The following is a 43,487-nucleotide window of genomic DNA, read 5'->3' as shown; positions in this document are numbered from 1 at the left end:
CGAGGAGCTGGGGGTGGTGGCGGACCGGGTGCGGGTGGAGGAGTTCGTGCCGCTGTCGGCGCTGGCGCCGACCTGCGATGTGATGGTCCACCACGGCGGTTTCGGCACCATCGGCACGACCTCGCTGCACGCGGTACCCCAACTCGCCGTCGCCGAGGAGATCGACGCCCCGATCCTGGCCAGGGGCCTGGCGGTCGCGCACGAGGTCGAGCGGATGCTCACGGATTCCTCCTTCACCGAGGGAGCCCGGCGCCTGCGCGCCGACATGCTCGCCATGCCCAGCCCCGCCGACGTCGTCCCCACCCTGGTCCGTCTCGCCGAGCGGCACAGGCGCGGCCCGGCGGGCGCGGGGGACGACGTCGTCGGGCCGGGCGCCTGAGGACACGGACGGAGTGTGTGGGGGGTCCCCTGCGTCCAGGGACCCCCCACCGCCGGTTCAGTCGGACCGGCCGGCGGCCGCGGTGGACTGCCGCTGCGGCCCTCTCGGTCTCATCGAGATGTCACAGCGGGTCAGCAGTCCACACTGCCGGTGCTGCCGAGCAGCTCGTCGTCGAGGGTCGACGTCTCCAGCTCCTGAAGCTCCAGAACGTTCATGCGATGTCACCTCCTTCCGTGTGCTCGCCGGGGCCTGTCCTGACGGCTCAGCAGTCCACGCTGCCGGTGCTGCCGAGGAGTTCGTCGTCGAGGGTCGACGTCTCCAGCTCCTGAAGCTCCAGAACGTTCATGCGGTGTCACCCCCTCCCGGGTCTTCTGCGCGGAACCGGCGGCGGTCGTCCGCCGGAAGCATGTGCTCCGCCGCGGCCGGCGGAGGTACGGCACCGCCCGGCGGACGCTCCGCCACCGCACGGCCCAGGAACGGCAGCGGGGGCGGGCCGTCGGCCGTGACGTACGACAGGGCCGCGAGGACCCCCGCGTTGCCGGTCGCCAGATCCATGGAGAGCCGCAGCCCGCCCTGACCGGGGAACGCCACCTGACCGCGGTGGGCGAGGGCGTGCCAGTGGAGGGCGCGCAGATGCTCGGGCACGGGGGCGACCGCCAGCCGTGCGGGTACGGGGTCCACGGCGCCGGGCTCCCCGTCGGTGACGGCCATGGGCAGGTGCCGCCGCAGCGCGTGCGCCGCCGACAGGAGCCCGGCACGCCCGTTGAACAACTGGCCGTCGACCGTGAGTGGCGAGTGCGTGGCGAGGGCGAGCCCCGGCAGCGCGTCGCGGAGCCGGGCGTCGTCCGAGTGGTCGCACAGCAGGTCGGCCACGATGCCGATGCCGACGGAGCCGACGTCGAGATAGGGCAGTGACCGGAAGCCCCCGTCGACGTGCAGCGCGCCTTCCGCGCGGAGCACGCACAGGTCCAGGTCGCGGTGCACGGCACGCAGCGCGTGCCGCACGTACGCGCCCTCGCCCGTGGCCTCGTACATGCGCAGCAGGAACAGGCCCACGCCGGACCACCCGCGTAAAAGACCGCCCTGGGTGCCCGCCGCCGCCCGGGCCCGGTCGATGCCGTGCGGCCTGCCGTCGTCGAGGGCGGCGGTGACGCGCGCCGCCAGTTCGCGGGCGTCCTTGAGCCAGGCGTGCCCCGGGTCGCCCGCGGCGAAGTGCAGCAGGTTGAGGCCGACTCCGGCGAGGCCGCCGTACAGCGACACATCGGTCGCCTCCTCGACACCGGCGCGGACACGGTCGACCAAGTCCTTGGCCGCGTCGTGGTGCCCGAGGTGGTCGAGTACGTGGGCGACGCCGTGCGCGCCGTCGTAGAAGCCGGGCCTGACGTGCTCGGCGCGGGCCGCCCGCAACAGCCACTCCTCGTACGTGGCGTCGCGCTCACCGCCCGCGACGGACAGGGCCCACAGCACGCCCGCCGCCCCGTGCGCGAAGGCGCCTGGCGCCTCGTTGAACTGGCGCGGGTCGCCGGGGAAGAGCCGGTCGTCACGGTCGGGCGTGGCGGTGGCGTGGACGGCGCGCGCCATGGAGGCACGTACGGCCGCCCAGGCGGCGGGATCGGCGGGGTCGATGTCGAGGGGGACGTCGGCGACCGCACCGACTGCCCGTCGCTTCGACGAAGCCGATGAAGTCGATGAAGCCGATGAAGCCGATGAAGCCGATGAGGTAGATGAAGCTGACGTCTCCGATGGCTCCGCGAGGGACGCCGTGACCGATGTGACGAAGTCGCCCGGCAGGGGGAACAGGCGCGCGGCCACGGCCGCGAGTTGTCCTGCCTTGTCCGGGCACATGCCGAGCAAGGTCACGAGGGGCAGATACAGCCAGAGGCGCAGCACCGTCAGGGCGTGTTCGTCGACGGCCGTGCCGGTCTTGCGGCGCGCGGTGAAGCCGGGGTAGCCGAGCGTGGGGCGGGTGTCCTCGGCGATGGGGAAGGCCATCTCGAAGTCGACGAGCCGCACCTTCGGAGCCGCGCCGGCCCCATACGCCCCGACATACGCCTCGATGTCATCCCCCTCGAAGGCGCCCTCCGCCACCAGCACGTTCCCCGGGTGCACATCGCCGTACACGAACCCCGCGGCGTGCACCCGCCGCACCAGGGCGGCGACTTCGGCGTGCAGGGCCTCCGCGCGCCGGGCGTAGTCGCGCAGGCCGTCGGGGGTGTGCGCGGCCCAGTTGATCAGTGGATGGTGGCGCACCATCCAGCGTTGCAGCGGGACGCCGTCCAGGTGCTCCATCGCCAGCATGCCGTGGCCGCCGAAGTCGAAGAGCTCATGGGCCCGCGGGACGCCGGGGACGGCGGCGAGCCGGTCGAGCACGTCCTTCTCGTGCGCGAGACGCGCGGTGGCGTCGCGACCCGTGCCGTCCCGGCCGGTGTGCGGCCTTGCCTCCTTGAGGACCACGCGGCGGCCGTCGTCGCGGCACACCGCGGCGTACACGCCACCGGCGTTGGAGAAGTGCAGCGCCTGCCGCACCTCGTAGCCGAAGTCGCCACTCGGGGCCGCGCGCCGGTCGATGTGCGGACGCAGGAACTCCGGCACCGGCACACCCTCGGGCAGCTCGAAGGCGGGCCGCCTGCGGTCGGGTACCAAGCGTCCGTCGGCTCCGGCGCGGGCGAGCACACGCCCGCCGTCGTCGGTCCAGCACCAGCGTTCACGGAAGGCGCCGTACCGGAAGTGGACGGGCCCTTCGCCCCAGCGGCAGTCGGTCAGGATGTACGGTCCGGCGCTGCCCGCGAGGCTCCGGTCGAGCGCGTGCGCGCAGCGCTCGAAGGCGTCCTCGTCACGCGGGTAGACGGCGATGATCTTGCCGCCCGCGGGGCGGGGGGCGTACTTGGAGTTCATGGCGTCGAGCAGGGCCCGGCTGCGCAGGTGCTTGAAGGCGACACGGTCCCGCAGACAGTGGTCGGCGACGATGTCCAGGACCTGTGCGGCGTTGTCGTACGTCGCCGAGACATGGATCTTCCAGCCCTGGTCGGCCTCGGCGGCCGGCCCCGGCCGGTACATGTCCCAGACGCGGGCGGCCGTGTGCCGCCAGCCGTCGGGAAGCGGCGCGAACCCGGCGGGCACCAGGTGCTCGGCGGTGACGGATCGCGCCGGGGTCTCGAAGAACACCGGGTCCGTCAAGGTGTAGATGGACCAGTCCACGGACACGAAACACCTCCAGCGGAATTCCTGGAATCGGCAGGCCGCAATCGGTACGGCCGTCGTGGTGATCGCCTCGTGGAGGTTTCGATCAACTGGGGTCGAAGAACGTTCGGGTCGTGGTCAGCCCGCGAATGGCGTGAGGGCCGTTGCCGGAGCCCGCCGGAGATATTCCGCGAGCGACTTGCGGGCCGTGCTCTTCGACTCGCTCGCCGTGTCGAACCAGGCGTGCGGACCAGGTCCGCCGTCCCATTCCCCGCGGACGAACAACGCCTCGTATTCATGGCGCAACATGGACCACATGGCCACGTCGTGATATTCGCCCTTGAAGAACTTGCGTTCCCTGAGGACTCCTTCGAGGACGAAGAACCGGGTGCGCATCACCATTCGCAGCATCGGTTCGTTGAAGAGGCCCACCCAGAACTGCAGTCGGTGCGCGCCCAGATCTTCGAAGAGGTGCTCCACGACGAGGCCGAAGCCCTCGGCGCCATAGCCGCGCGCCCACAGGTCGCTGCTTCCGATGGCGCCGCTGAGCTCGAACGTCGTGTCCTGCGCGGCGCCGACGTGATGGAACTTGACCATGCCGAGGCGCTCGCCGTCCAGACCGCGGATCGTGCAGAAGTGCGCGCCCGACGCGGCGTCGGCCCGCAGCGCCGCCACCGTGACCCGCTCGGCGACATCTCCGGTCAGCGCCGCGACATCACCTTCGGGGCGCAGCCATTCGGTGAATTGCTCGTAATCAGCGGCGGTTGCCGCCGCCAGCTCGACGCGGCGACCGACGCGAATGGCCTTGCTCGTCCTCGGCATCCCGCTCGTCCTCGGCGTCTCGATGGTCATGAAATCCTGCTTTCCCGGTGAGTGCCGCCATCGTTGCCCCGGACCCGACGGGCGTCAACCATGTGCGCGGATTCCGCTTTTCAGAACGCGTCCATATGCCCCGCCATATGTCAGCGCCCTGCGCTTTGTCTCGCCGGCGGGACGCGCCGGTGCCACACTGCTGTCGATTCTCCGTCCGGAATCGACGAGGGGGGCGCTGTGCTCACACCAACCCGCGATCTGTCTCATTCCCGAGGCCAGTCACATTCCCGCGAGCTGTATCTGGACCTCATGAAGAAGGTCGTCGCCAACACCATCTACCAGGACAACGCACACGGCTGGGTACGCGACAAGGATTTCGACGCCGGACTGCCCGGCATCGAATACAGCGCGGAACTGCGGTCCGGCGGCCGGGACATACCCCGCGTCGCGCACACGATGATCGGCGGCAAGCGCCTCGACAACGTGCACGCCTGCGTCGAGCGGGTCCTCCTGGACGACATCCCCGGCGACCTCATCGAGACGGGGGTCTGGCGGGGCGGGGCCACGATCTTCATGCGCGCGATCCTCAAGGCGTACGACGTGAAGGACCGCACCGTGTGGGTCGCCGACTCCTTCGAGGGCATCCCCAAGGGGGACCCGGAGAAGTACCCGGGCGACGACCTCGCGCCGCTGTACCGCTTCAATGACGTCTTCGGCGTCTCGCAGGAGACCGTGCGCGAGAACTTCCGCCGCTACGACCTCCTGGACGGGCAAGTGCGGTTCCTGCCCGGCTGGTTCCGTGACTCGCTGCCCGCCGCCCCCGTCGAGCGCCTCGCCGTGCTCCGCATGGACGGCGATCTGTTCGAGTCCACCATGGACGCCCTGGTGCACCTCTACCCGAAGCTGTCCGTCGGCGGCTATGTGATCGTCGACGACTACCGGGCGCTGCCGCCCTGCCGGGTCGCCGTCTACCAGTACCGCAAGGAGCACGGCATCACCGACCCCATCGAGGAGATCGACGGGGTCGGTGTCTTCTGGCGGCGCACCCGCTGAACGTGCCCGTCAGGGACTCGTACGAGGCATCGTCCGGCAGCGGCTGGTGCGCGGCATCGCCCGTCAGGGGCTCGTACGCGGCGTCGAGTACTCCCCGGCCAGGTAACGCCGCCTGCAAAGCCCGCGCTGGATCTTCCCGCTCGTCGTCCGCGGCAGCGTCCCCCTGCGGACGACCACCGTGTCGTGGACGGCGAGCCCGTGCTGGCGGCTCACCGTCTGCCTGATGCGTTCCGTCAGGGCCTCCCGGTCGGGTGCGGGCAGTGCCGTCATCGCCGGGTCGGCCTCCATCAGGACGATCAGGCGCGCCGTCGGGTCGCCCGCCACGCCGACGGCCGTCGCCGCCACGGGCGCCACCGACTCGACCGTGGCCTCGATGTCCTCCGGGTAGTGGTTGCGGCCACGGACGATGATGACGTCGTCCATGCGCCCGACGACGTAGAGGCCGTCCTCGTGCCGGAAGCCCCAGTCGCCGGTCCGCAGCCACCCGTCGGCGAACACCCGTGCCGTCCGCTCCGGCGCCTCCCAGTACCCGTCCGTGCGGTTGGGGCCGCTGACACGGATCTCGCCGACCCGCCCCGGAACCTCCTCTCCGGTCGCCGGGTCGACGATCCGCACGGCCACCCCGGGCACCGGCGTGCCATTGCTCACCAGATGCATTGAGTCGGGGCCCGGTGCCGTCGGCAGCACCCGGCCCGCGGTCAGGGCCGCACGGTCGAAGTGCCCGCCCACCGCGCCGGTGCCGTTGGGTGTCATCGTCACGGACAGCGTCGCCTCCGCGAGGCCGTAGCACGGCACCGGAGCCCGTGGGTCGAGCCCCGAACCGGCGAAGGCCTCCACGAACGCGGCCACCGCGTGCGCGTGCACCGGTTCGCCGCCGATGGCGAGGGCGCGCAGACGGCTGAGGTCCAGCGTCGCCGCGTCCCGCGCGCTGACGCGGCGCACACAGTGGGTGAGACCGAAGTTGGGGGTGACCGTCCAGTCGGCGCGGTAGTCGGAGAGGGCCCGCAGCCAGCGGTGGGGGCGGTGCAGGAAGCCCATCGGGCTGAGGTGCACCATGTGCATGCCCGCACTGAGGGGGCTGGCGATGGCGCAGATCAGCCCCATGTCGTGGAACAGCGGCACCCAGGACACGGCCGTGCGCGCCGGCATGAAGCGCGAGCGCATCTGATGGGCCGCCGCGGCCAGGTTCGCCTGGGTGACCCGCACTCCCGCGGGCGCGCCGGTGGACCCCGACGTGTACTGGAGGTACGCCACGTCGTCGGGCGCCGCCGGGGGCCGCCGCCACTTCTCGGCCCGGTGCGCGGGGACCTCGTCGACGTGCAGCACGGGGCCGTACCCGCGGCCGGTGCCGTCCAGGGCCGTGCGCACCGCGGACCGCACCGGCGCCGTCGTCAGGACGCAGTTGGGCGTGCTGTCGCGCAGGACCGCGCGCAGCCGGGTCTGGCTGCGGAACAGCTCCGGCGCGTACAGCGGCACCGCGATCACGCCCGCGTACAGGCAGCCGAGGAAGGCGACCACATAGTGCTCGTCGTGCGGGCACAGGACCGCCGCCCTCGTGCCGGGCGGACACGTGGCCTGCAACTCGGCCGCCACCGCCCTGGCCCGCTCGTCCACCTCCCGGTACGTCAGCGTCACGACGGTGTCGGTGCGCCGGGCCCGGCCGCGCACCCGGCGGTCGCCGAGCACGGTCAGGGCGGGCGCGTCGCCGCGTTCGACGGCGAACCGGCGCACCGTGTCGGCCAGATAGGTGAGGCCGACCGGCTCGGGTCCGAGCGTGTCGAGGACGAAGCCGTCGGGCGGCGCGCCCCCGGTGCGGGCGGCGCCGACGCGGGCGGCGCCGATGCTGCTGGGCGGGATACTCATGGGCGCTCTCCCAGGGTGTCGCCGGCACGGGCGGCACTCGCCTCGAGCTCGGTCACGGGCAGCAGCATCTGTGTGGCGGCGAGCTCGCGGTACAGCGCGTCCTCGCTCAACAGCTCCTCGTGGGTGCCGACGGCCCGGATGCGGCCGCCGTCCATCACCACGATCCGGTCGGCCATGCTGACCGTGGAGAGGCGGTGTGCGACCACCACGACGGTGGTCTGCGCGGTGATGCCGGTGATGACTTCGCGCAGCGCGTTCTCGTTGCGCGCGTCGAGCTGCGAGGTGACCTCGTCGAGGAGCAGCAGCCGGGGCCGGCGCAGCAGCGCACGGGCCACGGCGACCCGCTGGCGCTCACCGCCCGACAGCTTGGTGCCGCGGTGACCGACCTCGGTGTCCAGGCCGTGCGGAAGACGGTCGACGAGGCCGTCGAGCCGGGCCTGTCGCACGGCGTGGCGCAGCTCGCTCTCCTCGACGTACGGCATACCGATGCACAGGTTGTCGCGGATGGTGCCCGCGAGGACCGGCGCGTCCTGTTCGACGTAGCCGATGGCGCCGCGCAGCGCGCCGAGGTCGAGATCGCGGATGTCCTGGCCGTCCAGGCGCACCGTGCCGCCCTGCGGCTCGTAGAACCGCTCGATCAGGGAGAACACCGTGGACTTCCCGGCCCCGGAGGGCCCCACGAAGGCGGTCATGGCGGCGGCGGGCACCTCGAAGCTGATCCCGTGGTGCACCGCCGGTCCGTCACCGGGGTAGCGGAACACGACGTCCTGGAACGTGACCGACGCGGGCCCCGCCGTGTCCCGCCCTGCCGTGTCCCGCCCCGCCCCGGGGCGCACCGGCGGCGGACTCTCCGGCTCGGTCCGCAGTCGGAGGAGTTCACCGACCCGGGACATCGCGGCGGCGACCACATTGAACCGGATCATCGCGGTGACGAGAGCACCAAGTGGCGGCACCAGGTAGAAGAGATAGAGCAGGAACGCGATCATGCTGCCCAGGCTCATCGCGCCGGACGCGACGCGTGCGCCGCCGACACCGAGGACGGCGAGGAACGCCACCTGGATGGTCACGGTGATGAAGGCGCCGACGAGGGAGTCGAGCCTCGCCACTTTGAGGCTGTGCTGCCAGGCCCGGCGCGCGCCCCGCTCGGCGATCTCCGCCTCGGCCTCCTCCGCGCCCGACGCCTTGATGGTGCGGAAGGTGCCGAGCGCCCGCTCCAGAGCCGTGCTGAGTTCGGCCACGCCTTCCTGGGCGCGCCGTGCGGCGCTCTCCAACTGCGGCAGACCGGTGGCGACGAGGACGCCGCCGAGCAGCACGACGGCCAGCGTCGTCAGGAGCAGCACCCAGTCCATGAAGCCCATCAGGACGAGGATCGCCACCAGCATCACCGCGCCGTTGACGGTCTCCACGATCGCGGTCGTCACGGCGCTGCGCATGAGGGTGGTGTCGGCGGTGGCCCGTGACATCAGGTCGCCGGGCGTGATCTTGTCCGTCTCGGACACCCGCAGCCACAGCACCCGCCGGATGACCTCGCGGCGCGTGCTGAGGACGACCGACTCGGAGACCCGCATCAGGATGAACGTCCCGATCGCGCCCACCACCGCCGACACCAGGACCAGGGCGGTCAGGGCGATCAGCGCGGACGCGACGGGTGAGCGCGACTCCAGGTTCTCCACCACGGACTTGGCGATCACGGGCTGGACGAGGCCGGAGAAGCCGCCGAGCAGGGACAGGCCGCCGCCGATGAGGATGAGCCTGCGCTGCGGCCGCAGATAGCGGAGCATGTCGCGCCAGGCGTCGGTGCGCAGGATCGCGGGACGTCGTGCCTCCGCGGGCGGTCCGGGGTCGTGCTCTTCGCGCGCGTCAGGCTCGCGGGCCGCCGCCTCAGGCACCGTACCCAGCATCTGCGCTCTCCTCCTCCTGCTCGATGAGGACCGCGGCCCGGCGCGCGAGGACGTCGCGCGCCGCGCGCACCTCGGGGGCCAGCGGCCGGTCGGCGGCAAGCGCCGGTGAGACCGCGGCCAGTTCGGCCCAGGTGCCCGGCTCCTCGGCGGCCCGTCCCGACAGCGCCGCGTACTGTGCGAGCGCGACGCCCAGGGAGCCGACGACCAGCCAGGCCTGCTCGACGGCGTCGCTCACGGCGTTCGCGCCGTTGAGCGCCATCGGCACGTGGTCCTGGTTCAGGCCGTTGCTGGGCAGCGCGGTCAGGCCCGAGGGGTAGACGAGCTGGCGGATGCGGGCGACGAACGAGGTGGCGCTGAGCTGCACACCGGCGAGCCCGCTGCCGCTGCCGGGCGTCGGCGTGAGCATGGGCGGCAGGCCGCCGTTGGTCTCGGGCAGGCACAGCAGGGCCAGTTGGCGCTCGGCGAGGAAGGCGATCTGCTGGAGGCACAGGCCGATCTGGTCCGACGCCAGACCCACCGGCATCGCGTGGAAGTTGCCCGCGTGCAGGAACTCGCCCTCGTAGTAGACCGGGTTGTCGGTACAGCCGACCGCCTCGCGGACCAGGATGTCCTCGAGGACGGACAACTGGTCGACGACCGCCCCGATCACCTGGGGCGCGCACCGCAGGCTGTACGGCTCCTGCAGGGGGCGCGCCGGATCACGGCGGTGACCGTCCGGCAGGTCCTCCCTGATCCAGCGGGCGGCGACCGACTGCCCCGTCTGACCGCGTACGTGGCCGACTCCCGGGTGGTACGCCTGCGGACTCGCGCCGAGCAGGGTGACCGCCCGCGCGGTGAGCGCGGCGACCGCGCGGGCCAGGCGCAGCACCTCGCGGTGGTTGAGCAGGGTGACGGCCAGGCTCACGCTGGTGCCGTTGACGAAGGACAGGGCCTGCCTGGCCCGCCACGTCACCGGCCGGGCGCCGAGCGCGGCGAGGACGTCGGCGGCCGGACGCACCCGCCACTCGCCCGCTTCGTCGCGCGACCAGGCCTCGCCCTGTCCGGCGAGGGCGAGTGCCGCGTGCGCGAGGGGCTGCAGGTCGCCGCTCGCGCTGACCGTGCCGTCCCGCGGGATCACCGGGGTGAAGCCCAGGTTCCACAACTCTGCGACGCCGTCCCAGAACTCGGGTGCCACGGCCGAGTGGCCGAGCCGCATGCTGTTGAGCCGTATCCACACCACCAGGCGGCACGCCGGTGGCGACAGCGGCTGCCCCTGGCCGCTGCCGAGGTGGGCGATGAGCCCGCTGCCCTGGACCGTGTCCGACGCGGCGGCCGCGTACTCGACAAGCGGACCGAAGCCCCGCGTGACCCCGTACACCTGCTCCTCGTCAGCGAGGGCCCTGGTGAGCCGGTCGACGCCCGCCCGCATGCGCTCCGCCTCCAGCGGGCTGCACGGGCGCAGCCGGGCATCGTGGCGGGCCTGGCGCACGATGTCCGCCAGACGTTCCTTCGGCGACTCGGCTACGTCTGTGATCATGTGGCGGCTCCTGCGTCGGCGGGGCTTGCGGGGTGGGTCGGGGGCGGGGGTCCTGTCGCGGCGCGGTCGGTCCGGTCGCTGCGATCGCTTGCGTGGTCGGCCCGGTCGACGAGGTCGGTCCCGTGGTCCGTCCGGTCGATGCGGTCGACCACGTGCACCTGGCGCGGCTGGACGGTGAGATCGTGTGCGGCGACGAGCGCGCGTACGCGGGCCCGGTCGAGGCGGCCGCCCCGCGGCGGCACGACGTACAGCTCCAGGTGCTCGCCGCTGAGTTCGTCGGCGACGGGCAGGCACGCCAGGTCCGCGCAGTCGACGACGGCACGCAGCGAGCGCTCCAGGGCGCCGAGGTCCACCCGGCGGCCGTTGATCTTCACGATGCGTCCGTGCCTGCCGCTGAACCGGAACCTGCGTGTCCCGCAGGGCCGTACGAGGTCATAGGTCTGCCACTGGCCGAGCGGCGCGTGCCCCGGCCTGGCGGCGAGCCGCGGGCTGCGGACCGTCAGGGGGACGGGGGTGTCGGGGGCGTGGCTGCCGGGGGTGGCGCCGAGGTCGAGCTCGACGTCGTCGAAGAGGTCCCACGGCGGATCGTCGGGCCCCCACCGGCGCCAGGCGATGCCGCCCGTCTCGGTGGACCCGAACACCTCCCGTACGGAGACCCGCGCGCCGCCCGCCTCCTGGACGAAGTCACGGGCGGCCGAGGGCAGCATCGCGGTGCTGTGGAGCACGGCGACGCGTTCGCGGGCGTCGACCCACGCACGTTTGCGGCGCAGCGCCGAGAACGCCCAGGGCACCGCGATCACCGCCCAACGGCCGCCGGGCGAGGGCGGCATGGCGCCGAAGTACTGCGGCCGGTACCAGACCGGGAGCCGGAGCCGGGCGGGTACGAGCAGCGTGGCGAGCGCCCCGTACACATGCCGGGGCGGCGCGAACGACAGGACGGCGCCGGGCCGTTCGGGCCGCAGCAGTTCGGCCAGCATGCCCGCCTCCGCCCAGAGCTGGTCGCGGGTGCGCCGCCAGCACTCGCTGGGTCCCGTCGTGCCGGACGTGTGGAAGTCCAGGACCGGCGGGAGCAGCCGGGACACCAGCTCCCCGGCGTCCCCCGCCGCCCCGTCGAGCAGGTCCCAGCGGACCAGCCAGGGGCGGTCGTTGACACCGGGGTCGGCGGGGCCCGCGGCCAGGAGGTCCTGCGGGGTCAGCTCGGGATGGCTCACCAGGTCACCTCACATCCGGCTCGGACAGCGAAAAGGCGCGGGAGGGCGCGGGAGGGCGCGGGAGGGCACGGAAGGGCACGGAGACTGAATTCGTGCCGTCACGGAGTGTGTTCGACCCGCTCCCGCACCAGGTCGACGAGATCCTGCACCGTCGTGATCGTGGCGAGCGACTCGTCCGGTATCTCGTCACCGGCCTGCCGTTGCAAGGTGAAGGCGATCTCCACCATGGAGAGGGAATCGATGCCGAGATCGTCCACCAATGACTTGTCCGGCGCCACCTCTTCGGCCGGAATTCCGGCTACTTCTTCCACCGCTTCCGCGACAAAGCGAAGCGCGCTGTTCTGATCCATGAGTGCGTCCATGCTCATCTTCTAATTCATGGACTCGCGGCCGGTCAATGCGCCGTCGTTCACCGTTCATTGCTACATTCAAGGCGGTGGTCCTCCGTGCCCGGTCAGAAGCATCGCGGAAGAAATCCTGACGCTTGCGGCGCGTTCGGACGCGTTCGGTGCGTTCTTATTCCGGTACGTGTACGGGAAAGGGCGCGCGCCCCGCGCACGCCCCGGGCAGGGCGCCCGGGGCCGTTCGCGGAACGGCCCCGGGCGCGGTCGCGGCGGCCTCCGTCCCGCCGGCGGGACGCCACGCCGGGCCCCGGCGCACGGGCCCGCACATCGCCGGAGGCCGGTCGCCGCGGTGCCCGGAGCGGCGTATCCGGAAGGGGAGCGCAGCCCCGTACGCGCGGTCCCTGCCAGGTTCCCAGGTTGTGAAAAGCGCAGGCGCGCTCCCCCTCCCCGCATTACACGGCGGTGCGGTGAAACCCCATGAATCAGACGGTGCCGGAATGCGATCAACCGCATGTCCCGCGGCGGTCTCGCGGTCGGCTCATCCGGAACAACCAGCCATTCATTCCCCTGGACACCGCCCCGCACCCTGCCGCAGACTGCCGGAGTCCCGGGACCACTCGGGGCAGGTGAGAGTACAGCACGCTCACACGGAGGATGTCTTGCCAAGCAAGAGGCACGGGGGAATACCTCCCGGCGTGAGGCCGCTACCGCACTCGATTCCCACAACGATTGGCAACCCGATTCCCGGAACCCTTACGGGCGGGCTGCCGAGAAGCCATGGCGCACCGAATTCCCCGCAGCGGAAATTCGGGCCACCGATGCAGGTGAACGCGTCCGTGGTCGCCCGGCGCACCTCGCTCGACCTGCCGGCCGACCTGCCACTGGAGCGATGGCGGAGCCTCGGCGAGCACATCGCCGTCATCGCGGAGTCCTCGAGCTGGTGGCTCGGCGACTGGATCGTCTATGGCCAGTCCCACTACCCCGACCGCTACAAGATCGCTCTCGCCGACACCTCCCTGAGCTACCAGACGCTGCGCAACTACGCCTGGGTCGCGGGCCGGTTCGGTGTCGGGCGGCGGCGCGGCCGGCTGAGCTTCCAGCACCACGCCGAGGTCGCGGGCCTGGAGGAGCGCGCCCAGGACCACTGGCTCGAGCAGGCGGAGCGGCACGGCTGGTCGCGCAACGAACTGCGCAGGCACGTCAAGAACAGCTTGCGCGCACCCGAACACAGACCCGTGACGGAGGCGGCGCGACCGTCCTCCGGGGGGAAGCCCGCGGCCATCCGCTTCAAGGTCACCACGGAGCGGCACATCCGCTGGCAGAAGGCGGCGGCCAACCAGGGGCAGGCGCTCGCCGAGTGGATCGTCGCCGTACTCGACCGCTGCGCGCCCGCCACGGTGCGTACGGCGGCGGAGAACGCGGCCGCCACCGCGCTGGAGAAGTGCGGGGCCGCGCACGCGCGATGCGGCCCCCTGGAGGCGTCGGCACCGCACCACTGAGGCCGGTCCGCGCGTGACAGGACGACCCCGAGTCAACCCGAAGGGCCCGTGGCCATGAGCATCAAGGTCTGGAACTACCTCGCGGAGTACGAAGCCGAGCGGGCGGACATCCTCGACGCCGTGGACACCGTCTTCCGCTCCGGCCAACTGATCCTCGGCCGGAGCGTCGGAGACTTCGAGCGGGCCTTCGCCGACTACCACGGCGTCCCGCACTGCGTCGGTGTCGACAACGGCACCAACGCCATCGTGCTCGGCCTTCGCGCGCTCGGGGTCGGCCCCGGTGACGAGGTCGTCACCGTCGCCAACACCGCGGCTCCCACGGTGGTCGCCATCGACGCCGTGGGTGCCACGCCCGTGTTCGTCGACGTGCACCCCGAGACGTATCTGATGGACGTCGACCGGATCCCGGACGTCGTCACCGAACGCACCAAGTGCCTGCTGCCCGTGCACCTGTACGGCCAGTGCGTCGACATGACGACACTGACCGCGCACGCCGCCGCCCATGGACTCACCGTCCTGGAGGACTGCGCCCAGGCGCACGGCGCGCGCGGGCACGGAAAGCTCGCGGGGACCATGGGGGACGCCGCGGCGTTCTCCTTCTACCCGACCAAGGTCCTCGGCGCCTACGGCGACGCGGGCGCCACCATCACCTCGACGGCGGCGGTGGACGCCGCCCTGCGCAGGCTGCGCTACTACGGCATGGAGGACCGCTACTACGTCGAGGCGACACCCGGCCACAACAGCCGCCTCGACGAGGTGCACGCGGAGATCCTGCGCCGCAAGCTGACCCGCCTCGACGACTATCTCGCCGCTCGCCGGGCGATCGCGGCCCGCTACGCGGAGGGCCTGGCCGGTACCGGTCTCGTCCTGCCGTCCCTGGCGGCGGGCAACGACCACGTGTACTACCTGTACGTCGTGCGCCACCCGGCACGCGACACGATCCTCGCCGAGATGGCCCGGCGGGACATCACGCTCAATGTCAGCTACCGCTGGCCCGTGCACACCATGAAGGGCTTCGCCCGCCTCGGCCACCACACGGGCGACCTGCCCGTCACCGAACGGGCCGCCGACGAGATCTTCTCGCTGCCCATGTACCCGTCGCTGACCAAGGCCGAGCAGGACCTGGTGGTGGAGGCGCTGCGCGAGGTGCTCGCGGCGCTGTAGCGCCGGGAGCAGTTCAGCCAGGGGCCGTTCAGCCAGGGCCGTTCAACGGGAGGTGCCGTCATCGTCACGTCGGAACAGGGCGCCGCGCCCGCCGCCCAGGTGGAGCCGGACGCCGGCTTCGCCGCCTGGTGGGCCGAACGGCGCCGGGCGGCCCGGCTTTCCGTCACTCCTGTCCCGTTCCGCGAGCTGCCGCACTGGTCCTTCACCCGGGACGGCGACCTCGTCCACGACAGCGGCCGCTTCTTCGCCGTCTCCGGCCTGCGGGTGCACGGCCCCGGCGACGCCGGTCCGTGGCCGCGCGACCAGCCGGTGATCGTACAGCCGGAGATCGGTGTCCTCGGCCTCCTCGTCAAGGAGCGGTACGGCGAACCGCACGTACTGCTCCAGGCCAAGGCCGAGCCGGGCAACATCGACGGCATCCAGCTCTCGCCCACCGTGCAGGCGACCCGCAGCAACTACACGCGCGTCCACCGTGGCGGCGCCACCCGGTACCTGGAGCACTTCACCGGTCCCGGCCGCGGCCGTGTCCTCGTCGACTCGCTCCAGTCGGAACAGGGCGCGTGGTTCTGGCGCAAGCACAACAGGAACATGGTCGTCGAACCGGTCGGCGAAGTCGCCGAGCATCCCGACTTCCGCTGGGTGGCGCTGCGTACCGTACGGCGGCTGCTGCGCGTCGACCACCTGGTCAACATGGACACGCGCTCCGTGCTCGGCTGCCTGCCCACGGGGCCGACGCCGCACGCAGCGGACGCAGCGGATTCGGTGGACTCAGCGGATTCGGCGGACGGGCCGGACACGGTCGCCGTACCCGGGCTGCGGTCCCTCACCAGTTGGCTCATCGACGTCAAGCAGCGCTGCCCCTGGCAGGTCAGGACCGTCCCGCTCGCGGACGTGCGCGGCTGGACCCGGACGGACACGGAGATCGCCGCCGACACCGGCGGGCCGTTCCGGATCATCGCGGTCCGGGTGGCGGCGGGCACCCGCGAGGTACGGCAGTGGGCGCAGCCCCTGCTCGCGCCCGGCCGCCCGGGCCTCGCCGCGTTCCTGTGCCGCTCCACCGCCCCCGGGCCCCGGATCCTGGTCCGGGCCAGGACCGAACCGGGGCTCGGTGACCTCGTCGAGATCGGCCCCACCGTCCAGTGGTCGGCGGACACCGGGCCCGCGACCGCCGAGGAGGCCGGGCCCTTCGACGGCATGGCGCTGACCGGCGACCCGGCGCGCGTACGGTTCGACGCGGAGCTGTCCGAGGAGGGCGGCCGCTTCCACCGGGCGGCGACCCGGTACCGCCTCGTCGAGGCGGACGACGCCCTCGACGCGGCGCACCTCCCCGACGACTACCGCTGGCTGACGACAGCTCAGTTGCACGCACTGGTCGTACGCGGCCAGCACGTCAACGTCCAGGCGCGCAGCCTCCTCGCCTGCCTGGCGGCACCGGCCTCCCCACCGTGAACCGGCCGCGCCACCCCCGGACCCGGACCCGGACCCGCTCCGGGGAGACCTTCGCCGAAAGGACATGTGCCGTGCAGACACGCGAGTTGGGAGTACGTGGTGCGTACGTGTTCACGCCCACCGTCTTCCCCGACGAACGGGGGCTGTTCGTCGCCCCCTACCAGCAGCCCGCGTTCACCCGCGCGCTCGGCGGCCCGCTGTTCCCCGTGGCGCAGACCGGGCACAGCAGGTCCCGCCGGGGAGTGGTCCGCGGTGTGCACTTCACCCGCACCCCGCCCGGCATGGCCACCTATGTGCACTGCGCCCACGGCAGCGCCCTCGACTTCGTCGTCGATCTGCGCCTGGGATCGCCCACGTTCGGCCGCTGGGACTCCCTGACCCTGGACACCCTGACCTTCCGCGCGGTCCACCTGCCGGTGGGCGTCGGCCACGCCTTCCAGGCCCTGGAGGACGACACAGTGATGGCGTACCTGCTGTCCGGCGGTTACGCGGCCGACGACGAGAAGGCGGTCTCGGTGACCGACCCGGCCCTCGCGCTGCCCCTGCGGGACGACCTGCCCAGGCTCCTCTCGCCCCGCGACGAGGTCGCGCCCACGCTCGCGGCGGCCGAACGGGCGGGCCTGCTGCCGGAGTACGAGACGTGCGTGCGGCTCGACACCCAACTGCACGAAGCCGCTCTGGCCGCGGCGGGGGAGCGTCATGGCTGACGTGCGGCGGTCCGGGGCCCCGGGTGCCGGGGCCCGCGCGTCCCACGGCGGTACGAGGGTCCCGCCCGGCGGGACGGAGGTCTCCGGTGACACCGGCTCCGGCGCCGACATCCGGGGCGGTTCCGGTGCGGGCGCGGGCACTGGCGCCGACACGGGCAGGGGCACCGGCATCGGCACTGACGCGGGCGGAGGCGGGGGTGCCCGCAGCGGTACCGGCACGGTGGGCGTCCTCGCGGGTGGTGCCCGCGGTGACCGTGGGGCGCGGGCGCCGCTCGTCACCGTGCTCGGTGCCTCCGGCTTCCTCGGCTCCGCCGTCGCCGCGATGCTCGCGCGACGGCGTCTTCGGCTGCGCCTGGTGGCGCGCCGCCCCAGCGCCGTCCCGGCCGCCGCGGTGGCCGATGTGGAGGTGCGCGCCGCGGACCTCACCGACGCGGCGAGCCTGGCCGCCGCCGTCGACGGCGCCGACGCGATCGTCCACCTGGTGTGCCACCGGTCCGGCGCCCGCGCCTGGCGCACCGACGACGATCCGCTGGGGGAGTGGGTCAACGTCGGCATGGTGCACGCGCTCGTCGACGTCCTGCGCGCCGCGCCGGGCGGGCGGCGGCCCGCGTGCGTCTTCGCCGGATCGGCGAGCCAGGTGGGGCTCACGGCCCGGACCCGGATCGACGGCACCGAGGAGGACCGCCCCGCGAGCCGCTACGACCGGCACAAGGTCCTGGCCGAGCGTGCCCTGCTCGACGCCACCCGCGAAGGGGTGCTGCGCGCGGTCTCGCTCCGGCTGCCGACCGTCTACGGCGAGAGCCGCACGCCCACCGCGGCCGACGGCGGCGTGGTGACCGCCATGGCCCGCCGCGCCCTGGCCGGTGAGCCGCTCACGGTGTGGCGCGACGGCACCATCGGCCGGGACCTGCTGCACGTCGACGACGCGGCCCACGCCCTCGTCACCGGTCTCGACCGCGTCGACGAACTCGCCGGGCGGCACTGGCTGGTGGGCACCGGCCGCACGACCATGCTCGGGGACCTCTTCCGCGCCGTGTCCCAACTGGCCGCCGACTGCACGGACCGGGAGCCCGTGCCGGTGGTCACCGTCGAGCCCCCGGACCACGCGACCCCCGCCGACTTCCACAGCTTCACGGTCGACGCGGCGGCGTTCCGCGGGGCGACGGGGTGGTCGCCGCGGGTGCCCCTGCACGAAGGCCTCATGCGTACGGTGGGCGCGCTGGCGCGGGAGCACGCGGCGGGCACGGCGCGGCTTTGGGGCACGCCCTAGCCTTGGGGCATGGAAGCAATTCTGGTCAGCGCGTGTCTGCGGGGCGTGCCGTGCCGCTTCGACGGGCGGCACAAGGCGTCCTCGGAACTTGAGCGGGCCGTGGCGGGCCGTGACGTGGTCTCCTTCTGCCCGGAGGTGGCGGGCGGACTCGCGACGCCGCGGCGGCCCGCGGAGCTGGTGGGCGGCGACGGACACGACGTCCTGGACGGAACGGCGCGCGTCGTCGAGGACACCGGACGTGACGTCACCGCGGAGTTCGTGGACGGTGCCCACCGCGCACTCGCGGCCGCCCGGCACGGGGGCTGCACGGAGGCGCTGCTGATGCCGCGCAGCCCCTCGTGCGGACGGGGCGCGGTGTACGACGGTTCGTTCGCGGGGGAGTTGGTGACGGGCGACGGCGTGACGGCGGCCCTGTTCGAGCGGAACGGGATCGCGGTGCGGTCCGCGCCGGGGGTGTGAGCCCCCCACCCTCAATGCCCCATCCCCAGCCCTCCGTCGACCGCCAGCACGGCCCCCGTGACGTAACCGGCCCCCGGCCCCGCGAGGAAGTCCACGGCCGCCGCTATCTCCTCCGCCGTGCCCATGCGGCCGAGCGGAACGGATTCGGTGACGGCCGCGATCCGCGCCTGGGTCAGGGACGCGGTCATGTCCGTGTCGACGAGGCCCGCGGCGATGACGTTCACGGTGATGTCGCGTGGTGCCAGCTCGCGGGCCAGGGAGCGGCCCAAGCCGATGAGGCCCGCCTTGGACGCCGCGTAGTTCGCCTGGCCCGCCGTGCCGAGGAGGGCGGAGACCGAGGAGATGAGGACGATGCGGCCGTGGCGTGCGCTCATCATGGGCCGCACGGCCCGCCGGGCCACCCGGAAGGCACCGACGAGGTTGGTGTCGATCACAGTCTGGAAGTCCTGCTCCGACATCGTCGCGAGCAGCCGGTCACGCGCGATCCCGGCGTTCGCGACGAGGACCTCCACCGCGCCCTGCTCGGCCTCGACCTCCTTGAAGGCCCGGTCCACCTGCTCCGCGTCCGTGACGTCGCACCGCACCCCGAAAAGCCCCGCGGGCGGCTCCCCGGACCGGAACGTGACCGCCACCCGGTCCCCGCCCGCGGCGAATCGGCGGGCCACCGCAAGACCGATGCCACGGTTGCCACCCGTGACCAGAACCGAACGTGCCGGAACCGAACGTGCCATCGCTGCCTCCCCGTACAGACCGATGCAGACCAATGCAGATTGCTGCAGACTGATTGATGCAGGCTGATGCGGTGCCGCACGCTCAGGCCGAGCGGCGGATCACCAGTTGCTCGATGCCGTCCAGAAGTCGTTGCAGTCCGAACTCGAACGGGGCGCCCGCGTACGGTGTCGCCCCTGCCGCGAGGGCCCGCCGCAGCGCCGGATAGCGGTCGAAGTCCACGAGCCGCCCCAACGCGTCGTCGCGCTCCCTCGTGTCCGTGTCCGCGCCCGTGTCCGCGTCCGTGCCCTCCCGCCCGGCCGCCTCCGCAGCGGACTCCCCGGCACCGCGCAGCCGCCCGAGGCCGCGCACATACGCGTCCACCGCCTCGATCGCGGCCAGCTTCTCCGCCTCACCCAGTCCGGTGCCGTCGAAGACGCGCAGCGCGGAGTCCAGCCAGCGCAGCATGTTCGGCCCCGGCACCTGCTCGGCCGCGCCCAGTTCGAGGACCCAGGGGTGCCGCCGGAGCTGCCGCCAGTCATCGTGCGCGAGCGCGGTGAGCTTGGCGCGCCAGTCGCCCGGCCACTCGTGCGGCAGGGTCGGCCCCACCGCGACCGCGTCGAGCATCAGGGCTTCGAGCTCTGCCCGGCCCGGAACGTAGGTGTAGAGCGAGGCGACGCCGACACCGAGCTGCGCGGCGACGCGGCGCAGCGACATCGCCGCGGGGCCGTCCCGCTCGACCACCTCGATCGCGGCCTCGACGATCCGCTCCCTGGTGAGCCCACGCGCGGGACCGCGCGAACCACGGGTGTCCCCGCCCCACAGCAGCGCGAGCGCACGCTCCTGCGGGCTCGGCGGTGGTACCGGGGCCGGAGCGGGCAGCGGATCCGTCACCAGGGACACCCTCCAACCGGCCGGCCGCCGTCACGTGCGGCTCGTCTTTTGCGATCAACTCGTAACTCAGTATACCGTTCGGAGTTAACCGAACAGTGCTCGGAGTGGGGCGGTCACATGATCGGAGACATTCCGGCGGCGGCCACGAAGGGCCCGCCGCCCTCCCGGCGCCGCGAGGAGCGCACGCTGTACGCGGCGGCGTTCACCAACGGCCCGAACGAGCTCTTCGACTTCCTTCTGCCTCTGTGGGCGGGCGCCGCCCTCGGCCTGAGCGCCACCGAGGTCGGCATCCTGATGGCCGTCGAGATGGCCCTGTCCGTGATCGCGCGACCTATCGCCGGTGTGCTGGCCGACCTCTTCGAGCGCCGCTACGTCGCCGCGACCGGCGCGCTCCTGTACGCGGCGTCCGCCGCCGGGTACGCCCTCGCGCAGAACGCCTCCTTCGCCTACACCGCAGCCGGGGTCGGCGGGGTGGGCGGTGCCCTGCTGTGGGTGGCGGTCCGCGCCATCGTCAGCGAGCGCCTCGCGGAGGACTCCGCGGTCTTCCCGCGCCTGCTCGCCTCGCAGGAGACGGGGTCCTGGGTGGCCTTCGTCGCCGGCATGGTCCTGATCGGCGAGATCGGCTTCGACGGCGTCTTCTGGGCGTGCGCCGGAGCCTGCCTCCTCGCCGCCGTGCTGCTGCTCTCCTCACCCCGCAGGCACAAGGCGCCGGGGCGAGGGCCGGGACCGGCGGCGGCCGTCGCCGGGCTCGGTGCCGTCGGGCGCAGGCTCCGCCCCATGCTGCTCGCCGTCGTCGTGACCATGGCGGCAGAGGCCGCGATCTCGCTGCTGCTCCTGATGCACCTCCAGCGGGAGTTCGACCTGGAGGTCCTCCAGGTCGCCTATGTCTTTCTGCCCGGGGCGATCGCGATGAGCGTCGCCGCGGAGCGCCTGCACACCTACGTCGTCCGCTTCGGCCGCACCCGGATCCTGATGTACGCGTCGTTCGCCAGCGCCGCCTTCGCGGCCGGTCTCGCGTGGGCGCCGCACCCCGCCGTCATCGCCACCCTGTGGATCCTCAGCGGTCTCGCCTGGGCCGCGGTGATCCCGATCCAGCAGGCGGTGATCGCGGAGGCCTCCGGCGAACACGCCGGGCGCGGCATGGGCGTGTACGAGTCGGCGAACCTCCTCGGCGCGCTGATCGGCGCCCTCACCGCGGGGATGCTCTACGACGGCGCCGACTGGACCGTGGCCTGCCTCAGCGCGGCGGCGCTGATCCTGGCCGGATCGGTGATCGTGCCTCGCGCCGTACGGAGCCTCGGCGTCGCCGATGTGCCACCGCCACCGCCATTGCCGGAGCCGGAGCCGGAGCAGGTCTCCGAGCCGGTACCGCCCCCCGGGCCAGGACCGGGGCCGGACGGGGCGCCCGCACATGGCGCGACCGTCGCGGCCGCCTCCGCGCCCGTGCAGTCCGCACTCGCGGAGGCCGGTCCCGCGGAGGCCGGTCCCGCGAAGGCCGCTCCGACGGAGCCCGCTGTGGCGAAGCCCGCCTTGGAGAAGGACGAGCCGCCGAAGTCCCGGCAACAGCTCCTGCGGGAACTCGCCCTGCACGCGGCCGCGTACACCGTGGCGCAGATCGTCCTGCTGCTCCTCGGGATCTCGTGGCTGCACGACCTGGTCACGGGGGACACCGCCGATGTGCTGCTGCACGGCGGGGGGCAGGAGTCCGGGGTCGCCCGGGTGCCGGAGGACGGCGGCAAGATCTGGACGTTCGTCCTGGTCGGGCACGCCTTGTGGACCGGTGCGAAGTGTCTCGCGATGTCGCTCGGGGGGAAAGCCCCCGCGGGCCGGTCGAAGGGCTGATATTCGGCCAAGTCTTGTTTAATGCAGGGCAGTTGCATTACTCTCCCGCCCGACGGGTATGCCAAGGGCAACAACGTGCCACCCCAGCCCCCGGTGGTGAAGCTCATCGCACAGACCCCGCCGGTGATCAGCTCAGGCTCACCTGGAGCCGCCTCACTGCGCCATGAGGGGGGAACGATGCTCGAGGACCACGCGGAGTTCGGCCTCCGCGCCGATGTGCGGCAAGAACGCCTGATCATCGCGTTCTGGGGAGAGCTGGACATACTCGCGGACGAGGTCCTCGCCGCTCCGCTCGCGCGCCTCGCTCGGGAGAGCCGCCGCGACCTCGTGCTCGACCTCAGCGCGGTGACGTTTCTGGACTGCGGTGGACTGACGCTCTTGTGCCGTGCCAGGGACGCGGCCCGGCGGCGTGAGACGCGCGTCGTCCTGGTCGTGGACAACCCGTTCTTCCACAAGATCCTGCGCCTCGGCGGCCTGACGGCGACGTTCGACATCGCCGGGGACCTGGAAACCGCGCTCATGACGGGGGCGGAGGGGTCACCCGTGTGAGGCCCTGCCCGGACGGGCCGGGGTGGGCCAGGCCGGGGTCGGAACAGGCCCGGGTCGGGGCAGGCCGGGCGCCGCTCAGGGCCAGACCCGCCCCTCGGAATCGCCGCTCGGGGCCCGGCCCGCCCCCCGGAATACTTCAGCCGGAATACTTCAGTCCGAGTCGGCCGCGGTCTCGCGCTGCTTCTCCTTGAGGCGCACGGTCTCCTTGCGGACCTCGGCCTGGGTGGCGCGCTCCCGCTGCAGCCACTCCGGGTTCTCCGACTTCAGGGCATCGATCTGCTCGGTGGTCAGCGCCTCGGTGACCCCGCCGCGGGCGAGGCCCGAGATGGAGACGCCGAGCTTCGCCGCGACGACCGGGCGCGGGTGCGGGCCGGTGCGGCGCAGGTCCTGCAGCCACTGGGGCGGGTCGGCTTGCAGTGCGTTGAACTCGGCCCGGGAGACCACGCCCTCCTGGAACTCGGCGGGGGTGGCCTCGAGGTACACACCCAGCTTCTTCGCCGCGGTCGCGGGCTTCATGGTCTGGGTGGTCTGGTGCGACGTCATGGTCACCAGGGTATCGAGCGCCTGAGCGACCTCCGACCACGCCGGGTAGCCTGGCGTGGTGACAGGCTCGGAAAACACCTCTTCGTTCCGGCTGGCCTATGTCCCGGGGGTGACACCCGCGAAGTGGGTGCGTGTCTGGAACGAGCGGCTGCCCGACGTCCCGCTGACCCTCGTCCCGGTGGCGCCCGCCGACGCGGACGGACTGCTGCGGGACGGCGGTGTCGACGCGGGCCTGGTACGGCTGCCCGTCGACCGGACGGTCCTGAGCGCCATCCCGCTCTACACGGAGGCGACCGTGGTCGTCGTTCCCAAGGACCACCTCGTGACGGCGGCCGAGGAAGTGAGCGCCGTGGATCTTGCCGACGAGGTCGTCCTCCACCCCCTCGACGACACCCTCGGCTGGGCGGAGCTGCCAGGGCGGCCCGCGATCGAGCGTCCCGCCACCACGGCCGACGCCATTGAGCTCGTCGCGGCCGGTATCGGTGTGCTCGCCGTGCCGCAGTCACTGGCGCGGCTGCACCACCGCAGGGACCTCACGTACCGGCCGCTCACCGACGTACCGCAGTCGAGCGTCGTGCTGTCCTGGCCGGAGGACGCCACCACCGACCTGGTGGAGGAGTTCATCGGCATCATCCGGGGCCGGACCGTCAACAGCACCCGCGGCCGCCGCGGGCCGGCGGCGCAGGCCGCCGAGAAGCGGGGCGCGGTCAAGGGCTCGCCCCGTAAGGGGGCACCGAAGTCCGCCTCCGGGAAGCCCGGTTCCGCCTCGGGCAAGTCCGGTTCGGGAAAGCCCGCCGCGAGCAAGTCGGGCAAGCCCACCCCCGGCAAGTCCGCGTCCGGCCGCACCCCGCGACGCGGCAGCGGCGCCCCACAGCCCAAGCGGGGCAGGCCTCGTCGCGGGTCGTAGCGTTCCACGGCCCTGCTCCCGGACCCGGCCCTGGAGTCCTGGCTCAGACACCAGCCGCAAAGTAGGTCACGGGTAGCTGGAGGGCCCCATTTCCCTTGCCGGGCCCGGAAGATCGAGCCACCGGGCCGGACCCGGGTCGAGAAGGCCCTCGTTGGTCCACAAGATCAACGCCCGCGCCGAGCGACGGATGGAGAAGCAGCTCACCGCCGAGTTGAAGAAGGTCCGCGGTAAGGAGGGCATCCCCTTCAAGCCGGCGACGGCCGCCGTGGACACGTCCGACGAGGTCGTACGCCGGGGCCCTGTTCCCCGTGGTCGAGGAGAAGACACTCCGTGAGCTGGTGGCCGAGGCGAAGGCGAGCGAGAAGGTCTTCGAGGCCAGGGTCCGCACCACCCTGCGCTCCTCCTACCGGTGTCCAGGGCCGTTGCCACCGCGCGGTGGGCGGTCTCCTCCTGGGTGATGTCACCGTTTGTCGCGACGACGCCGGGAAACTCCTCCGCCAGATTCGTGACGTCGGGGCGGAGGTCGAGGGCGACGACCCGGGCGCCGTAGGCGTGGAGGAGCGCCACGATCTCCCTGCCCACCCCTCGAGCGGCTCCGGTGACGATGGCGATCCTCCCAGCGAACTCGGTGGACTCGGTGGACTCGGATGTTGCGGCGGATGCGGTGCAGGTGTCACGGTGCGGTCCCTGGCGAAGGTGGGTGTGCGTGCAGGCGCCGGTGCAGGGCATCTCCACATCCGTCAGCGTCCGAAGAAGTGGGCCAGGACTGTCCGGGACCGCGCACCCCCGCTCAGCCAGGAGCGTGCGTACCTCCCGATTGCGCGGGTGACGGTGGAGCGGTCGACGCCGGAAAGCAGTCCCGGCACTGAGTGCGGCAGGTCGTGCCGCAAATGGATCAGCGTGCCACCGGCCGGTCGACGAACACCATCTGATGGCGGGCCCACCAGGCACGCGAGATGACGCCGAGAGAGTCCCGTGAACCAACTCGTTATGCCGAGGGCGGGTACGCGCGCCGTTCTGCGGCCCGGCGCACGAGAATGGCGTGCAGCTCCCGGGTCGCCGTGGGGATCGGGTGTGCATGGCGTCGCTGGATCACGACGCGGAGTTCGGTGGAGTCGTCGGCCAACGGACGCCACGCGATGGTGCCGCTGCGCTCCAGGGGGTCGCCGAGCATGCTGTAGTCGGGCAGCACGGTGGCGCCAAGACCCTCAGCCACCATCAGCTTGCACATCTCGGCGCCGTCGGCCGAGTAAGAAAAGGACGGCGTACGGCCGCTCAGAAGCCGATGGATGTAGCGATGCATGACATAACCGGACCGCATCACGATCAACGGCTCGACCAGCAGATCGGTGACGGTGACCGCCTTGAGCGCAGCCAACGGGCTGTCCGGACGGACACAGACGACCGGGCGCCCGCGCAGCAGTTCGGTGGTGTGCAGGCCAGGCGGAAGATCGTCATCTCGAAGGTAGCTGACCAACCCGAGATCGAACCCACCCTCGGCCAGATGGAGTTGGATATCGTCCTGCCGGTCCGCGACCACCTCCACCTCAGTCGATGGGTGTGCGACGCGAAACTCACGGATGGCCGGCGTCAGCAGGGTGACCGTGGCTGCGCTGACCGTGCCGAGCCGCAGCCTTCGGCTGATCTGGTGCTGCTCGTCGGCGGCCTGGCGTAGCTGGTCGACCGCGTCCAGCACCCCGGCGATGTGCGGCAGCAATTCGCGTCCTTGGTCGCTGATCTTCGCTCCGGAGCGCTTGCGTTCCAAGAGCTCCACTCCTAGTTCCCGCTCCAGGTTGCGGAGTGTCTCGCTCAATGCCGGCTGCGACAAGTGCAGTACCTCGGCGGCGCGGCGCAAAGATCCCAGCCGTGTGACTGCCGCCAGGTATTCCAACTGTTCCACACGCATGACGAGCTACCTCCGACGCTCATCATAAACTCACCAATTCCGCTCAGGCGATGGAGGGGTGAAAGGGGCACCCTATCGGGGCATCGGGAACTCCTCATCGACCTGGAGCGAGTCCGCAGCAAAGGCATGCGGACCGGCGGCAATTGGATACTGGAACGGCATGTTTGCCCAGTCGAGCCTGAATCGAAGACTTACTTGTTCACCGAGCGGATCAAGCTGCCCCTGTTCGTCGAAATCTCAGGGGGGACCCTGCGTGACAGCCGATACCCTTCCGGCCACGATCTTCTGGGGGTTGCGCTTGCCTTGTCTGGTCTGGTGGTGGGCACACTGGTGGGGTTCTACAACCCGAACACGCACGGCCGGGTGCGTTAAAGATCACCTCTGCGTCGGCGGATTCTTGTGCTCAACATGCGTCGCCGTTCCGGTGGCTTTTGCGTGGCTCTTGCGGCTCTCAATGTGGTTGATCGTCAGGTTGGCAAGAGCAACCAAGAGTGTTGCCAGCAGCGCTGGAAGCCAGGGGTGTTCGACGTGGAGCCCGGGAGTGAAGGATTCCACGAGCAGTGCTCCCAGAAAGGTTGTTGCTGCGGAGATGGCCATGTCCGCGCTGTGTTTGGTCCTGTGGGAGCTAGCTGTCAGACGCAGTACGAGACGTATAGGGGTGGTGAATGCACCCGCGAGCAGGCCACAGGGTAGGCACAGCACGACAGCCCAGACGAGAGCGCTGGCGCTGTCGGCCGCGATCAAGTTACTGGAGAGGAATACGACAACCAGGACGCCTGCCAGCACCACCGTGACCAAGGCAGCGATGATGCCGAGTACGAGGGCAGTCATGCCGAGGGCGGCAGACACCTTCTCAGGTGTTGACAGAGAGGCCCAGGTGGATTCATCACCGGGCCGCTGGGGCTCCATGGCGCGCCTCCTTTGTGCTCGTGCCCGACCCCAGGATCCGCTCGTCGCCCTTGCGGGCGTCGGGGTTCTCAAGTTGCTTCGCGTAGTGTTCGAACTCCTGGATCAGGCTGGCATCGGCACCGTCTGCCCGCATACGGGAGATGAGGTCGCGGACACCGTCGGCAGTTGGCCGCAGCGATTCTGCCACCTGCGAAGCCCTCGCCGAGTCACGGTGGGCCGGTCACAGGCAGCCAGAAACTCGTTCTCGTACCCTGAAGGGTGTCCGTTCGGCCGGCGTCCAGCGGCAGTACTCCGGCACCGCGGGACGCACGGAAAACTCCCGGATCGGGGTCCTTCTCGGCGGCGAGTGCGTGACCCCCGAGCTAGTTTGCGGCTGGTGTCCGAGCTGGGACTCCAGGGCCGACCCGCCGGGTTCGGGAGCACCGCGTGGTGCGGGGTCGGTGGCCCGTAGGCCAGGCGGGGCAGGCTCGTCGTGGGTCGTAGTGTTCCGTGGCCCTGTTCCCGGTTGGGAAGGGTTCGGCCGCACCCCGTGCGGTGCGGGAGCGGCAGTTCGCAGGTCAGGCCAGGCAAGGTCCCGCCACGCGTCGTAGCGCCCCATGACCCCACGGTCCCGCACCGTGGCCGGGCGCGACCACGCCCGGCCATGGCGCGGTCGCCGTTCCGCTGTCGGGTGCAGCCGCGCTCTGCGGCGCGGGCCGCCACCGCTCCGGGACCGGCCCGGACGTGCCCTGCCCCCATGGTGTCGCCGTCCCGCCCCGCCCGCCGCGGCGCACCCCCCGACCCCCTTGCGTCCCGTTGTGGTGTCCATGACTATGGCCGCATGTCTGAGCAGACGGGCACTTCCCGGCGAACCGTCCTCGCGGCGGCCGCGGCCGCAGGCACGGCCGGGGCTGTCGGCTTGGAGGCAGGGCCCGCGGCGGCGCGAGCGGAGCGGAGCCGCGCCGCGCACCCCACCGCGCAAGCGCCGCCGCGCGAACTGCGCGCGCTCCTCCGGGAGATCGACCACCGCCGCGTCGAGGCGACCGTGCGCCGGCTCGCCGCGTTCGGGACCCGGCACACCCTCTCCGCGCAGGACGACCCCGTACGCGGCATCGGGGCCGCCCGCGACTGGATCCTCGCCGAGCTGCGGCGCCACGCACGGGCGTCCGGCGGCCGGATGAGCGTGGAGCTCCAGTCGTACGTACAGGAACCGGGGCCGCGCGTTCCGCAGCCGACGAGGATCACCAATGTCGTCGCCACGCTGCGGGGTTCGGCCGCCCCCGACCGGATCTACGTCGTCTCCGGGCACTACGACTCCCGGGCCAGCGACGTCATGGACGCCACGAGCGACGCGCCCGGAGCGGACGACGACGCCTCCGGGGTCGCGGTCGTCCTCGAACTCGCCCGGGTCATGGCGACCCGGCGACTCGGCGCCACCGTGGTCTTCGCGGCCGTCGCGGGCGAGGAACAGGGGCTGTACGGCGCGGCCCACATGGCGGAGCAGTACAAGCGGCGGAAGGCGGACGTCCAGGGGATGTTCACCAACGACATCGTCGGCAGCTCCACCGCCGACGACGGCACCCGCGACCCGCGCACCGTCCGGCTCTTCGCCGAGGGCGTGCCGTCCTCCGAGACGCCCGAAGAGGCCGCCGTACGACGCTCCGTGGGCGGCGAGAACGACTCACCCGCACGCCAGCTCGCCCGCTTCGTCCGCGATGTCGCCGACAACGACGCGACCGGCATGCGGGTGCGCGTCGTCCACCGCCGCGACCGCTATCTGCGCGGCGGCGACCACATACCGTTCCTCGAACGGGCCTACCCGGCGGCCAGGTTCACCGAGCCCGCCGAGGACTACGCCCACCAGCACCAGGACGTACGCGTGGTGGACGGCAAGCAGTACGGGGACCTGCCGGAGTTCTGCGACTTCCCGTACATCGCCCGGGTCGCGCGCGTGAACGCCGCCGCCCTGTGGAGCCTCGCCCAGGCGCCGGGCACCCCGCGCGGCGCGAAGATCCGCACCGCGGCCCTGACCAACGACACCGAACTCGTGTGGGAGCGCGGGCCCGGGAGCGGCCTCGCGGAACCGGCCGGGTACGAAGTGGTGTGGCGCGAGACGACCGACACCGAGTGGACCGAGGTCATCGACGTGGGCGACGTCACCCGTCACACCGTCGAGCTCTCCAAGGACAACGTCTTCTTCGGCGTCCGCGCGGTCGGCCGCTCCGGCCTGCGCAGCCCGGTCGCGTTCCCGACACCGGAGCGCTGAGGCGCGGCGACCCCGGCGACCCCGCCGGCGAGCGACGCGAGCGCACCGCGCGACGGGCTGCCCTGCTCGGCCGCGAACATCACCAGTGCCTGATCGGGCGCGTCGGGCAGGCGCAGCGTCTCGCGGCGCAGGACAAGGCCGCCGGCCGCCGGGTGGCGCAGCCGCTCCACGCCGTGGGAGTGCTCGCGCACCAACTGCTCGGCCCACAGCAGTTGGAAGTCCTCGCTGCGCACGGAGAGTTCGCCGAGCAGATCGCACAGCCGGTCGTCGCACGGGTGCCGGCCGAGGTCCATGCGCAGCGCCGCCACGGTGTCGCGCGCCGTCTCCGCCCATGCCTCCGCGTCCGGATAGAGACCCCGCACGCCCGCGTCGAGGAAGTGCAGCCACGCCACGTTGCGCCGCTCCGTGGGCAGGGCGTCGAAGTCCGTGAACAGCGCACGGGCAAGGCGGTTGGAGCCGAGAATGTCGAGGCGGCGCCCGACGACGTACGCGGGCACCTCGTCCAGTGCCGAGAGCAACACCTTGACGCCCGCCCTGACCGGCTGCGGGGCGGGCGGCGTGGACGCGGGATGACGCAGGGCGCGGGTGAGATGGCCGAGGTGGGCGCGCTCGGCGTCGTCGAGGCGCAGCGCCCGCGCGACGGCGTCGAGGACGCTGTCGGAGACGTTCTGGGTCCTGCCCTGTTCGAGCCGTACGTAGTAGTCGACGCTCACCCCTGCCAACTGCGCCAGCTCCTCCCTGCGAAGGCCGGGAACCCGGCGGCGGCCACCGAACGGGCGGACGCCCGCCTCCTCCGGGCCCAGGCGGGCGCGGCGGGAGCGGAGGAACGCGGCGAGTTCGGTGCGGAAGTCCATGGATCAAGTGTCCGGCACAAGGGTGGTTCTGCCGGACCCAGGGTCGAGCGGGGCCCTGGGTGGGCGCGGGCGGCTCCCGCAGAGTCGGTGTCGCGGCTCCGCGGGAGCGGGCCGCCCGTACCGTTCAAGGAGGACACCATGACCACCACCGCCCCTCAGCCCTCTCGGACCGCGTCCCCCGCCCGCCGCCCTCTCTCCGGCCGCGTCGCCGTGGTCACCGGTGCCTCAAGCGGCATCGGCGAGGCGACCGCGTGGGAACTCGCGGCCCAGGGCGCGCACGTCGCCCTCCTCGCGCGCCGCGGCGAGCGCCTCGCCGAGCACGCCGCCCGGATCGAGGAGGCGGGCGGCACCGCGCTCGCCCTCCCCGCCGACGTGACCGACCGCGCGTCCCTGGCGTCGGCGGCGGCGGGCGTCCGCGCCCGGTTCGGCCGCGTCGACCTCGTCGTCAACAACGCGGGACTCGCCCTGCCCGACCTGCTCGACGGGTCCGCGGGCGGCACCTGGCAGCGCATGATCGACGTGAATGTCACCGGGGCGTTCGCAGTCGCAGAGGAGTTCGTACCCGATCTGCTGGCGGCCGCCGCGGAGCGGGGCCACGCGGACCTGGTCAACATCTCCTCCGCCGCGGCCCGGACGATTCTGCCCGGCTTCGCCGGATACGCCGCGAGCAAGGCCGCCTTCAGCCACCTCTCCCACAATCTGCGCGCGCGGCTGAGCCCCGCCGACGTCCGCGTGACCACCGTCGAACCCGGCGCCGTGGACACCGAACTGCGCGACCACATCGGTGACCCCGCCGTCAGCGCCGCCGTCCAGGAGGCCATGGAGGCCATCGGGACCCTTCCGTCCGGCGCGGAGGTGGCCGAGCTGATCGCCTTCGCGGTCTCCCGGCCCCGCCATGTGAACCTGTCGCACCTTTCGGTGCTGCCCACCCGGGAGGTCTGACTTTCGGACCCCTGCCCAGCCGGGCGGCCCGCGCGGAGAGGCCCTCACTTCTCGGAGTAGACGTCCCCGGCCGGTGGACTCGACGGGTCCGACGACACCGACGGGTCCGAGGGGGCCGACGGGTCCGAGGGGCCCGACGGCACCTCGGCCGGTGCCGCGGCCCAGGGGTCGTCGCGTCCCACGGGGAAGAACTGTTCCTCCAGGAGCAGGATGAGGGCCGCCACCGTCATCAGCCCGCCCACCAGGAACGTGCCGCGTACGCCGAGGACCGGCAGGAGGAGACTGCCGGCGAGGGCGCCCGCGGCGACCCCGAGGTTGTACGCGGCGCTGTTCGCCGCGATGGCCGTCTCGGTGCGGCCCGGCGCGAAGTGCATGACCTGGCTCTGCGTGGCCATGAACACCGGGCCGAGGGACGCGCCGAGCAACACCAGCATGGCCACGGCGACGGGCTTGGAGCCGCCCGCCGCGTAGAGCCCGAGCAGCGCGAGTGCCTGCGTGGTCACGGGGACGGTGAGGGTGGCACGGGGGCAGCGGTCGAGGAGGCGGCCGTAGACCGCGACGCCGACGATGCCGGTGACACCGAGCACAAGCAGCAGCGTGCTGACCGTGGACTCGGTGAACCCGCTCTCGTCCACCAGGAACGTGGAGATGTACGTGTAACCGGCGAAGACACCGGTGACGGTGAGGCCGGTGACGGTCAGGACGATGGCGAAGCGGCGGGTGTCGGGGGCCACGCCCCGTACCGCGTGGCTCTCCTCCGGCCGCGAGACGGGCAGGGCGAGGGCGATGAGGACGAGCGGCGGGAGGGCGAGCGCGCCGACCACCAGGAACGGCACCTGCCAACTGCTGTGCTGGCCGAGCCAGGTGCCGCCTGGCACACCGAGGACCAGTGCCGCCGAGCCGCCCACCGACAGTGCCCCTATGACGCGCCCGCGCACCTGTGGCGGGAAGAGGCCGACCGCGACCGTCCCCATCACCGCCCAGAACAGCGCCTGCGCCACCGCGATCACCAGACGGCTGGCCATCAGCACCCAGTACGAGGAGACGAGGGCCGACACGAGGCTCGCCAGGAAGAGGGCGGCAAGAAGTACGCACAGCACTGAGCGGCGCGGGACCGAGCGGGTCATCTGGGCGATCGGCACCGAAACGAGGGCGACGGTCAGGCCGTAGCCGGACACCAGGAGCCCGACCGCCGACAGCGAGACGTCCATGTCGTCCGACATGAGCTTCAGGACGCCGATCGGGAGGTTCTCCGTGGTGTTGAAGGTGAACGCCCCCAGCATCAGAGCGGCCACCACGGCCACGCCGCGACGTGTGCTCGCGCGCCCGTCGCCGGGTGGGGTCGCTGTCGGGTCCGTCGCCATCCATCCTCCACGTTCACCGTGCGTACATGAGATTTCCGGAACCACTGCTTCTTGTTTCAACGGGCTGTAGGCAAAGGAAGTTCGAAGTGCCGCCCCGAAGATCGTGGAGGCAGTCGCAGGCCAGCGTAAACCCTGGTCGGCAAGGTGTGGCTAATTTACGTCGAGTTGGCCGAGTTCAATGCCCGTAGCTTTGCGTGATTGCCGTGTCGGTAACGGAGTCGCTGGCCCTTGCATTCAGTGACATTCGCATCTGCACCCAGAAGGGTATGGACGTTCGATCAAGTGCCGGGTAGGCTACCTTTGTTGTCCCGGCCTCCGTAATCCCCCCACCTCTTCCCGGACTTCGTCACTGTTCCCCCCACCATTGGGTAAGCACGGCCAAGAAATTGTGTTCGTGACGCCTGTGCAATGTGGCGTCGATTTAAGCAGATGTCCTCTTGAGGAGGGTGTGCGTTGCTTAATCGCGAAAGAACAGAACTACCACTCCTTGCTACGCAGTTGCGCACATGGAAATCTCAGTCAGAAGATTTCGGGAACCCTGCTTTCTGTATTTGCGACTACCTTGACATCCGTGGCCACATCGACCTGGAGACCATGCGGGCGGCGCATGCGCAGGTGGAGCGCGAGGCCGAGGCCTTACGCCTCGCCATCGTTCCCGACAAGGACGCGGACGGCGGGTACCGCCAATTCGTGCGGGACGACCCGGCGCCTCTGACCCATGTCGACCTGAGCGGCGAATCCACGCCCGAGGCAGCAGCCGCGGCGTGGATGGAAAGGGACGCGTCCGGCGCAGAAGGTCCCGTCGACCCCCTGTCGCTGTGCCGTGCCGCCCTGCTGAAGATCGCCGACGACCACTTCCTGCTGTACCGGCGCGTGCACCACGCGGTCGTCGACGGCTACAGCCTCGCGCTCGTCTTCAACCGCACCGCGGCCGTCTACTCGGCACTGGCCCAGCAACTTCCCGCGGACAGCGGCGCCTTCCCCGCCTTCGCCCGCCTGGCGGAGACCGAGACCGCCTACCGCGACAGCAAGAGCCGCACCCGGGACCGCACGTACTGGCTCGACACCCTCGCCGAACCCCCCGAGCCGGTCAGTCTCGCCGGCCGGAGCGGCGGGCTCGCCATCGGCCGCCGCCGCACCACCGAGCTGCCCCCGGACCGGGTCGAACGCCTGGGACGAGCGGCCGCCGATCTCGGCGTGACCTGGTCGGACCTGGCCGTCTCCACCATCGCGGCCTACGTGGGGAAGCACACGGGCGCGGACGAACTGCTGCTCGGCCTGCCCACCAGCGGGCGCCTGAGCCCGCAGGTGCGCAACGTCCCCGGCATGGCCATGAACATCCTGCCGCTGCGGCTCGCCGTGGACACCGGCCTTCCCCTTCGCACCTTCGCGCAGCGCGTGTCGCGCGAGATAAGGAACGTTCTGCTGCACTCCCGCTATCCGACCGCCGAGATCTCCAGGGAAGTCCTCGGAGAGGGCGGCGGGCGGCTGTGGGGGCCGATGGTCAACGTGATGAAGTTCGACTACAAACTGGACTTCGGGGGGTCGGTCGCGACGATGCGCACCGTGTCGCTCCCCCTCACGGTCGACATGACCGTCTACTTCTTCCAGACCTCGGCGGACGGGACGACGGACGTCATTCTCGACGTGCACCCCGAACTGTTCACCGCCCGGGAGACGGACGCGCATCTGGACGGGATCCTCGGCCTGCTCGACGCGATCGAGACCGCGGGCCAGGAAACCGCCGTGCGCGACCTTTTCCCCGCGTCGAAGCCCACGCCCGCGCCCGTACCGGCGCCCGGGGCAGCCGACTGACCGACCCGAACCGAACCGAGCGGCACACCTCAGCGCCCCCGGGGTGTTCGTGTGCCCTCGCAATGCCGTGCGGTGCCGCGCCACGCCCGGCCGACCGGGCAGGACCGCCGGGCCGGGCCCCCGCGCGATGTCGCACAGCCACCGGGAAAGCTACTGGGAAAACGAGGGAACCACGATGGATCTGACCGCGGGCGATGCCGTCGACCCGGCCGTACGCAATCCACAGGAGGCCACCGCACTCAGAGCGTCACTGAAACACCTGCGCACGGAGCCCCGCGGATGGGTGTTCACCCTCAAATTCGCCTTATGCGTAACACTCGTCGCGGTCGGCGTGGCACTCGTCCTGCAACCGGTTCTGTGGTGCCGGATCACCGGTGTCGTCCTCATCGGATGCATGCTCGCGCACGCCGCGGAACTCCAGCACGAGACGCTGCACAATCTCGCGTACCGGAGTCGCAGGGCGAACACCGTCACCGGCGTCGTCCTCGGGTTGCCCATGCTGATTTCCTTCGCGGCCTACAAAGCGGCGCACATGCGTCACCACCGGGATCTTGGCACTCCGGAGAACCGGGAGTTCTTCGACTACGGGGACCAGTACGGCGACACGGAGAAGTCGACGTTCGGCAAGGTGGTGGACTGGACCGTGCGGTTCACCATGGCCCACCACTACTGGCTGTTCCTGAAGAACCTCGGCCGGTCGCTGCTCGGCCGGGAATTCGAGGGCGAAAGCGTGCGGGTGTCACGTCGTATCCGGCGTGACCATTTCATCGCGCTGGCGGCGGTACTTGCCCTCACGGGAATCTCGTTCGCACTGGGTTCGGCGCTCGTTCTGTGGGTATGGCTGATCCCGCTGGTCCTGGTGGCGGGGCCCGTGCACGCCCTGATCGAACTGCCCGAGCACTTCGGTTGTGAGGTATTGGACCGCGACCCGTTCGCCAATACCCGCACGATCCGCTCCAATCGCATTCTGACGTGGTTCACGAACGGCAACAATTACCACGTCGAGCACCATCTGATGCCGAATCTTCCGCTGGAGCGGCTGCCCGATCTGCACGGCGAGGTGCGGGACCGCATCCGCTTCTACAACCGCGGCTATCTCGACTATTTCGGAAAGCTGCTCCACAAGTGAGCCAGTGCTTTACCACCGTCTGTCCGGTGAGAGGAGCAGTAGGTGAACCTGACCTTCACAGTGGCGCGCACCGAGGCCGAACTGGCCGATGTACTGCGGCTTCGTGAGGCCGTCTACGTCGCGGACCAGGGCCGTCTGGCCGACGCCGCCGACACGGCGGCGACGTTCGACCGGTTCGACGCCCACGCCGAATACATCCTCGGATACGTCGACGGGGCGGCCGCCGGCACGGTCAAGGTGGTGCCGGACTCCGCGGCCGGACTGCCCTGCGACGACACCGTGGACATCTCCGCGCTGCGGGTGGGCAACCGCCTCGTGGAATTCGGGCACTTGATGACCCTGCCGACCATGCGCCACCGTGAGATCGGCATGGCGCTGATGCGCGAAGCCGTCATTCACAGCGCGCGCGAGCACGACATGACGCACATCCTCGGGGACTTCTTCGTGGACGACTCCGAGGGGCTGCGCGGCTTCTACAAGGAAATCGGCTTCTTCGCCCTGCACGAGCCGTACGAGGACACCCGGTTCCAAGGCGCGCCGCTCAGCCTCGTCGCGGCTCTCGACGTCACCGACGCGGTGCGCAGGGCCCGTACACCGGAAGGCCGGAAGAGCCGACTGCTCCAGTACTTCTTCGGCGACTACGACAGCTATGCGGGAAATGACAGCCACGCGGTGAAGGAGGTGGCGGATGCGGACACGGCGTCAACTCCTTGCTGAGACCAAAGCGGCCCACAATCACCCCGCCTACGCGAAAATGGCGTTCGTCATGGGGTGCGGTGTCCAGGGCGAGGGGCGGGGCAGCCGCGTCCTCGACGACGAGGAGGGAACGCCCTACCTCGCCCTCTTCGACCAGTACGGCAACCAGTCCTTCGGCTACTCCCACCCCCGCATCGTCGCCGCCGTACGCGAGCAGCTCGACACCGGCGTCCTGAACAGCACGAAGATCATGTTCGAGGAGGTGCAGATCCGGCTCTCCGCGCGCCTCGCGGAGGCCACCGGACAGCGCCTGCCGTACTCCTACCTCGCCAACGGCGGCGGCGAGACCATCGACAACGCCCTCAAGCTGGCCCGCGCCGCGACCGGCCGCCCCGGCGTCATCAGCGCCCGCGGCTGCTTCCACGGCAAGACCTTCGCCACGCTCAGCGCCTCCGACCGGCCCGAACACCGGGAGCTGCTCGGCCCGTTCATGGAGCACTTCCGGCAGGTCGACTTCGGCGACCTGGACGAGCTCGCCGCGGCGCTCGACGACACCGTCGCCGCCGTGCTCCTCGAACCCGTCCAGGCCGAGGCCGGTGTGATCGTGCCGCCGCCCGGCTACCTCCAGGAGGTGCGCAGGCTGTGCACCGAGGCGGGCGCGCTGCTCGTCCTCGACGAGATGCAGACGGCGTTCGGCCGCTGCGGCACCTTCTTCGCGTACGAGCAGTTCGGCGTCACCCCGGACCTGGTGTGCGTGGGCAAGGCGTTCGGCGGCGGTGTGCTGCCCCTGTCGGCCGTCCTCGGCACCAAGGAGGTCTGGGAGGTCCTGCGGGTGCTGCCCTCCACCTTCGGCTCCAGCCTGGGCGGAAACCCGCTGTCGTGCCGGGTCGGCCTGGAGAGCATCGCCATCGCGTCCGACGAGGCGTTCCTGACCGGGGTGAAAGAGCGGGCCCGCACGATCGACGAGCGGCTGAGCGCCGCCGCGCACCGCCACCGCGCGATCGTCACCGAACACCGCGGGATCGGCATGATGCACGGCCTGGAGTTCACCGACGGCGCCACCGCCGGGTTCGTCCTCGGCCGACTCCTCGAAGAGGGCGTCACCTCCACGTACTCGCTCTACCACGCGAACGTGCTGCGGGTGCAGCCGCCCATGGTGATCTCCGAGGCCGACCTGGACCAGGGGCTCTCGGTGCTCGAAGGGATCCTGGCGGAAGCCGACGGCACCAAGACCGCCGCCGCCCGCGCCTCCGCCGACGGCACCCGGTCCGCCCCCGCCTCCGCCGAGGGCCCTCCTACGGCCGAACTCTCGCCGGTGACGCGGACGGTGCGGCTGCCGTACCCGCCCGCCGCCGTCATGGGCCTGCTGCGCACCCGCCCCCACCTCCTCGACCCCTTCGCCGCCGACAACGGCGTCCCCGCCGCGGCGGGCCGCGAACCGGAGTTCGCCGGGCGGCTCGGCGGTGACGCCGTGGTCTGGGCGGACCGGACCGAGCTCCTCGACGACGGCGTGCGATCGAGCGCCGAGGCGGACTGGCTGTGGCACACCCTCGAACGCCGGGCCACCGTCACCGCCGCGCCCGGCGGCGGCAGCCAACTCGACGTACGCGTCACCTGGGACACCGACAGCGGCTCGTACGAGGACATGCTCGGCGGCCGGATCGGGTTCCTCGCGGGCACCGGGCTCGACGCACTGATCACCGCGCTGACGGCCGAACTGGCCACGCGACCGGACACCCAGGAACTGGCCACGCAGGAACCGATCACCCAGGAACCGATCACCCAGCAACCGGACGCCCAGGAACCGAACACCCCGCAACCGGACACGCAGGAAAGGAAGTCGGGCGACACGTGAGCATGAACCTCGCGGGCCTCTTGGACCGCTCCACCGACCGCACCACCGCCCGCGTCGTCGAGCTCGACGTCGCGGGCAAGCGCCGCGAGCTCACCCACGCCGAGCTGACCGCCCTGGCCCGCACCCGGGCCGGAGAGCTGACGGCGGCGGGCGTACGGCCCGGCCACGTCATCGGCATCCGCGCGGGCAACAGCGTCGACTGGCTCGCCTGGGACCTGGCCGCGCTCGCCACCGGCGCCCGGCTCAAGGCCTTCGCCGACAACGTGGAGATCACCGACCCCGGGGAGTTCATCGCCCGGCACCGCCTGGCCCTGCTGATCGCGGACGAGTCCGTGCCCGCGGACACACCCGCCGTGGTCCGCCCGGACGGCGCCCCCGCGCCGGGCTCCGTCGCGGCCGACGCCGTGGTGCTCGAAGTCGACGACATCCACAGCCTGGTCTACTCCTCGGGCACCTCCGGGCAGCTCAAGGGCCTGGAGATCAGTGCCAAGGGGACCGAGTACGTCATCAACCGCTTCATCGAGTCCTTCGGCATCACCGGGAGCGACCGGCACCTGATCTTCCTGCCGCTCCCCAACTACCAGCAGCGGCTCTCGGTCTATCTGTGCCTGTGGCTCGGCGCCGACCTGGTGCTCGCGCCCTACCAGCGGGTGTTCCAGGCCGTGCGCAAGGAGAGCCCGACCTTCCTCATCGGCCCGCCCGTCTTCTACGACACCGCCCTGCAGCTCTACGTGAAGTCCGGCGGCGACGCCTCGCTCGCCGACTTCCTGGGCGGCCGCATCCGCTTCATGATCACAGGGATGGCACCGATCCGACGCGAGACCCTGGACGGCTACTGGGAACGCGATGTGCCCCTCCTGGAGGCCTACGGCCTCACCGAGACCGGCATGGTCGCCTGGAACACCCCGGACCGGCACCGGGTCGGCACCGTCGGACAGTTGATGGACCCCGAGTCGGTGACCTTCCTCGACGACGGCGAAGTCATCATCACCCGGGACGCGCCGCTCGGCCGCGGCTACTTCGACACCGACGGCGACCCGTCCGCCGCGGGCATCTTCCGTCCCGACGGCTCCATCCTCACCGGCGACTACGGCCGCCTGGACGAGGACGGGTTCCTCACCCTGATCGGGCGCAAGAAGGACGTCATCGCGCTCGGCAGCGGACGCAAGGTGCACCCGGCCGAGATCGAGGCGGCGTTCGCCGGTGTCGACGGTGTCTCGGAGATCGTCGTGGTGCCCACGCCCCAGTCGAACCGGCTCGGCGCGATCGTCACCGCGTCCGACCCCGGTGACGCCCCGCTGCGTGCGCACATCGAGAAGCAGATCGACGAGGTCAACGCGGGGCTCGACGCCCATGAGCGGGTGATGTCGCTTGTCTTCTCCGCCACCCCGCTGCGCTCCGACCCCGCCTTCATGACGGCCAACATGAAGCTGAGCCGGGCCCGGGCGGCCGAGCACTTCGCGGAGCGGATCGCGGCGGGCACGGGCCCGGGTGCCGCCGGTTCAGGGGCGGGCTCCCGATGAGCGCCGCCGGGTCCGTGCTGCCCGGCCACCCGATCGTGGACGCGCAGGTCCAGCTCGGCAGCCAACTCGCCATCCCGAGGGAGTTCCTGGAGCACCAGGCGGCCAACGCGCACCACCGTCTGGCCGCGTACGGACACACCGTGCGGCCCGAGCGGATGCTGGACCGGGTGCTCGCGGTGCACCAGGACGACGACGCGGACCGGCTCGTCGCGGAACTGGACGAGGCCGGGATCGACGAGGCGTTCCTGGTGGTCCCCGACTACTCCCACGTGGCGCGCTGCGCGCTGTCGCCGCCCGAACTCGCCGGGCACCTGGACAAGGTGAGCCGCCGTCACCCGGGCCGCTTCCGGGTGTTCTGGGGCGTGGACCCACGCGGGGGACAGGACGGCATCGACCTGTTCGAGCGGTGCGTCAGCGAGTACGGCTTCGCGGGCATGAAGCTGTACCCGCTGTGCGGCTACTCGCCGAGCGACCGCCGTCTGTACCCGTACTTCGAGGTGGCCCGCGCGCACGGCCTGCCGGTGCTGAGCCACACAGGGCCCGGCTGGGGGCCGCTCGACTTCGAGTACGGCATGCCGCTGCTGCTCGACGAGGCGGCCAGGGACTTCCCCGAGGTGAACTTCATCCTCGGGCACGGCGGGGTCACCCACGTCGACGAGGCCACGTACATGTGCGCCCACCGGCCCAATGTGCATCTGGACATCAGCCAGTTCCACTCGGTCCTCGCGGCGGACGGCTGGCAGGCCCATCTGAACCGGCTGTTCCGGCTCGGCCTCGGCCACAAGATCCTCTTCGGCACCTGCTGGCCGTCGTACCGGCTCTCCGAGTCGCTGCCGGGCCTGATCGCCGCCTTCGCCAAGGGGCAGCCTGCGGTGGCCGGGGTCAAGGAGGCCGACCGGAAAATGATCATGGGCGGAAACAGTCTCCGGCTTGTCGGGGGCGCACGCGTCGACACGGTCGACACCACGGAGAACACGACGAACCGGGGAGGCCGGGCATGAGCGCGGATGTGGCGGAGCTGGAGAAGCTGCTCGTCGAGTGGGTCGAGCGCTGGATCGAGGGGGAGTCGGACATGGTCATCGGGCCGCGGACCAATCTGAGCCACACCGGTCTGCTCGACTCGATGGCCGTCGTCGGCCTCATCTCGTACCTGGAGGAACAGGCGGACGCCGAGTTCGACTTCGCCACCTACGACCCCATGCACGGCGTCAGCATCCAGGGCCTGATCAAGCACTGCGTCGGATGACGGGGGTGTACGACGGCCACTGCCACGTGGCGTCCAGCCGCTTCATCCCGCGGGCCTTCGTCGAGGACGTGGCGAGCAACGTGCTGTGCAGGCTCGGTTCGATGGGTGCCGCCCCGAAGCCGGGGCGGATCGCCGACGGCCTCGCCGCGCAGCACGAGGACCATCTCGCCGACGGCCTCGTGGAGGAGATGGACGCGGCGGGGGTGGAGCGTGCCGTGCTGCTCGTGCCCGACTTCGGGCTGCGGATGGCGGGCACCGCCGAACCCGCGGAGGCGGCACGACTGCACCACGAGATCAGGCAGCGGCACCCCGGCCGGTTCTGGGTCTACATCGGCGTGGACCCGCGGCGCGGGCCCGATGGCGTGCGGGACTTCGAGCACATGGTCGACGCGTACGGCCTCGACGGCGTGAAGCTGTACCCGCCGTGCGGCTACTCGCCGTCGGACCCGGGTCTCTACCCGTACTACGAGATCTGCGCCGCCCGCGCCCTGCCGGTTTTCGTGCACACCGGCCCCACGGCCCGCAGCCTCGACTACGGCCCCGCCCACCCGATGCGGATCGACCGGGCGGCACGGGACTTTCCTGCCGTCCCGTTCGTCCTCGGCCACGGCGGGCTCACCCATGTCGAGGTCAGCGCCTATCTGGCGGCGTACAGGACCAATGTGTACGTGGACACCGGCGGGTTCGCGAGCGGACCGAGCCTGTCCTACTGGCCCGAGCATCTGAACCGGCTGTTCAGGATGGGCATCAACCACAAGATCATCTTTGGTACGGACTGGCCGCTCGGCCGGCTGAACGGCGGTCTGAAGGGTCTGGTCGCCGAGGTCGTCGACGGGCCGACGGTCTTCGCCGGGGTGTCGAGGACGGACCGGGGGCTGCTGCTGCGCGAGAACCTCCTGCGCGTCCTCGCGCCCGGCAGCCGCCCGCCCGGGTGACGCACCCCGTCCCTGTGGGCCCGGACGACGACCCAGGGCACACCCACGGCACACGCGGCACACCCACGGCACCCGCGGCACACCCACGGCACCCGCGGCACACCCACGGCACACACGGCACCCACGGCACACACAGCACGAGCGCGGTCACGAACGACAGAACGCAACGGCGTCGGCGAGCGAGCAAGGGGCTGGGCAATGGCTATCACCGGATCGGACCGTGCTGTCACCGGAGCGCGGGGCGCCCTCGCGGACCACCGGCGGCAGTCACCCACCCAGGACCCGCACCCCCAGAACCCCCGCGAAGGCGCCGCCCCTCGCGTGCACGCCGCCGCCGTGCTCACGGACCTGTTCGAGGCCCAGGTGGCCCGGCACCCGGACCGCACCGCCCTGAGCCTCGGCGGCGAACACCTCGACTACGCCACGCTCAACACCCGCGCCAACCGCCTGGCGCACGCCCTGCTCGCCCGGGGCGCGGGTCCCGAACGCCTGGTCGCGCTCGCCCTGCCGCGCTCGGTGGACGCCGTCGTCGCGATCCTCGCCGTCCTGAAGTCCGGCGCCGGGTATCTGCCGCTAGACCTGGACCACCCGCCGGAGCGCGTCGACCGGACCCTCGCCGACGCCCGCCCCGTGCTCCTCGTGAGCCAGGACCCGCTGGACATCGGCACCGGCGTCCCCCGCCTCGTGCTCGGGGCCCGGGGCACCACCGAGGAACTGGCCGTCCGTCCCGACACCGACCCCACCGACGCCGACCGCCTCGCGCCTCTCACCCCCGGGGCCGCCGCGTACGTCATCTACACCTCCGGCTCCACGGGCCGCCCCAAGGGCGTGGTCGTCTCGCACCACAACGTCGTCCGCCTGTTCACGGAGACGGCAGACGAGTTCCGCTTCGACGAGCACGACGTGTGGAGCCTGTTCCACTCCTACGCCTTCGACGTGTCCGTGTGGGAGATCTGGGGCGCCCTGCTGCACGGCGGGCGGCTCGTCGTCGTGCCGTACGAGACGAGCCGGACGCCCGAGCGCTTCCGGGCACTGCTCGCCGCCGAACGGGTCACCGTCCTCAGCCAGACGCCGTCCGCGTTCTATCCGCTCCTGGAGGCCGACCGGGCGAGCGGTGCGCACGACAGTGAACTCGCCCTGCGCATGGTGGTGTTCGCGGGCGAAGCGCTCGACTTCGGCAAGCTGGCTCCTTGGTACGGGCGCCACCGCGACGACGCCCCGGTGCTCGTGAACATGTACGGCATCACCGAGACGACCGTCCACACCACCCTGACCCGGCTCACCGCCGCGGACGCTGTTCCGGGCGCCCCGAGCCGGATCGGCTCCGGCATCCGCGACCTCGCCCTGTACGTGCTCGACGAAGCGCTGCGGCCGGTGCCGCCCGGCGTGGCGGGCGAGCTGTACGTCGCGGGGGACGGCGTCACGCGCGGCTACCTCGGCCGCCCCGGCCTGACCGCGCAGCGCTTCCTCGCCGACCCGTTCGGCGCGCCCGGCGCCCGCATGTACCGCAGCGGTGACGTCGTGCGCCGCACCGGCCGCGGCGACCTGGAGTTCATCGGCCGCGCCGACCAGCAGATCAAGATCAGAGGCTTCCGCATCGAACCGGGCGAGATCGAGGCCGCGCTCACCGCGCACCCCGCCGCCCGCCAGGCCGCCGTCGTCGCCCGCGAGGACCGCCCCGGCGACCGGCGCCTGGTCGCCTACGTGGTGCCGGAGTTCCGCCGGGAGCGGGGCGGCGTGGCGGTCGACGGCGCGGCGACGCGCCAAGTGGGCGAGTGGGAGAAGGTGTTCGACGCGCAGTACGCGGCCGCCGCCGA

The 43,487-nt window shown here is 71.7% G+C and carries 38 protein-coding genes and 2 pseudogenes (1 of these 40 only partly in view); 23 read left to right on the top strand and 17 right to left on the bottom strand.

Annotation, left to right across the window (positions count from 1 at the left end; genetic code table 11):
* On the top strand, positions 1 to 379 hold a 379-nt coding region (locus IG78_RS0122935; protein WP_347400157.1), incomplete at its 5' end, for a nucleotide disphospho-sugar-binding domain-containing protein.
* Between the two features lie 342 nt (positions 380 to 721).
* Here IG78_RS0122935 and lanKC read toward each other — a convergent pair.
* Positions 722 to 3,577: a class III lanthionine synthetase LanKC gene (lanKC, locus tag IG78_RS49370; RefSeq protein ID WP_157855856.1), complete on the bottom strand. Its 2,856-nt coding sequence runs from the start codon at positions 3,575 to 3,577 to the stop codon at positions 722 to 724.
* Between the two features lie 120 nt (positions 3,578 to 3,697).
* Positions 3,698 to 4,411: a GNAT family N-acetyltransferase gene (locus IG78_RS44230; RefSeq protein WP_051915521.1), complete on the bottom strand. Its 714-nt coding sequence runs from the start codon at positions 4,409 to 4,411 to the stop codon at positions 3,698 to 3,700.
* Between the two features lie 198 nt (positions 4,412 to 4,609).
* On the opposite strand from IG78_RS44230, the gene IG78_RS0122910 reads away from it, so the two are divergent.
* Complete coding sequence (locus IG78_RS0122910) at positions 4,610 to 5,425, top strand: TylF/MycF family methyltransferase (RefSeq protein ID WP_225882003.1); 816 nt, start codon at positions 4,610 to 4,612, stop codon at positions 5,423 to 5,425.
* Positions 5,426 to 5,488: 63 nt separating this feature from the next.
* Here the strand turns inward: IG78_RS0122910 and IG78_RS0122905 are convergent, their stop codons facing one another.
* From IG78_RS0122905 to IG78_RS0122885, 5 genes are all read right to left on the bottom strand, one after another.
* Positions 5,489 to 7,288 carry a fatty acyl-AMP ligase gene (locus tag IG78_RS0122905; RefSeq protein WP_051852868.1) on the bottom strand — a complete coding sequence of 600 codons (1,800 nt, stop codon included), beginning with the start codon at positions 7,286 to 7,288 and terminating at the stop codon, positions 5,489 to 5,491.
* Entirely contained in the window at positions 7,285 to 9,189 is a 1,905-nt protein-coding gene (locus IG78_RS0122900; protein WP_078964871.1) for an ABC transporter ATP-binding protein, read from the bottom strand. The genes IG78_RS0122905 and IG78_RS0122900 overlap by 4 nt, the downstream gene beginning before the upstream one ends.
* A complete protein-coding gene (locus IG78_RS0122895) occupies positions 9,170 to 10,705 on the bottom strand; it encodes an aromatic amino acid ammonia-lyase (protein ID WP_031128481.1) in 1,536 nt (511 codons plus the stop codon). The genes IG78_RS0122900 and IG78_RS0122895 overlap by 20 nt, the downstream gene beginning before the upstream one ends.
* A complete protein-coding gene (locus IG78_RS0122890) occupies positions 10,702 to 11,916 on the bottom strand; it encodes a class I adenylate-forming enzyme family protein (protein WP_063760789.1) in 1,215 nt (404 codons plus the stop codon). Before IG78_RS0122890 ends, IG78_RS0122895 begins: the two co-directional genes overlap by 4 nt.
* Positions 11,917 to 12,014: 98 nt before the next feature.
* The gene (locus tag IG78_RS0122885; RefSeq protein ID WP_030566152.1) at positions 12,015 to 12,266 is read right to left on the bottom strand and encodes an acyl carrier protein; all 252 of its coding nucleotides are present in this window, start codon (positions 12,264 to 12,266) and stop codon (positions 12,015 to 12,017) included.
* 812 nt (positions 12,267 to 13,078) lie between these two features.
* On the opposite strand from IG78_RS0122885, the gene IG78_RS0122880 reads away from it, so the two are divergent.
* The 6 genes from IG78_RS0122880 to IG78_RS0122855 all read left to right on the top strand — a co-directional run bounded on the left by IG78_RS0122880 (position 13,079) and on the right by IG78_RS0122855 (position 18,808).
* Complete coding sequence (locus IG78_RS0122880) at positions 13,079 to 13,759, top strand: LmbU family transcriptional regulator (RefSeq protein WP_063760788.1); 681 nt, start codon at positions 13,079 to 13,081, stop codon at positions 13,757 to 13,759.
* Between the two features lie 54 nt (positions 13,760 to 13,813).
* Positions 13,814 to 14,923 (top strand): DegT/DnrJ/EryC1/StrS family aminotransferase, encoded by a 1,110-nt coding sequence (locus tag IG78_RS0122875; RefSeq protein WP_030566148.1) that lies wholly within the window; start codon positions 13,814 to 13,816, stop codon positions 14,921 to 14,923.
* A 99-nt stretch (positions 14,924 to 15,022) separates the two neighbouring features.
* Positions 15,023 to 16,372 carry an NDP-hexose 2,3-dehydratase family protein gene (locus IG78_RS0122870; RefSeq protein ID WP_051852867.1) on the top strand — a complete coding sequence of 450 codons (1,350 nt, stop codon included), beginning with the start codon at positions 15,023 to 15,025 and terminating at the stop codon, positions 16,370 to 16,372.
* Positions 16,373 to 16,443: 71 nt separating this feature from the next.
* Positions 16,444 to 17,079, top strand: a complete 636-nt coding sequence (locus tag IG78_RS0122865; RefSeq protein ID WP_030566144.1) for a dTDP-4-dehydrorhamnose 3,5-epimerase family protein — start codon at positions 16,444 to 16,446, stop codon at positions 17,077 to 17,079.
* Positions 17,072 to 18,349: an NAD-dependent epimerase/dehydratase family protein gene (locus tag IG78_RS0122860; RefSeq protein WP_199813235.1), complete on the top strand. Its 1,278-nt coding sequence runs from the start codon at positions 17,072 to 17,074 to the stop codon at positions 18,347 to 18,349. Before IG78_RS0122865 ends, IG78_RS0122860 begins: the two co-directional genes overlap by 8 nt.
* 9 nt (positions 18,350 to 18,358) lie before the next feature.
* Positions 18,359 to 18,808 (top strand): 2-thiouracil desulfurase family protein, encoded by a 450-nt coding sequence (locus IG78_RS0122855; RefSeq protein ID WP_030566140.1) that lies wholly within the window; start codon positions 18,359 to 18,361, stop codon positions 18,806 to 18,808.
* An 11-nt stretch (positions 18,809 to 18,819) separates the two neighbouring features.
* On the opposite strand, the gene fabG is transcribed toward IG78_RS0122855, so the two are convergent.
* Positions 18,820 to 19,539, bottom strand: coding sequence for a 3-oxoacyl-ACP reductase FabG (gene fabG, locus IG78_RS0122850; RefSeq protein ID WP_030566138.1), 720 nt, complete (start codon positions 19,537 to 19,539; stop codon positions 18,820 to 18,822).
* Positions 19,540 to 19,621: 82 nt separating this feature from the next.
* A complete protein-coding gene (locus IG78_RS0122845) occupies positions 19,622 to 20,410 on the bottom strand; it encodes a TetR/AcrR family transcriptional regulator (protein ID WP_225882004.1) in 789 nt (262 codons plus the stop codon).
* Positions 20,411 to 20,527: 117 nt separating this feature from the next.
* Between IG78_RS0122845 and IG78_RS0122840 the strand changes: the two genes are divergently transcribed.
* Positions 20,528 to 22,252: an MFS transporter gene (locus tag IG78_RS0122840; RefSeq protein ID WP_051852866.1), complete on the top strand. Its 1,725-nt coding sequence runs from the start codon at positions 20,528 to 20,530 to the stop codon at positions 22,250 to 22,252.
* Positions 22,253 to 22,429: 177 nt separating this feature from the next.
* Positions 22,430 to 22,801, top strand: a complete 372-nt coding sequence (locus tag IG78_RS0122835) for an STAS domain-containing protein (RefSeq protein WP_031128493.1) — start codon at positions 22,430 to 22,432, stop codon at positions 22,799 to 22,801.
* A 150-nt stretch (positions 22,802 to 22,951) separates the two neighbouring features.
* Here the strand turns inward: IG78_RS0122835 and IG78_RS0122830 are convergent, their stop codons facing one another.
* On the bottom strand, positions 22,952 to 23,344 hold the full coding sequence (locus tag IG78_RS0122830; RefSeq protein WP_030566131.1) for a DUF5997 family protein: 393 nt from the start codon (positions 23,342 to 23,344) through the stop codon (positions 22,952 to 22,954).
* 58 nt (positions 23,345 to 23,402) lie between these two features.
* On the opposite strand from IG78_RS0122830, the gene IG78_RS0122825 reads away from it, so the two are divergent.
* Together IG78_RS0122825 and IG78_RS50220 are read left to right on the top strand one after the other, a co-directional pair.
* On the top strand, positions 23,403 to 24,251 hold the full coding sequence (locus IG78_RS0122825) for a LysR family substrate-binding domain-containing protein (RefSeq protein ID WP_078964921.1): 849 nt from the start codon (positions 23,403 to 23,405) through the stop codon (positions 24,249 to 24,251).
* Between the two features lie 151 nt (positions 24,252 to 24,402).
* Positions 24,403 to 24,585 (top strand): hypothetical protein, encoded by a 183-nt coding sequence (locus IG78_RS50220; protein WP_063760787.1) that lies wholly within the window; start codon positions 24,403 to 24,405, stop codon positions 24,583 to 24,585.
* A gap of 77 nt (positions 24,586 to 24,662) precedes the next feature.
* Here IG78_RS50220 and IG78_RS46180 read toward each other — a convergent pair.
* The 5 genes and pseudogenes from IG78_RS46180 to IG78_RS0122805 all read right to left on the bottom strand — a co-directional run.
* Positions 24,663 to 24,863: pseudogene (locus tag IG78_RS46180) on the bottom strand (SDR family NAD(P)-dependent oxidoreductase); the annotation flags it as partial.
* A gap of 120 nt (positions 24,864 to 24,983) precedes the next feature.
* A pseudogene (locus IG78_RS51560) lies at positions 24,984 to 25,243 on the bottom strand (transposase family protein); the annotation flags it as partial.
* On the bottom strand, positions 25,240 to 26,157 hold the full coding sequence (locus tag IG78_RS0122815; protein ID WP_030566127.1) for a LysR family transcriptional regulator: 918 nt from the start codon (positions 26,155 to 26,157) through the stop codon (positions 25,240 to 25,242). The gene IG78_RS0122815 and the pseudogene IG78_RS51560, both read right to left, overlap by 4 nt.
* Positions 26,158 to 26,532: 375 nt before the next feature.
* Positions 26,533 to 27,066, bottom strand: a complete 534-nt coding sequence (locus IG78_RS42550; protein WP_225882005.1) for a hypothetical protein — start codon at positions 27,064 to 27,066, stop codon at positions 26,533 to 26,535.
* The gene (locus IG78_RS0122805; protein ID WP_199813240.1) at positions 27,044 to 27,253 is read right to left on the bottom strand and encodes a hypothetical protein; all 210 of its coding nucleotides are present in this window, start codon (positions 27,251 to 27,253) and stop codon (positions 27,044 to 27,046) included. Before IG78_RS0122805 ends, IG78_RS42550 begins: the two co-directional genes overlap by 23 nt.
* Before the next feature lie 633 nt (positions 27,254 to 27,886).
* Between IG78_RS0122805 and IG78_RS0122800 the strand changes: the two genes are divergently transcribed.
* Positions 27,887 to 29,311 carry a M28 family metallopeptidase gene (locus IG78_RS0122800; protein ID WP_030566121.1) on the top strand — a complete coding sequence of 475 codons (1,425 nt, stop codon included), beginning with the start codon at positions 27,887 to 27,889 and terminating at the stop codon, positions 29,309 to 29,311.
* Here the strand turns inward: IG78_RS0122800 and IG78_RS0122795 are convergent.
* Positions 29,209 to 30,165, bottom strand: coding sequence for a helix-turn-helix transcriptional regulator (locus IG78_RS0122795; RefSeq protein ID WP_063760786.1), 957 nt, complete (start codon positions 30,163 to 30,165; stop codon positions 29,209 to 29,211). The two genes, IG78_RS0122800 and IG78_RS0122795, sit on opposite strands and share 103 nt — an antisense overlap.
* A 138-nt stretch (positions 30,166 to 30,303) precedes the next feature.
* Here IG78_RS0122795 and IG78_RS0122790 point away from each other — a divergent pair, with 138 nt between their 5' ends.
* Positions 30,304 to 31,107, top strand: a complete 804-nt coding sequence (locus IG78_RS0122790; protein ID WP_051852865.1) for an SDR family oxidoreductase — start codon at positions 30,304 to 30,306, stop codon at positions 31,105 to 31,107.
* 44 nt (positions 31,108 to 31,151) lie between these two features.
* On the opposite strand, the gene IG78_RS0122785 is transcribed toward IG78_RS0122790, so the two are convergent.
* Positions 31,152 to 32,471, bottom strand: a complete 1,320-nt coding sequence (locus IG78_RS0122785; RefSeq protein WP_169749713.1) for an MFS transporter — start codon at positions 32,469 to 32,471, stop codon at positions 31,152 to 31,154.
* A 453-nt stretch (positions 32,472 to 32,924) separates the two neighbouring features.
* On the opposite strand from IG78_RS0122785, the gene IG78_RS0122780 reads away from it, so the two are divergent.
* The 9 genes from IG78_RS0122780 to IG78_RS0122740 all read left to right on the top strand — a co-directional run.
* A complete protein-coding gene (locus IG78_RS0122780; protein WP_078964877.1) occupies positions 32,925 to 34,286 on the top strand; it encodes a condensation domain-containing protein in 1,362 nt (453 codons plus the stop codon).
* A 175-nt stretch (positions 34,287 to 34,461) separates the two neighbouring features.
* The gene (locus tag IG78_RS0122775) at positions 34,462 to 35,415 is read left to right on the top strand and encodes a fatty acid desaturase family protein (protein WP_051852864.1); all 954 of its coding nucleotides are present in this window, start codon (positions 34,462 to 34,464) and stop codon (positions 35,413 to 35,415) included.
* A 42-nt stretch (positions 35,416 to 35,457) separates the two neighbouring features.
* Positions 35,458 to 36,132: a GNAT family N-acetyltransferase gene (locus IG78_RS0122770; RefSeq protein WP_030566109.1), complete on the top strand. Its 675-nt coding sequence runs from the start codon at positions 35,458 to 35,460 to the stop codon at positions 36,130 to 36,132.
* Complete coding sequence (locus tag IG78_RS50615; protein WP_078964878.1) at positions 36,104 to 37,966, top strand: aspartate aminotransferase family protein; 1,863 nt, start codon at positions 36,104 to 36,106, stop codon at positions 37,964 to 37,966. The genes IG78_RS0122770 and IG78_RS50615 overlap by 29 nt, the downstream gene beginning before the upstream one ends.
* A gap of 2 nt (positions 37,967 to 37,968) precedes the next feature.
* The gene (locus IG78_RS0122760; RefSeq protein ID WP_051852862.1) at positions 37,969 to 39,489 is read left to right on the top strand and encodes an AMP-binding protein; all 1,521 of its coding nucleotides are present in this window, start codon (positions 37,969 to 37,971) and stop codon (positions 39,487 to 39,489) included.
* Positions 39,486 to 40,490 (top strand): amidohydrolase family protein, encoded by a 1,005-nt coding sequence (locus IG78_RS0122755; RefSeq protein WP_051915523.1) that lies wholly within the window; start codon positions 39,486 to 39,488, stop codon positions 40,488 to 40,490. Before IG78_RS0122760 ends, IG78_RS0122755 begins: the two co-directional genes overlap by 4 nt.
* Entirely contained in the window at positions 40,487 to 40,735 is a 249-nt protein-coding gene (locus IG78_RS0122750; protein ID WP_157855853.1) for a hypothetical protein, read from the top strand. Before IG78_RS0122755 ends, IG78_RS0122750 begins: the two co-directional genes overlap by 4 nt.
* Positions 40,732 to 41,670 (top strand): amidohydrolase family protein, encoded by a 939-nt coding sequence (locus IG78_RS0122745; RefSeq protein WP_063760785.1) that lies wholly within the window; start codon positions 40,732 to 40,734, stop codon positions 41,668 to 41,670. The genes IG78_RS0122750 and IG78_RS0122745 overlap by 4 nt, the downstream gene beginning before the upstream one ends.
* A 198-nt stretch (positions 41,671 to 41,868) precedes the next feature.
* Positions 41,869 to 43,487 carry the 5' end (the start) of a non-ribosomal peptide synthetase gene (locus IG78_RS0122740; RefSeq protein WP_051852859.1) on the top strand. It continues 5,014 nt past the right edge of the window, so only the first 1,619 of its 6,633 coding nucleotides appear in the window; the start codon lies at positions 41,869 to 41,871; its stop codon lies beyond the right edge, outside the window.

This window comes from Streptomyces aureocirculatus (assembly GCF_000720475.1).
GTDB lineage: Bacteria > Actinomycetota > Actinomycetes > Streptomycetales > Streptomycetaceae > Streptomyces > Streptomyces aureocirculatus.
This window is presented reverse-complemented; position numbering and strand designations above follow the sequence as displayed.

What these genes read in the sequence shown, in the direction of transcription:
- IG78_RS0122835 (WP_031128493.1), top strand. Translation starts at nt 22,430, where the DNA reads ATGCTCGAGGACCACGCGGAGTTCGGCCTCCGCGCCGATGTGCGGCAA.
- IG78_RS0122790 (WP_051852865.1), top strand. Translation starts at nt 30,304, where the DNA reads ATGACCACCACCGCCCCTCAGCCCTCTCGGACCGCGTCCCCCGCCCGC.
- IG78_RS0122745 (WP_063760785.1), top strand. Translation starts at nt 40,732, where the DNA reads ATGACGGGGGTGTACGACGGCCACTGCCACGTGGCGTCCAGCCGCTTC.
- IG78_RS42550 (WP_225882005.1), bottom strand. Translation starts at nt 27,066, where the DNA reads ATGGAGCCCCAGCGGCCCGGTGATGAATCCACCTGGGCCTCTCTGTCA.
- IG78_RS0122875 (WP_030566148.1), top strand. Translation starts at nt 13,814, where the DNA reads ATGAGCATCAAGGTCTGGAACTACCTCGCGGAGTACGAAGCCGAGCGG.
- IG78_RS0122905 (WP_051852868.1), bottom strand. Translation starts at nt 7,288, where the DNA reads ATGAGTATCCCGCCCAGCAGCATCGGCGCCGCCCGCGTCGGCGCCGCC.
- IG78_RS0122760 (WP_051852862.1), top strand. Translation starts at nt 37,969, where the DNA reads ATGAACCTCGCGGGCCTCTTGGACCGCTCCACCGACCGCACCACCGCC.
- fabG (WP_030566138.1), bottom strand. Translation starts at nt 19,539, where the DNA reads ATGGCACGTTCGGTTCCGGCACGTTCGGTTCTGGTCACGGGTGGCAAC.
- IG78_RS0122815 (WP_030566127.1), bottom strand. Translation starts at nt 26,157, where the DNA reads ATGCGTGTGGAACAGTTGGAATACCTGGCGGCAGTCACACGGCTGGGA.
- IG78_RS0122800 (WP_030566121.1), top strand. Translation starts at nt 27,887, where the DNA reads ATGTCTGAGCAGACGGGCACTTCCCGGCGAACCGTCCTCGCGGCGGCC.
- IG78_RS0122795 (WP_063760786.1), bottom strand. Translation starts at nt 30,165, where the DNA reads ATGGACTTCCGCACCGAACTCGCCGCGTTCCTCCGCTCCCGCCGCGCC.
- IG78_RS44230 (WP_051915521.1), bottom strand. Translation starts at nt 4,411, where the DNA reads ATGACCATCGAGACGCCGAGGACGAGCGGGATGCCGAGGACGAGCAAG.
- IG78_RS0122840 (WP_051852866.1), top strand. Translation starts at nt 20,528, where the DNA reads ATGATCGGAGACATTCCGGCGGCGGCCACGAAGGGCCCGCCGCCCTCC.
- IG78_RS0122860 (WP_199813235.1), top strand. Translation starts at nt 17,072, where the DNA reads ATGGCTGACGTGCGGCGGTCCGGGGCCCCGGGTGCCGGGGCCCGCGCG.
- IG78_RS0122755 (WP_051915523.1), top strand. Translation starts at nt 39,486, where the DNA reads ATGAGCGCCGCCGGGTCCGTGCTGCCCGGCCACCCGATCGTGGACGCG.
- IG78_RS0122855 (WP_030566140.1), top strand. Translation starts at nt 18,359, where the DNA reads ATGGAAGCAATTCTGGTCAGCGCGTGTCTGCGGGGCGTGCCGTGCCGC.
- IG78_RS0122830 (WP_030566131.1), bottom strand. Translation starts at nt 23,344, where the DNA reads ATGACGTCGCACCAGACCACCCAGACCATGAAGCCCGCGACCGCGGCG.
- IG78_RS0122775 (WP_051852864.1), top strand. Translation starts at nt 34,462, where the DNA reads ATGGATCTGACCGCGGGCGATGCCGTCGACCCGGCCGTACGCAATCCA.
- IG78_RS50615 (WP_078964878.1), top strand. Translation starts at nt 36,104, where the DNA reads ATGCGGACACGGCGTCAACTCCTTGCTGAGACCAAAGCGGCCCACAAT.
- IG78_RS0122785 (WP_169749713.1), bottom strand. Translation starts at nt 32,471, where the DNA reads ATGGCGACGGACCCGACAGCGACCCCACCCGGCGACGGGCGCGCGAGC.
- IG78_RS0122750 (WP_157855853.1), top strand. Translation starts at nt 40,487, where the DNA reads ATGAGCGCGGATGTGGCGGAGCTGGAGAAGCTGCTCGTCGAGTGGGTC.
- IG78_RS0122885 (WP_030566152.1), bottom strand. Translation starts at nt 12,266, where the DNA reads ATGGATCAGAACAGCGCGCTTCGCTTTGTCGCGGAAGCGGTGGAAGAA.
- IG78_RS0122900 (WP_078964871.1), bottom strand. Translation starts at nt 9,189, where the DNA reads ATGCTGGGTACGGTGCCTGAGGCGGCGGCCCGCGAGCCTGACGCGCGC.
- IG78_RS0122895 (WP_031128481.1), bottom strand. Translation starts at nt 10,705, where the DNA reads ATGATCACAGACGTAGCCGAGTCGCCGAAGGAACGTCTGGCGGACATC.
- IG78_RS0122880 (WP_063760788.1), top strand. Translation starts at nt 13,079, where the DNA reads ATGCAGGTGAACGCGTCCGTGGTCGCCCGGCGCACCTCGCTCGACCTG.